This window comes from Arthrobacter hankyongi (assembly GCF_022012395.1).
Lineage (GTDB): Bacteria > Actinomycetota > Actinomycetes > Actinomycetales > Micrococcaceae > Crystallibacter > Crystallibacter hankyongi.
In genome coordinates, this window is record NZ_JAKLTQ010000011.1 from 1 (window position 1) to 57,373 (window position 57,373).

Here is a 57,373-nt window from a genome sequence, read left to right on the forward strand (position 1 = left end):
GGCCAAGGGCTTCAAACTCGGCAACCAGGTCTAAGACCCGCACCCCCGGCGGGGGGGTGCGGCACCCCGGTGCCACACCCCGCCGTCGTCGTACCCGCCCGCGCCATTCAGCGTCCCGCGCGGCCACCCGGCGTCGGACTCCGCCGCAGCCGCCTCCGCCGGGCCTGCCACCGACCGGAGACCGACACCGGCAGGGGTCATGGGACCGCCGGGACGGGACATGCGCCGCGACGAGCAGCCGGCCCGGCGCCGGAGCGAGTTACCCGGCAGCCTCGGCGATGGCTTTGGCCGCGGTGAGGACATCTGCCTCGGTGCTCCACCGGCCCAGAGACAGGCGCAGGGCCGCCAGCCCCCGCTCCTCATCCACGCCCATGGCGGCGAGCACCGGGGAGGGCCGGTGTTCGCCGGCGTGGCAGGCCGAGCCGGTCGAGGCCGCAAGATCCGGGCAGGCGGCCAGCACGGCGTGGCCGCGGGTTCCATCGATGCTGATGTTGAGGGTCTGGGGCAGGCGCGGGGCGTCCGAGCCGTTGGTGTGCATGCGCCCGGGCAGTCGCATCTGCAGTTCCCGTTGCAGCCGGTCCCGCAGCCCCGCCAGCCGGTCGGCTGAGCCGGCGGCCAGATCTGCCATCGCCAGTTCCGCGGCGGCCCCAAGGGCGACGGTGTACGGGACATTCTCGGTTCCGGCCCGCCGCCCCTGCTCCTGGCCGCCACCGCCGATCAGCGCCTCCAGCGCCACTCCCTCGCGGATGTAGAGGGCGCCGACGCCCTTGGGCGCATAGAACTTGTGGCCGACCAGGGTCAGCAGATCCACCCCGAGTCCGCTGACGTCCACCGGGATCTTGCCTACGGCCTGGGCCGCGTCCGTGTGGAACAAAGCGCCGTGGCCGCGGGTGATGCCCGCCAGTTCGGCTATCGGCTGGAGGACGCCGGTCTCGTTATTGGCGTGCATGATCGACACCAGCACGGTCTCCGGGCGCAGGGCGGCCGCCAGCTCCCGGGGATCGACCAGCCCCCGGGCGTCGACCCCCAGCACGGTCACCTCCGCCCCGTGATGGTCCCGGACGTAGCCGCAGGCGGCCAGAACGGCAGGGTGTTCGGTGGCCTGGGTGACGACGTGGGGCCGCCCGACCCCGCCGCGGACCGCCATAGTAACCACTCCGCGAATCGCCGTCGCATCGGCCTCGGAACCGCTGCCGGTGAACAGGATCTCCGCCGGCGCGGCACCAATCAACGCCGCCACCTGCGCACGGGCCCGCGCCAGGGCGGCGCGGGGCCGCTGCCCGTAGGAATGGGCGCTGGAGGGATTGCCGAAATGCGCGCCGAAATACGGGAGCATAGCCTCCACGACCTGCGGGTCCACGGGCGTGGTGGCGTTGTAGTCCAGGTACACAGGCGGTCCCGCCAGTCCCGCCGGCTCCCCACCCGTCGCGGCATCCGCGGTTTCTCCGGTGTTCATGGGAATACCGTAACGCCGAAGCATGCCTGCCGAATGTCCTGCGTCCGGGGAACGGGCGACGACGGAGGCCGGATCGTGGGAGAGGGCCCCGGTTTCATTGTTGTGCCTGATCGGTGGTGGGAAGATAGTCGGAGAGTTGGGCTTGTCCCGACCAGGGATACCGGCAGTACGAGCGGCACATGCCCAGCCTGAAGACCGAGGCGGCGGTGACAGCTATGACAGAGCACCATCTGCAGCAGCGGCGGCTGCGTATATCCGACATCATCGTTGTCGACCACCGCACCCTGCGAAAGGCGCTCGGCGGGACCATTGTGGGCAACACGATGGAATGGTACGACGTCGGCGTGTTCGGCTACCTCATCACCACGATGGGTCCGGTGTTCCTGCCCGAGTCGGACCGGGCCGTGCAGAACCTGTTCCTGCTGGGTACCTTCGCCGCCACGTTCATCGCCCGGCCGTTGGGCGGCATCTTCTTCGGCTGGCTGGGTGACAAGATCGGCCGGCAGAAGGTCCTGGCTATGACCCTGCTGCTGATGGCGGCGGCGACGTTCGTCGTGGGCCTGCTGCCCGGGTACAGGGTGCTCGGCATCTGGTCCGCGGTGCTGCTGGTGGCCACCAAGCTGGTCCAGGGCTTTTCCACCGGCGGCGAGTACTCCGGCGCCACCACGTTCGTGTGCGAGCACGCGCCGGACCGCCGCCGCGGCTTCTTCGTCAGCTTCCTGGACATGGGCAGCTACCTCGGCTTTGCACTGGGCGCGGCGCTGGTGTCCGTCCTCCAACTGCTCCTAGGGGAGGCGCAGATGGAGGCGTGGGGGTGGCGCATCCCGTTCCTGATCGCGGGTCCGCTGGGCGCGGTCGCCATCTACTTCCGGATGAAGATCGAGGAGTCACCCGCCTTCAAGGCAACCCTGGAGGCCGAAGCCGTGGCCGCCGCCCACCACGAGACCGGGGACGAGCTCCGCCCGGTGGGCCCGGTGGGGATCTTCAAGGACCACTGGCGCAGGATCGTACTGGCCATGATTCTCGTGGCGGCCGGCAACTCGGTAGGCTACGCGCTCACGTCCTACATGCCTACATATTTGACGAGCACCAAGGGATACGACGAGATCCACGGGACGCTGCTGACCGTGCCCGTCCTGGTGGTCATGGCTGTGTGCATCCCGCTGGCGGGACGCCTCGCCGACCGGATTGGGCGGCGCCCCGTGCTCTGGATCGGGGCCATCAGCACGGTGGCACTGTCGCTTCCGGCGTTCCTGCTGATTGCAATCGGAACCGTTCCGGCGACGCTCGCCGGCTTGGCCCTGGTCGCGTTCCCCGTGACCTTCTTCGTGCCCAACCTGGCCTCGGCGCTGCCTGCGCTGTTCCCCACGGCCCACCGCTATGCGGCCATGGGTATCGCGTACAACTTCGCGGTGGCGATCTTCGGCGGCACCACGCCGTTCATCATCGCCTCGCTCATCCAGGCGACGGGCAACGACCTGATGCCTGCCTTCTACCTGATGGCGACGTCGGCTATCGCCGCCGTCACGATCTACTTCCTGCCGGAATCCGCCCGCCGGCACCTGCCCGGTTCCATGCCCAGCGTGGACTCGGAGGACGCGGCCCGGGAGTTGGTCGCGACGCAGGACGCAAACCCCCTGCTGGAGATGGACACACTGCCGTTCGACCGCAGCTACGAGGCGGCGCGGGCGTCCCACCGGGGCCGTCCTGAACGGCCGACGGCTATGTGAGCACGGCGGAACTATCCGCCAACCGGCCTTTCTGCCACGCGGGAGTGCCGGCCTTAGCGCTTGTCAGATTCTCATGACTTATGTCAGCCCCTTACTTCGCATCGCTGGCTGGCCCGTCACGCATGCCACGCTGCGGATGCCGACCGGGCCGCAACCAATCTGGCAAAAGTAGCCTGTACGAGCAGCGGATAACCGCGAATATGTCGGCCGGGGCGGTTCCTGGCCGCAGACCGACACCGGTAGGTGGAGTGGTGGAGCGTCGGAGGACCGGCTTGTGGGACGCAGATCCTCCGGCGGCGGCTGTCTTCCCGATCATCAGTATTTGACTAGCCGCTTTAAGAGACACGCCCCTTAGCGCCATGGGCAGGTTGGGTATCAGTGGTACTGGATCCGCCCGGCCGGGCGATAAGTAGGTCACCAGGCGGGTCCAGCAGTCTTAGTCCCTCGGCCGAGTGACTTCGGGTGCCTCTGCCGTGTCGGCTCGGCAGTAGCGCCTTTAGTGCGCTTGGTTGGGTGTCCCTCGACGTGTTCGCCGGTCTTGGGATGCTCCTTCACGAAGTGCACCAGGATGCCGGCCGCTACCGGGGCGCCTGCGAGGGCGGGCGGGCCGGAAACGACATTGCCGGTCTGTTCCTTGATCAGGCCGAACCCGACGGGCCCACCGGCATCTGGCCGCAGGGGTGTGGGGACCGGCGCCTGAGGCTCTGGGCGGGCGGCTGATGGCCGGCGTGCAGCGGAGCCTAGTCTGTTTCCGGTCCCAGGCAGTAGTGGCATCGGGCTGCCGGTTCCCGTCCGGTGCTGCAGCCATCGTCCGGCTTCGTCGTCCTTGCCGGGCTGCCGGGCTGTCGGTTCCGGGGCGTGTGGTTTTCGTTCACCGGTGTCTCCTGCGGTGTAGATGGTTTGGTGTTGGGGGTGCGGCGGGGCGTTCCTGTTGTGGCGATAGTCGATGATCCCGGTGATCATCTTCGGTACCGCCCCGCCGCGGTCTGTGGGCCCCCATTCGCTGACGCGGGCTAACGGTCCGTCGGCTGTTGCCTGCGGACCGTTGCCTGGTGTGTGGGAAATACGTCGCGTGGGTGTTACATGATGCCGGTGGGTACCAGCAGGGCCCAGGCCAGTGCCGGGCCGGCCAGCACGACTGCTCCGGCGTAGATCATCAGCTGGCGGTAGACGCGCTGCCGGTCGTTCTCGCGGGCGTTGGCGACCACCAGGGCGCCGTCGGTGGAGAAGGGGGAGACGTCCACGACGGTGGCGGCGATGGCCAGTGCGGCCACCGTTCCGGAGGCGCTGAGCGAACTGGTCGCCAGCAGGGGACCGGCCAGCGGGATGAAGGCGGTCAGCAGGGCGGTCGAGGAGGCGAAGGCCGAGCCGATGCCGATCACGAAGCACAGGATGAGGGCGATCAGCAGGGGAGCGCCCAGGGCCAGAGCCAGATGGGCGAGGGTGTCGATCACGCCCACGTGCTGGAGCAGGGAGACATAGGTGATCATGCCGGCGATCAGCAGGACGGTGGACCAGGAGATGCCGCCGATGAACGTGTGGTGTTCCTTGATGTTGACCAGTGCCAGCAGCAGGCCCGCGGAGAGGGCGACAAAGCCGATCGGCATGTGGAAGCCCAGGGTGCACACGAGCATCGCAGCGATCAGCACCAGGGTCAGAATCTGCTGGCCACGCGGACGTCCGATGCGGGCTGCGTCGAGGCCGGCGTATTCGTTGGCATGATTGTCGCGCAGCCTGCCCAGGAGGGCGAACAGGACGATGGTCAGGACAGAGAGGATGAGATTGAGCACGAAGCTGGCGGTGAAGAGTGCGCCCTGGGAAATCGGGAAGCCATTCTTCAGGGCGATGTCGTGCACCAGCACGCCGGCCACCGAGAGCGGGGAGAAGCCGCCGGCGTGGGCGCCGTTGATGATGAACGCGCCCATCAGGACGGGGTGGATGCGGGATTCGTAGGCAAGTCCAAGGGCCGCCGGTGCCAGCAGGGCGACCGCCGCCGGCGAGAAGGTGCCCAGTGCCGTCAGCGCGGCAGCCATGAGGAAGAACACCCACGGGAGGAGCATTGTCTTGCCTCTGACCAGGCGGACGCAGGTCTGGACGATGATGTCGATGGACCCGTTTCTTTGGGCCATGCTGAAGAAGTAGGTGACGCCGATGATTGTCAGCACGATGCTGGCGGGAAATTCCTTCAGGATCTCCTTGTCCTCCATGCCGAGCAGGAAGTATCCGACGCCGAAGGAAGCGACCAGGCCCATGACTCCGATGTTCAGCGGCCATTTCGTGGCGATGACGAACATCACCACGAGGATGATCAGCGGGATGATCTGGATAGCGGTCATGGTCGGCTCCGGTTCCGTCGTGGCCGCCGGGTTGAGCATGCCACTCCCCAGCACGAGGGCGACCAGGCCCAGGATCACGAAACCGGCCACCGCCATCAGCAGGATACGGCGGCGGCGGGCAGGACGCCCGGGACGGTAGTCCCGGGTATCGCCGGCGGGGGCAGTGGGGAGGTGCGTAGTCTTGCTCATGGTGGTCTCCTCAGAGAGTGGCTCCTGCGAGGGAGGCCGCGGCGGCGCTGCCGGAGGCCTCGGGGAGGTGGATGATGGTGGTGGCGATGGTGCGGGCCGTGCGGTCGACGCCGACGAGCAGGGTCCCGTCGCGTTCCTCGCTCCAGGTCTCGATCACCCCGGCGGGGGTGCGCAGCCGCAGAGCGGGCCCCGGAGTGTTGCCGCTGATGGTGTGCAGCACGGTGCCGGGGGTGCGGGCGGCCAGGGTCAGGGCGATGCTGCCGGTGATGGCCAGGGCCGGGTGGGGCCTGCCCATCGAGAGCATCATGACATTGACGTCGCAGCCGGGGTCCGCCTGGGTGGGGGCGGCGGCGATGGCGAGCTTGGGGATTGCCCGGGCCGCTTCGGCGGTCGTGGGGGCCAGCCCCATCCGCACCGCCGCCTGCCGCCGGACCTGGTCCAGGGTGTCCAGTTGCAGTTCTACGCCGGTGCGCCAGCTGTCGTAGCGGGCCGGATCCAGGCCCAGATCCTCGGCGCGGACGATGACCACCGGCGCTCCGGCGTCGACCATCGAGACGGTCCAGCGGGTTCCACCGGCGGTGATCGTGTCGGTCGCCGCGCCGGTGGGCAGCAGGGCCCCGGTGGTCTTGCCGGCAGGGTCCTGGAAGCCGAGCCCGACCCGGTGGCCGGGGAACGGCACCCCGGGCATCTGCGCGTCCAGGACGAGGGGCAGGGCGCCTGCGGGGGTGGCCACACGCTGGACGATGACCTGGCCGGTGTTGGTGTTGCGGGTGACGATCCGGGTGGTGTCCCCACTGGGGGTCACCCAGCCCTTCTCGATCGCGTACAGGCCCGCAACCGCCGAGCAGTTCCCGCAGTTGCTGCCCCAGTCCACTGCGGCCTCTTCGATGCCCACCTGGGCGAAAGTGAACTCGACGTCGACGTCCCCGCCGGCGGGCCGGTGCAGGATCACCGCCTTGCTGGTGGTCGAGGTCGCCCCGCCGACCCCGTCGATCTGCCGAGGGTCGGGGCTGCCGAACAGCCGCGGCAGCAGCATGTCCAGGCTGGTGCCGGCCTCCTGAAGATGCTCGGCCTCGAACACCCAGCACTTGCTGGTGCCTCCGCGCATCCATTCTGCTTCGATCTTCATCGGCTTTCCCGCATCTCCTCGTGCCTCGATTTCGTCCAAGGGCCTGAGAAGAGATTGAGCCAGATCACACATTAAGACAATGTGCAATTTTTAGACAAGGGTGTAGAATTTCTTAAAGCATTGTCTGCTGAGGGATTTATTGCCGAGCCTTCGCCCTCCCGCGCCGCCGCAGCCGCCCGGTATCCTGCGGATTGCGCGTCCTTTTGTAGGGAATGAACCGAATTTGCAGAAGGGTAAACCATTGCTTCACGATGAGGGCCAAGACCTGTTCGACATGAGGCGGCTGACGCTGCTGGTGGAGGTGGTGGAGAAGGGCTCGATCACGGCGGCGGCCGAGCTGATGATGTACACGCCCTCGGCCGTCTCCCAGCAGCTGCGCAAGCTCGAACAGGAGGTCGGGCAGCCCCTGCTCAACCGCCGCTCCCGCGGTGTGGTTCCCACCGAGGCCGGCCAGGTGCTGGCCGGCCATGCCCGCAAGATCATCCGGCAGATGCGCGCTGCGCAGTCCGATCTGGGCCAGATCGCCGGCCTCAAGCGCGGCTCCCTGACGGTCGGCACCTTTCCGACCCTGGCCGGTTCCTTCCTGCCCATCGTCATCCGGGCCTTCAAGAAACGCTATCCGGCGATCAGCCTCTCGCTACGCAGCGCCCGCTTCGACGAACTTGTGGCCGACCTGGAGTCCGGGGTCACCGGACTGTGCCTGCTCTGGGACTACCCGTGGAATCCCTTCCAGGATGAGTCCGTCCGGGTGACCGAGGTCTTCCGCGAGAGCACCGTGATCCTGGTGGCCCGCGGCCACCCCCTCGCAGCCCGGGACGAAGTAACCATGGAGGAGCTGCGCAACGAGTCGTGGATCGTGCGCGCGGAGGCCCACCCGGTGGTGGAAGTGCTGCAGCGGTCCGCCCATGACGCCGGGTTCGAACCGGCCATTGGCTTCCTGGCCAACGATTACCAAGAGGCCCAGGCCATGGTCAGCGTTGGAATGGGCGTGGCCCTGGTACCGAAGACCGCCGTGGCACTCCAGCACCCCGACGTGAGGGTACTCAGTCTCGGGTCCGCCGCCCCCTTGCGGCGGGTACTGCTCGCCCAGCGCCAGGACAAGGTCTACGCGCCGGCCGAGGTCGCCTTCCACTCCACCCTGCTGGAAATCGCCCGCGAACGAGCCGGCGACTACCTCTAGTAGTGCTTGGTTAGGTCGGTGCGCGTTGCCTGCACCAGCAGTGGCCGAGGAGCCGGATGACGGCGGCCTGGAGTCCGGCCAGTACCTGGTGGAAGCTCAGGCCTGCCGGGCTTTTAGGCCTTGGGCCAGGCGGACGGTGGTGACGAAGAGGTGGGCTGCGGTGGCCAGGGTGGCACGAAGGACCGGACCATTTGTGCGGGATCTTGTACGGGATCGCAGCCGGCAAGGAAGCGGCCTTGAGCTGCCGTGGTTAGGGTGTGTAACTGGGGTGCACAACGTGCGCACTTTCGCCTCCGTACCGGGCCGTACGTCGGCCGGACCGGGCCGGATCCGGCTGGTTTGCGCGGGTGCCCTTTGTTTACATGGACGGGAAGCCTGTTCGAGTCCCATCTCGGGCACAGTAAACACAAGGGAAAACGGGGCACTCGTGTACAAGGTTGGAAAATCGGTGTACACGGGCGCTAATGTTTGGCCTCATGGCAAGCATTGGGGAGCGAAAAACGTAAAGACGGTTCGGTCGATTACTGGGTGCGGTGGCGTGAAGCCGAGACCGGCACGTACACCTCCTACACCGCCTACGATCGCGAACAGGCCGAGTTCGTCTGCCGAATCCTGAATGCCAACGGCCAATCTTTCTCCGCCCTGAACCGTGTCCTGGAAGAACAGGCGGCGGTCGGGCCCACCGTGCACCAGGTCCTGACCGAGCACATTGACCTGCTGGTGAAGCCGACCCCGCAGACGATCCACAATTACCGGAAGATGGTTGAACTCCATCTGGTCGACCTGCATGCGCTGCCGTTGACGTCGCTGGACTCCCGGCATATCAGCTTGTGGATCCGCGATATGCAGGCCCAGGGCAAGAGCGCCAAGACCATGCGCAACGTCCACGGACTGCTCTCATCGGCCATGGAAACCGCAGTGCGATTCCACTACCGGGATGACAATCCCTGCCGGGCCATAGAGCTGCCCTCGAATGAGTCTGCGGGCGACGATCGGGTCTTTCTCACTACCGAGGAGTACAGGCTGCTCCGGGACTGCCTGCCCGATCGGGCACAGCCTTTAGCTGACTTCCTCGTCTACACCGGGGCACGGTTCGGGGAAGCCACCGCCGTCACCGTGAGGGACCTGTTCCTGGACGACGCGCCGGCGCCCGTGCGGATCAACAAGTCATGGAAGCGTGACGGGTCTTCCGGGCACTACGTGGGGGCGCCGAAGACCACCACGTCCAAGCGCACAGTGTCGATGCCGTCCCGGCTGGTCGACGTGGTCCACCCCGTCGTGGCGGGCAGTAGGCCTGGCGATCTGGTGTTTGAGGCAGTGCGTGGTGGTAGGCTCGCCCACACTCTCTTCTGGCGCAACGCATGGGTTCCCGCGGTCAAGGACGCCCAGCGCCTGGGACTGGACAAGGACCCCACCATCCATTCGCTGAGGCACACCTCGGCCAGCTGGTTGATCGCTTTGGGCGTCCCGTTGTTTGAGCTGTCTCGCAGACTTGGGCACGCATCCATCGGCGGCACGGACCGCGTCTACGGGCATCTCATGCCCGGCGCCCACAAGCAGGCTGCACGCGTCCTCGACAGCCTCTAGTCCAGTTCGTCGTATGGATCCTGCCAGGACGATTCGTCGCGGGTGATGCGCTTGACCCATGCGGCGGGCACCCACTGGGCCTGCTAATCACCGAACGATAGACCCATACAGAAAAGGCCCCCTTTCTGTATACAGCCCTCCGCTGACTTCCCCCTGAGAGCTATCCCAGCAGCTGTGAGCCGTAAGCAGGCACTGCCCTCAACTGCGAGGATCAACAATCAGCCGAAAGTCAAAAAGTACAACGCACAGATCACTGCCAGTACAGAAGAGACAGCCACGATCGCGGCGAAACCCCACTTTGTTCTCATGATTTCCCCCAACCCCTAGGAGGGCCTGCATGCCCTCTTATCCAGCTTGGCGTGAGTGGAGGTAATCCATCAATAGCTGGGCGCCCCGTCACTAAATCGACGTCCACTTTTCGACCAGCTGATCGACCAGAAAACTTGTGGGTGGGGGGCAGCCCGATGCACGCAAATACCCGCGCCGGCGGCTCGAAGCACAGGTTCCGGAAGGCTGGTGGAGGAACGGAGGCATCGCGGTGGTGGTGGGGGTACGGGGATGTGCACAACATGGACACTTTCACCGTCGTACCGGGCCGTACTTTGACCGTACCGGGCCGGATCCGGCAGGTTACCGGGCGAGCCTTTTATTTGCAGGGCGGGAAGCCGGTTCGAGTCCCACCTCGGGCACAGAGTTTCCCCAAGTCAGAGGGGCTTTCCCTCTGTGAGTGCATGCACTTTATGCACGGATCCCTCTGACTTCGGTTCCGGGGAGGTAGGTAGGGTCCCGGTTGGCTATGGAATTGTCCGGGCGGGGGAGTTGCTCACCTGCCCCATGGCGCCCCCGGCTTCGGCAGGGCCGTTGTTGGTGTGGTTCTCCCTTTCTGGTCTGCCGGCGCCGGCGGTTTTCTTGCCGCCACCTCTCCATGCGCCCGGACGCCCGGATAGCATGACCGGGGTATATGCGAATCCCTCTTGCCAGCTTTCGTAAGGCATTTCTGCCGGCAGGGAGTCGGCCAGGGAGCGTTGCACTGGAGGACCGGCTCACGCGACAGAAAGACCTTGGGGGTGGACGAGGGCAATGGTTTGGTTTCGTCAAAGTCCGTGATGGAATTGTTCATGAGAGGCCCGGACTGGCCCTAAAGCCAACATTTGTTCGCTCAAGACATGGACTATTCAGTCAGTAGTTCCAAGCTGTGCCATCACTTGCACCGCATCACGGGCGGGATTCACCAAAATCACGGCCAAAATCGCGCCGAGAACCGCGATGATGCCGAATACTTGGAAGGATTGTGCATATCCGGCGGCGGGTGAAACTGCCCGATCCACGATCATTCCAGTCAATGGCGGAGCGATAATGCCACCAATGGCCATCAGCGCAAGGAACACGCCCAATGAACCCGCTACTTGATCCTTGGGGCAGATCTGTGAAATGGCCGCATTCATGATGGGTGCGACGATGCAGCCGATTCCGTAGCCGATTGAGACAACTGCTACGACGAGGACGGGAGTGCCGATATATGGCAGCACCGCCATCGATAGGCCGCAAACAAGAAGTCCTGCTGCGGGGACGACGCCTCTCATGATCCTTGAACTCACGCCTCGACCCATGAACTTGTCACTAAGGTACGAGCTGGCCAGCATCGCGACCAATGCTGCGATGCTGGGGATCCCGAACATCGATCCAGCCTGGAGTCGGGTGAAGCCCAGTCCGACCTCGAAGTACGACGGCAACCATGTGAGTATAACGGTCAGCAGCGCGTACATGGGGATAACGGCTGCAAGCCCACCTAGAAAGGTCCGCGTGAGGAAGATCGACATCCACGGAGCAGATGGAAGTGACGTCTTGGCCGGAATCTTGGCAGCGGGAATCCGGACCTCACCGTACGGTCCCGGTCGCCAGGTGAAGTACCAAAGCACGCACCATCCCAGGCCAACAACCAGCATTGCAACAAAGGCGGAATGCCAGCCAAATTGCACGATGAGAAATGCCAATGCCGGTGCAACCGCGATCTTTGCGATCGAGTTTGCGGAGGCGATGAATGCCCCGGGCAGGGAGCGCTTTTCCAGGGGGTGCCACGAATACACAGCCGTATGGACGAGGGCGCCCGATGGGCCCTCTGTCAGACCGAGCAGGAAGCGGCTGACAAGGAGGACCATGAAGCTGCCTGCGACGATCATGGGGACCATGCAGATCGCCCAAATGAGGGCCAGCGCCATCAGCGACCACTTGAGGGTGGTCCACTTGTTGATGAGTCCGGCAAAAAATCCCCCGGCCGAGAACGCGAAGAAGAACACACTTGCGGTCAGCCCGATTTGAGCTGACGTGAGCCCGAATTCGTCTTTGAGGGGCTGCGCGACAAGTCCGAGGAGGATCTTGTCGCTGTAGTTAACTGTGTAAAGTAAAACCAAGACCGACGTCAGGCCCCACGCCGTTGCGCGTGACTCTTTCCCCGGCGGTGCAAACGTTTCTGGCGTTGCTTGCCGTGTGGTTACTTTGGACATTTCATTACCCTTTCAATGTTGCGCATCTTCGCCCAACAGTGCGGACGGCTGGCGCCTGGTGAACCGGCCCGCAATAGTCGCTTTCCCCTCATTTCCGAACAGATGGCGCCTGACCGTATAACGTCGCAAGATTTGCCGCGTTCGCAGTGTTTCGGTTACGCGATATCCGTGTATCTACCCTCCAAATATCGAGTCCGTCGTCGATGTGAATCATGACGCGGCCTCTTCCCGCTGTCAGGTGGATCCAGAGGACCGTGCCATCCAGGCTGATGTCATCGACCCAGCCGGTGGCTGTTGCTTGCCCCTCCCGGCGTATCTCGACGAACTCATCCCGCCACAGGTATGTCCACCACTTCATCAGAAGGGGATCGCTTCGCCTCAACGGTTGCCTAAATCGGGTTCCTTCGAGTGAAGTCTCAGTAACTGTGCTGGTTCTCATGGCTCGTTTCTTGTTTCGCAGAATTCGGTCCCCGCTGCCTGGGCTCCGTGGGTCTGTCCACCGGCCGGGCCCCGGGTTAGCGGAATGCGGGGATGCCGGTGATCTTGTTGCCCAGGATCAGGGTGTGGATTTCGTCGGTGCCCTCGTAGGTGCGCACGGATTCGAGGTTGTTGGCGTGGCGCAGCGGCGGGTAGTCCAGGGTGATGCCGTTGCCGCCGAGCATGGCCCGGGCGTCGCGGCAGATCTGGATGGCTTCGCGGCAGTTGTTCAGTTTGCCCACCGAGATCTGGTGGGGCTGCAGGGCCCCGGCGTCCTTGAGCCGGCCCAGGTGCAGGGCGAGCAGGAAGCCCTTGTTGATTTCCAGCGCCATGTCCACCAGCTTGGCCTGGGTCAGCTGGTAGCCGGCCAGCGGTTTGTCGAACTGCAGGCGCTCCCGGGCGTAGGCCAGGGCGGCCAGGTAGCTGTCCCGGGCCGCGCCCATGGCGCCCCAGATGATGCCGTAGCGGGCCTCGTTCAGGCACTCGAACGGACCGCGCAGGCCCTTGGCCTCGGGCAGCAGCGCCGAGGCGGGCAGGCGGACGTCGGTCAGCTCGATGTCGCACTGGATGGAGGCGCGCATGGACAGCTTCGGTCCGATCGGGGTGGCGGTGAAGCCGGGGGTGCCGGTGGGCACCACGAAGCCGCGCACGCCGTCCTCGGTCTGCGCCCAGATGATTGCGACCTTCGCCACCGAGGCCAGGCCGATCCAGCGCTTGGAGCCGTTGAGGATCCAGTCGCCCCCGTCGCGCCGGGCGAAGGTCTTCATGGCACCGGGGTCCGAGCCGGCGGTGGGTTCGGTCAGCCCGAAGCAGCCGATCGCCTCACCTTTGGCCATGGCCGGCAGCCACTCGGACTTCTGTTCCTCGGAGCCGTGCTTGTGGATGGCGCTCATCGCCAGCGAGCCCTGCACCGAGACGAAGGTGCGCAGCCCGGAGTCCCCGGCCTCCAGTTCCGCGGCGGCCAGGCCGTAGTCCACCGCGGAGCGCCCGGCGCAGCCGTAGCCGGTCAGGTGCATGCCCAGCAGGCCCAGCTTCGCCATTTCGGGGACGATCTCCAGCGGGAAGACGGCGTCCTCGTACCAGCCGGCAATGTTGGGCTTGATGGCGGACTCCACGAAGGAGCGGACGGAACCGCGCAGCGCGCGCTCGTCTGCGGTGAGGAGGGAATCAAAATCAATCAGGTCGCTGATATCGGACATTAGGGGCCTTTCGCGGCAATGGTCGAGTGTTCAGGGAGCGAAGGTGGTGCCTCGTTGCTCGCCAAGGGTCGGGGGAGGGAACGTGGCGGACGTGGGGCGGGCGATCAGCTCCAGTCGTAGAAGCCCCGCCCGGTTTTCCGCCCGAGCTCACCGGCAGCGACCATGTCGAGGAGGATCTGCGGAGGTGCAAAGCGGTCACCCAGGACCGAATACAGATATTCGGCGATGCCGAGGCGCACATCAAGCCCGACAACGTCTGTAGTCCGGAGCGGCCCCATCGGGTGTTTGTAGCCCAGGACCATCGCGTTGTCGATGTCCTCGGGGGCCGCGACTCCCTCTTCGACCATCCGCATCGCCTCCAGCGCGATCGCGACGCCAAGGCGGGAAGAAGCGAAGCCGGGCGCATCCTGGACTACGACGGCGGTTTTCCCCAATCCGGACACCCACCGTCTCGCGGCGGCGACCGTCTCCTCTGAACTCGTCTTACCCACGACCACCTCGATGAGCGTGGATGCGGGGACCGGGTTAAAGAAATGCAGCCCCAGGAACGACTCAGGCCGGGGCAGCGACTCGGCGAGCCTGCTGACCGACAAGGACGACGTGTTGGTCGCCAGATAGGCGTGCGGGGAAAGGTATGCGGCCACGGCGTTGAGCGCTGCCGTCTTCAGTTCTTCGTCCTCGGGGACTGCCTCGACGACGAGATCGCACAATGCAAAATCGACGTAGTCGACGCTCGTCGCGAACCTCTGGAGGATCTCACCGCGGTCCCCCGAGAGGGCACCGCGGTCGAACGACGCCGCAACGGAGGCGGCGACCCGCTCCTGGGCGCCGCGGGCGGAGTCGTCGTCGCGTTCCACGACGATGACTTTCGACCCACTCAGGAGGAATGCGTGTGCGATGCCTGCACCCATGCGGCCGCCGCCCAGCACGCCGACTGTTGCTGGGAGCAGCCCTGCAGGGCTGCTCGGAGGTGCTTCGTTGCTATTGGTCACTGATGCTTCTTCCTGTCGAGGAACCGCTGCATGCGCTCGAACTTCGCCGCGGATTCGAAGAGCATGCCCTGAGCGAGATTGTCGATGAGTGGGTGGATTTCGCGTGGACCGTGGACGACGGCCTTCGTCACACGCACCGCGAGGGGGTCCTGACGGGCGATGCGGTCGGCGAGACCGTGGGCCGCATCGAGGAGATTCCCAGGTTCAATGAGTTCCGTGATGAGTCCCGCACTGAGGCATTCGTCGCCTGTCAGGATGCGTCCGGCGAGGAGAATCTCTTTGGCCAGGGGTTCCCCGACGAGCTCGTGAAGCCGCCATGTGGCACCTGCTGCGGCCATGATGCCCAGCCCGGTTTCCGGGTTGCCCATTCGTAGGCCAGCGGTCCCGATCCGGAAGTCGGCCGCATAGGCGAGCTCGGCGCCCCCACCGAGGGCGAAGCCGTCGAGGGCTGCGATCACGGGCATGGGAAGCTTCGCGATCCGGTCGAACAGCGAAGAGTTGATGCCAGCCAGGGCGTCATCCCTGCGCCGTTCGCGCAACTGGGCGATATCCGCACCGGAGGCAAAAATGGCCATGGCTCCGGTCCCTGGGTCTGCCGCTGTTCCCGACAGGATGAGGATCTTGGGGGTCGTTTCCAGATAGGCGCAGACGGTGTGCAACTCGGCGACCATGGCGGCATCGATGGCGTTGCGCACCTCGGGGCGGTGCAGCCGGACGTGGATGCGGTCCTGGTCTTCGGAAATCCGGAGTGTGGTGAAGCCGGAGGCATTCAGGAATGCGGGGTCCTGCGCGGCTGCCGGATCCTGGGCGTCCTGGATCTGCGCGGCCACTACACGCCCTCCAGCAGGAGGGCGGTGCCTTGGCCGACGCCGACGCACATCGTGGCGAGGCCGAGCTTGCGGTCTTCCCGGGCCAGTTCGCGTTCCATGCGCCCGAGCAGGGTCACGACGAGCCGAGACCCGGAGGAGCCGAGCGGGTGGCCGAGGGCGATTGCGCCGCCGTCGGAATTCACAATGTCTTCCTCCAGTTTGAGCTCCCGCATGACGGCCAGCGACTGAGAGGCGAAGGCCTCGTTGAGTTCAACGGCGCCCAAATCACTGACCGAGAGGCCGGCACGCTCCAGTACCTTGCGCGTCGCGGGGACGGGGCCGATCCCCATGATCTCCGGAGCTACGCCTGCAGTGCCGCCCTCCATGATCCGTGCCCGCGGCGTCAGCCCGTACCGCTTTATCGCGGCCTCGGAAGCCACGATGATTGCGGATGCGCCGTCGTTAAGGGAAGAAGCATTGCCGGCCGTGACCACGGAACCACCCTTGACGACGGGCCGGAGTCCGGCGAGGACATCACCCGTAGTCCCGGGCCGGGGGCCCTCGTCTGTGTCCACAACGGCAACGGCGCCCTTGCGTCCCGCAACGCTCACGGGCACGATTTCGTCAATAAACCAGCCGGCCTTGATGGCCGCCAGCGCGCGTTCATGGGAGCGGACGGCAAAGGCATCACAGTCGTCCCGCGACGTACCGAAGACCCGTGCTACTTCTTCGGCGGTCTCCGGCATGGAGAACGCGGCCTTGCCGCCGCGGGAGTATTCCCCGGAGAGGAACGCAGGATTCGTGAAACGCCATCCGATCGACGTGTCGAACACGGCGCCTGGCTTGGCGAAGGACGCGGCCGGTTTCTCCATGACCCACGGGGCGCGGGACATGGACTCGACTCCGCCGGCGACGACGATGTCCGCGGCGCCGGCCTTGACCATGTGGGAGGCCATGATGACGGCAGACAGTCCGGAGGCGCAGAGCCGGTTGACGGTGATACCGGGAACGCTGTCCGGATAGCCGGCGAGGAGCCAGGCCATGCGGGCCACGTTGCGGTTTTCCTCGCCGGCGCCGTTGGCGTTGCCGAGGATCACCTCGTCCACGACGGCCGGGTCGATGCCGGCGCGCTCGACGGCGGCCCTCACGGTCAGCGCGGCGAGGTCGTCCGGCCGGACGGGGGAGAGGGAGCCGCCATAGCGCCCCACGGGTGTGCGGGCGCCACCAATCAGAAAGGCCTCAGCCATGTCTAGTCCATTCCTTTGTTCGTAGCACTGTCCGGGTTGCCGGATCAGGCAGTTCAGTTGAAGGCGGAGATGCCGGTGATGTCGCGACCCACGATGAGTGCCTGCATGGAGTCGGTTCCCTCATAAGTGGAGACGACTTCCATATCGGTCAGGTGGCGTATGACGTGGTTCTCCAGGAGCAGTCCGTTGCCGCCCAGCAAGTCACGTGCTTCGTTGCAGATCCACTTGCCCTTCTGGGCGGTAGCCATTTTGACCATCGATGCCTGGGCGTTGGTGAGCTGGCCCCGGTCCGTGAGTTCGGCCATGCGGGTGCACAACAGTTGCATGGTGGTCAGCTCGCTGAGCATGTTCGCCAGCCGGGTCTGCACCAGCTGGTATGAGGCAATGGGCTTGCCGAACTGGTGGCGGGCCTGGGCGTACTCCGAGGCAATGTCGAATGCGGCCATGGCGTGTCCAACGGCCTCCCAGGCTGCACCGCCACGGGTTGCCTGCAGGACCCGTGACACGTCGCGGAAGGAGTGGCAGCCGGTCAGCCGGCTGCTGACAGGAAGACGCATCTCCTCGATAACGATGTCGGCCTGGACGATGGCACGCTTGCCCACCTTGCCCGTGATGACAGTGGGGGCAAATCCCGCAGGATAGCGGCCTCCGTCGTCCTTTTCGACGACGAAGGGGTTGACGTTGCCATCTTCCGCGTTCCGGGCAAACAGCACGATGACGTCCGCCACATGCCCGTTGCCGATCCAGCGTTTGTGCCCGTTGAGGACCCAGTGGTCCCCGTCGCGCCGGGCCTGGGTTTCCAGGGCAACAGAGTCCGAGCCATGGTCGGGCTCGGTCAGCGCGAAGGCTCCTGTTTTTTCAATGCGTGCCAGGGCAGGAAGCCACCGTTCCCGCTGCTCTGGGCTGCCCAGAATATTAAGGGCACCCATGCACAGATTGGAGTGGATGCCGAGGAAGGTGTTGAGGCTGCCGTCCGCCCTGGCCATCTCGCGTGCCACCATGCCGGCGGCCTTGCGGCTCATCCCTGGGCATCCGTAGCCCTGGATGGTGGTGCCGACGACGCCCAGTTCCGCGATCCCGGGCAAGAGTTCCTGCGGGAACTCCGCACGCTCCCAATACCCGTTGATGACGGGCAGGACACGCTGCTCGGCGAAGTCGCGGACCTTGTTCCGGATGGCGATCTCCTCGGGTGTGAGGTCATCATCGAGGCGGAAGTAGTCGGAGGTTGCTGTCTGACGGCCGGCCGCGGTGGTCATGAATGAACTTTCCGTTCCTGAGCTTGACTGAACTGTGGTGATGCTGCGTATCGAGAGTCCTCCATGCCCGGAGCCTTCGCGTATCGACCAGGCAAGACCCGGGTCGATGCGCGAAGGCGGCAGAATTGTGCCTCGCACCGGTATGGTCTGCCGGGGCGTCCGGGATCGGAGATCCCGCGGTGCGGCTCTTGCGTTCCCGAAAGCCAGCGGACACCACGCCCCGCCGACAGAGCGTGGAGTCCGCTAGTGCGGATCCTCGAGGTCAGCGGCGGATCGAGCCGCCGTCGACAACCAGCGTCTGCCCGGTCACGAATGAGGCGCCGGGGGAGAGGAAGAAGCGGGTGGGACCGACGAAGTCCTCGACCACTGCAGCACGCTTGATGGCCCGGGTGCTGATGTTGGCTTCCTCGCCGCCAGCGAGCTTGGCCGCTAGCGGGGTCATGACCAGCCCGGGGGCGACCACGTTGACGGTGATGTTCTGTGCGCCCAGCTCCGCGGCGAGGCTGCGGGAGAAGCCGATGATTCCGGCCTTGGAGGCCGCGTAGGCCGCCGCGCCCGCGGGGGCCTTGAACACGGTGCCGGAGGAGAAGAGCACGATCCTGCCGCCGTCTTCGACCAGGTCCGCGACACCCTGGACAAAGTTGAGCGTGCCGTGCAGGTTCAGCATCAGTGCGCGCTCCCACTCGTCCTTGGGCATGTCCATGAACGGGCCGAACACCCCGACGCCGGCGCAGTGGATGAGGGAGTGGATGCTGGTCCGGCCCTGCGACGCAAGGGACTCACGCACGGCCTGGGGAGCATCGCCGGCGACGTCACCGCTGACATAGGTGACCCCTTCAAGCGGCTTGGAGGGGAGGGATCGGGAAACGGAGGTGACGTCCCAGTCATTCCTCAGATCCGCGGCCAGCGCCTCGCCGATGCCTGAGGAGCCGCCGCTGAGAACAAGTGCAGGGGCTTCGGCGTTGCCGTTTTCCGTCGACATTACTTGCCGCCTTCGATAGTAGAAGCGAGGAATTCCCCGACGATGGCCCAGGTTTCCTGCGGGTGGGTGATGTTCGGGCAGTGCTTGTAGGGCAGGATTTCCGCCTGTGAGTTGGGCAGCACGGCCTGGAGGTTTTCGGCCCAGCCGGTCTCGAGCAGCGTGTCCCCGGTGCACTCGATGAGCAGGGCAGGGGTCTGCACGCCCTGAAGCGGAGCCGGGAACGGGTCGGCCGGGCGCTCAACGCGCAGCGCCTCGGGCACCTGCTGGTGCGGGGCCCGCATGGAGGCGAAGTGACCTGGCTTGGTGGCCCAGCCAAACCGGGCATCGAGGTGGCTCTGCTGCTGATCGGATGCGTCGCACAGCAGGTCCACGATCGCCGCCAGGCTCTCCCGGGTGCCGTCGAATTCGCCGAGCTTGGCCATGTCCGGTGCCTTCCAGGGGCCGCCGGTGCCGTTGATCGTGGTGACAGAGGCAATCCTGTCGCGGTACGCCGGATCGCTCAGCGCACGCAGGCCGACCGATCCGCCGAAGGAGTTCCCGACGACGTGCACAGGTTCCCTGATGCCCAGGCGGTCGAGCAGGGAGAATAGGTGGCGGATGCGGAAGGCGAACGGCGAGACGTCCACGCGGATCGACTTGGCCGAGCCACCGTAGCCGAGCAGGTCGGGGGCGATGACGCGGAACTTTGCCGCGGCCTCCGGCAGGATCTGGCCCCAGGTCACATCGGAGCTGCCACCCCAGGCGCCGTCGTGCAGGAAGACGACGGGCATGCCGTCCTCCGGGCCGCCGGAAAGGTAGCGGGTTTCTAGGTTGGCGACGAGCGTCGTTGTCTCGGTGATCAGGGGTGTCTCGGTGAGCAAGAGGGTCCTCCGGTGAAATGGAACTGGTGATGGAAGTAGGGGGCGGCTAGCTGAGGATGTAGTCTTCGGTGCGCACGCAGGAGGTGCGTTCGAAGTACTCGCGGGCCGGCAGCGGCCACATGATGGTGGAGCGGCCCTCGGCGTTCATGTACCAGGAGTGGGTCTTGGACCAGCCCCAGGTGCGCTTGGCGCTTTCGGTGGTGATTTCCTTGTCGTACTCGGCGAACACGTCCTCGCGCAGCGCCATGGAACGGTGTCCGCCGCTGGCCAGGGTTTTGACGGCATCGATCATGTAGTTGGCCTGGCATTCGAGGAAGAAGACCAGGTTGCCGTGGATGACGGTATTGGTGTTGGGACCGTACATGCAGAAGAAGTTGGGGAAGCCCGGCAGTGTCACACCCAGGTAGGCGCTGGCGTCGATGCCCCAGGTCTTGTGCAGGTCCTTCCCATCGATGCCTGTGACGGACATGGGCAGCAGGAAGTCCGAGGCCTTGAAACCGGTGCCGAGCAGGATCACGTCGGCCTCGATGTGTTCGCCGTCGACCCAGACGCCTGTTTCGTCGATGCGGTTCACACCCTGGCTGACCAGCCGGACGTTGTCGCGTTTGAGCGTCGTCACCCAGGTGCCGTCGTCGCAGATGATGCGCTTGGCCGCCGGCGGGTAGTCGGGGATGATCGCCTGGGCCAGCTTCTCATCGTCCCCTGCCTGATCCAGAAGGTAGGCGGTCAGTTCCTGGCGCAGCGCCTCGTTGGCGGCGGAGACCGAGACCTCGGTCGGCGGGAAGTCCGGGTCCACGGTGGCGGCCGGCAGGTTGCCGATCAGGCGCGGCAGGAAGATGGAGAAGCGGTAGTAGGCGCGGTACTGGTTCAGGTTCAGCAGAAGCCAGCGTTCGCCGGCCTCGATTTCCTGGCGCAGCACGGGGGTGGGCCGCAGCCAGGGGGCGCTGCGCTGGAAGATGGTGACCTGTTCGGCGACCTTGGCGACGGCGGGCGCGAATTGCAGGGCACTGGCGCCGGTGCCGACGACGACCACGCGCTTGTTCGCGAAGTCGATGCCGTGGTCCCACTGCGCGGAGTGCACGACGGGGCCCTTAAAGGTATCCAGGCCCGGGAGGCTGGGGATCGAGGGACGGTTGAGCTGGCCCACGGCGCTGACCACGATCCTGGATGCGATGGTTCCCCCGACGCCTTGGGCGGTCTTGGTATCAAGGGTCCAGATTCCGGTTTCCGCGTCCCAGCGGGAGGCGGTGACCTCGGTGCCGAAGACCACGTGCTCAAGCAGGCCATTGTCGGCGGCGAACTGGTGCAGGTAACCGTGGATCTTGTCCTGGCGGCCGTAGTGCGTTTCCCAGTCGTGCTGCACGAAGGAATAGGTGTAGATGTGGCTGCGGACATCGGTGCGGCAGTCCGGATAGGTGTTTTCCCACCAGGTGCCGCCGACGTCCTGGCTCTTCTCAATGATCTTGAACGGAACACCCGCCTGCTTCAGGCGCAGGCCGGCGAGCAGGCCGGAGAACCCGGCACCGATCACCACGGCGTTCAGGGCGCTGTCCGGGGCCACCGAGTCAAGCGTCCAGTCCGGCCGGCGCGGATCCACGTTGTTGGGGGTAAACGCGACCGCGGCCATAGCCTGGGCGTCCTCGTTCTCCGAACCCATCAGCCAGGTGGCGAGCTGCCGGCGCAGTGCCTCGTTGGGGACCGCCGGCCACTCATGCTGGGTGGGAAGGAAGGGGACGAGCAGTTCGAAGCAACGGGCGCGGGCCGCGGCCTCGGTCCCGGCATCCAGGCCGCTGAGCGGAAGCGTCTTCAGGTTCGGCCGCCATTCATCGCGCAGCACCGAGGTGTCGCCGGTGACGTGGGCCGTGAGCATGACCAGCGCCGGCACCTGGGCGGATGCGAGGTGGGCGGCGAGTTCTTCTTCGGTGACCTGCGTCGAGTATCGGTCGAGTGTTTTGTTCATGTCTTCTCCGTAAAGCGGTGGGGGAGGGGAAACGGCTTGCTTCAGGGGCCGTTAGGTGGTCCAGCAGTCCAGGCCGTCAAGGAAGGGCCGCACCGTTGCGGCCACCTCGGACGGGTTGTCGAAGGCGATCAGGTGGCCGCCGGCGGCATAGTGCAGCTCGGCGCCGGGGATTGAGGTAGCAAGCTGTTCGATCGCCGCGCGCGGGGTGCTTCGGTCATCGTCCCCGCCGACCACCAACGTCGGGGGTGGGGAGTCCAGCTGGAAGTCGCCGACCGTGACCATGGCCTCGAAGTATTCGGCGATGGTGGCACCGCCGGCCCCGAGGAACTGGTTGCGGGCCCTGGCCACCAGCGGGTGGGTGGTGTCGGTGGAGGCGTCGCCGAACCAGCGGTGCATCGTCGCTTCCTTGACCTGTTCCAACCCTCCTTCGGCCCTGACCTCGGCCGCACGTGCCAGGGTTCCGGCGGCGGCTGCCTCGTCGTAGGCGCCGCGCGTTGCCATCAGGATTTGTGCCTCCACGCGGTCGGGGAAGCTGCCGGTGACGGCCTGGGCGACCATGCCGCCCAGGGAAATGCCCAGCACCACTGAACGCTCGACGTTCTCGGCGTCCCAAATGGCGGCGATGTCCTGGGCCACGAGCCCCAGCGTCGGGACGGAGTGCCCGTGCGGGGTTTGCCCGTGGCCGCGGAAATCCGGTGCGAGCAGGCGATAGTCCCCGCCGAGTGCCTCGGCCAAGGGTGCGTACCATGATCCGTCCAACGCCAACGAGTGCAGGCAGGTGATCAGGCGCGGGCCGTGGCCGTACTGGCGATAGGCAATAGTGGTGCCATCGGCGCCAGCTACCTTTTGCAGGGAATCACCCATGCTGGTTCTCCTCCATGATGCGCTGTTCGGCGAGTTCCACTTCGCTCCGAAGACGATCGGACATGTCGTGGAAATAGGACTTGAACAGGTCCGAGTCTCGACGCATCTCCTGGCGTCGCGGCCGCTCGAGCTCGATCTTCATGTCCACCACCATGCGGCCGGGCCGGCTGGCCATGAGTATAACGCGGTCGCTGAGCAGAATGGCTTCCTCGAGGTCGTGGGTCACGAAGATGACTGTCGGGCGTTCAGCTTCCCAGAGCTGGGTGAACTCCTCTTGCTGGATCGCACGGGTCTGTGCGTCAAGGGCCGCGAACGGCTCGTCCATCAGCAGAACCTTGGGATTCTGCACCAAAGTCCGTGCGATCGCAACGCGCTGACGCATGCCTTGTGACAGGTGGAGGACATCGGAGTCGGCAAACTCGTGCAGACGAACCCGACGCAGCCAGGCCTCGGCGCGTTCGCGCCGTTGTTCCTTGGGAACTCCGCGGATCTCCATCCCGAGTTCTACGTTGCTGCGGACCCGGCGCCAGGGCAGAAGCGCATCGCGGGCGAAGAGGAAGGCTGCGTCGTTGCTTCCGGGCCGCACCTCGGCGCCATCGATGCGAACCGTGCCACTGCGTGGCTTCAAGAGGTTGCCCAGCATGCCGAGGGCGGTGGTTTTGCCGCAGCCCGAAGGGCCGACAATGCTGACGAACTCCGAAGGCTCGATGCGCAGGTTGAAGTTGTCCAACACCCGCACCGGCCGATTGCCGTGGAGGAAGCTGTGGTTCACGTTCTCGAACTCGACAGAAACCCCCCTGGCCGTGGTGGGCTGCGCTGCCGCTTCAGCTAGTCCATTCCTAAGAATCCCGCTATCGCCGGTTGTGCGGAGGGTTGTATTGGGCATTGTCACTCCAGTCGTTTGTTTGCGGGGCCGACCCGTTTGGCAGTCTTCTTTGGCTGACGATTGCTGAGACGGCACCAACGATGATCACGCTGGAACAGCAATGAACATCAGGAAACCGGGATGGCCAATCATGTGGTGCGCGTCACCACCGGTCAATGAATCGTTGAACACCTTGGCAACAGTGTCAACGAAAACAGGCCTGATCCGTGGCTATCGCCTCGATAGCGATCCGGACATTGCCCCCGGCCGCGAAACGGAAGGAAGCTTTCTCAAACGCACCATCGCCATGAGGGTCCGCAGTGCGTGAGTCAGCCGCACACACCGGGCGCGTACCTATCGGGAGGACGTCAAATGACGAACACAGTCACCACCACAAGCAAAAAGTCGGGTCAGACCACATTCGATTTCACCGGCCAAATCGTCATCGTGACGGGCGCTTCCGGCGGCATCGGCTCGGCGCTGGCCGATAAGTTCGCCGAAGCCGGCGCGGATTTGATCCTGCACGGACGCAAGGCCGAAGCCCTTGAGGCCAAGGCCGGGCAAATCCAGGAGCTCGGACGAAAGGCGATCGTGGTCACCGGAAACATCCGGGAACCCGAGACTGCAGATGCCCTTGTCCGGGCCGCCCTTGAGCAGTTCGGGCGGATCGACATCCTGATCAACAACGCCGGCGGCAATTTCGCCTCGCGCTTGGAGGATCTTTCCGTCAATGCGTGGAATGCGACAATCGGCACCAACCTCAGCGGCGCGTTCCACACAGCCGTCGCCTGCCTTCCGGTCTTCGAGAAGCAGGGCGGCGGCAGCATCATCAACGTCGGGTCCGGTTCGGCGAACCACGCCCACCCGATGCGCGGCGCGTATGCCGCAGCCAAGGCGGGGCTTGCCTCGCTGACCAAGACGATGTCCTGGGAATGGGCCGACCGCGGCATTCGCGTCAACTGCGTCGAACCCGGTGCCACCCTGACGCCGGCTTCCCGTTTTGCTTCGCCGGAGACCGAGAAGACGTTCGGCGAGTTCCTGGCCCTCGGGCGTGTGGGCTTGCCGGAAGAAGTTGCCGACGCGTGCCTGTACCTATGCTCCGACGCCTCAAGCTTCATCACTGGAACGGTCCTGCAGGTCACCGGCGGACCGCACACCTCGTCGCCCCTCGATGCAAGGCTCGTCCGCGAACCGCGAAATGCGTGATCCATCCGGCACTACCGAAGAGCGCAAGGGAAGGGTTTGACATGGAAACGATCGCTAAGGCGGAGCCTCTGCGCGCTTCCGCGAGTGCGCCAGCCTACAACGACAGCACGATCATCGCGGAACGGCGCCGATCACGCATCAAACGACAGTTGAGCGTCTGGGCCCTGAGGATCGGTGTGCTCGCCGTCTTCGTCTTCAGCTGGGCTTTTATGACGGGCCAGGGGATCATGGATCCGACGCTGGTGTCCACCCCCGGTGATGTCGGGACATCCTTCATCAAGCAACTGGCGGACGAGACCTTCTGGACCGATGTAAGCGCGACGTTCAGCGGCGCCATGGCCGGGTTGGTCTCCGGTGCAATCCTGGGCATCCTGGCAGGCGTGGTCTTCGCCCGCGTCGAGGTTTTGCATGTCGCGGCCAGGCCATTCCTGACCTTGATGAACAGCCTTCCGCGTCCGGCGTTGGCACCGATCTTCATTCTGTGGTTTGGCCTAGGGTTCGGCCCCAAGGCACTGGTTGCCTTCAGCGTGGTGTTCTTCGTCCTGATGACCAGCACTATGGGTGCCCTGCAGGGCATCGACCACGACATCAGCCAGTTGACTAAATCATTGGCCATGACACGGAAACAGCGCTTCTTCAAGATTGAGTTGCCCTCGGCGCTGCCGGCCATCGTTGGCGGTTTGCGGCTCGGCGCAGTCTACTCCGTGCTTGGTGCCGTCGTGTCGGAAATGGTCGGCGCCTACACCGGTCTGGGACAGCGATTGGTCGTCGTGACCAACAACTTCCAGGTCGCAGAGACCTTCGCCGTCTTGGTGGCCATGGGCTTGTTGTCGATGGTACTGGACCTTTCCATCTCGGGCCTGCAGAAGCTCGTGACTAAGTGGACGAGATAGAGCGGCCGCGGATCGACAACGACCGTTTGTAGCGCGATACCGGCCGAGGCGATACCAATACTGCCTCGGCCGGTATCGGGCAATGAGAGGGACTTCATGCACATCGACAATCTCGCCCTACCACTGCCAGCTCAGGAGATCGATCACGGCAGCCTGTTCAGATTGGATGACAATCTCTATGTCGTCCTTGGTGCAGGCGGTGGTATTGGGGAGCATGTCAGCAGGACGATCGTCGGCCTAGGTGGTCGCGTTCTATGCGTGGACATCAATGCAGAGCTGGTCGGTGCAGTTGCCAACTCACTGCGGATGCCCTTCCTGGTCGCGGATGCCGCGACCGAGGAAGGCATCGACCGCATCGCGATCGCTGCTGCCGCCGAATGCGGGCAGATCAATGGGTATGTCGATGTCATCGGGCAGATGCATCGCCGGCAAATCTCCGACTATGGATTGGCGGACTGGGATCTTGATTTCAGGGTCAACCTTGCACACGCCTTTTTGGCCGCACGAAAGTTGGCCCCACTGGTCAGCAGCGGGTCGATCGTGCATGTTTCCAGCGTGGTCGGTTCGCACGGTGGGCTGACGGCGCCGGGCTACGGCCCGTGCAAGGCCGCATTGCAAGTGTGGGTCAAGGAGCTGGCGGCTGCCTATGGGTCCCGTGGCGTCCGCATTAACGCCGTTGCGCCCGGTCTCTTCCTTTCGCCGAGATATGTCGCCAAGGAGCGAAGCAGCCGCGATTCGCAGAAATTGGCTGGACGACCCATGCTCGGCCGGCTCGGTCAACCGTATGAAATTGCGGCCACGATTGCTTTCCTGTTGTCTCCTGCCGCTGGGTACATCACCGGCACCACGATCGCCGTCGAAGGGGGCTCGCTGTCAAGGGACTCGACAGGGCTCGACGAGTTGTTGGGCTGACTTCACTCGGGCCATGCGTTCGCTTGCTTCACAAGCCGCCAGGATGCCTCTGGTGGGGTTGTGATCAGGGTAACATGGTCCTCCGGCGGTCTTGGACCGCGACAGCAAAGGAGAAGGTGCCATGAGATTCGCGCAGCTGCGCTACCTGGAGGCAGCATTGCGGACAGGCTCGTTCCGGCAAGCTGCCAAGGAGCTTGAGATCTCGCAGCCGACGATCACCAACCAGGTGCAGCGGCTCGAAGAGGATCTGGGCGTCATTCTGGTGACCCGCGGTGCCAAAGGGGTCCAGCCGACCTATGCGGCAGAGAGGATCCTGCCGCACGTGGTCACGGCGGTTCAAGCCGAGCGGATGCTGCGCGAAGAGGCCAGCGCCATTGGAGGCCTGAAGCTGGGCACCGTCCGGCTCGGCACAGTGCCAGCAGGGTCACAGACCATTCTTCCCAGGACAGTCAAACGCCTGTTGACCGACTTCCCGAACGTGCGTTTCGAAGTGGACGAGGGTCCATCGAAGTTGGTGGTTCGCGGCGTCCTCAGCGGCCAATTCGATGTTGGCTTGGTGACCCGTCTGCCTGGTATCGAATTGATTCCGGCTGAAGATGCCTTACTGCACCATATCGATCTCATCACCGGCCGGCTGGTCCTGGCAGTGCCCGAGGATCACCGGCTCGCCGGCAAGGACGACTTTGAACCTGCCGACCTTGAAGGGGAAGCGCTGATCTTTCCTGCAGAGTCGAGCATCCTGCGCGTGGCCTTTGACCGGATGTTGGAGGGCGTTGAGGTCAGAGTCGTCTACACCACGCCCAATGCGGAGGCGGCACAGGCCATGGTGCGTGCCGGTGTGGGAATTTGCATGTCGAACACGCTTCTCGGGTCGACCATCAGCGGAAACGGTGTTGCGCTTGTACCGCTTCCCTTCGAATGGGCACGTGCCAGTACGTCCGCCATCGTCAGGAAGGATGAGGCGAGGTCCTCGGCCGTGCAGGCGTTCCTGCGTCTCCTGCGCGACGTCGCCAAAACCTTCTAACCACCTGACCGGCTCGGTGGATTCCGGGCCACGTTGCTCCTTGCCTTACCTTGCCGAGGCTGTGGAGTTGTCCAGATGCTCGTGCAGGATGAAGAATTCCCTCCGGCACGTCCGGGTGTAATCCACCCAGAAACGGGAGCCGGTTCCCTGGCCACGATGCCGCCGGCCGTTTTGCTCGTTCCCCACTCCCGGGCCACCGCCGTCATGGTTCCCAGCCGGTCCAACGCCCCGGGCAAGGCTGCCTTGCCGCGGTCCGGGCGGACCCAAAGAGGGGAGTGTTTTGTGGGCCGCCCGGACGCCTGGGCCGATTCACGGGCTTTGGGTGGAGGGACGTGTTCATGACGGTGCTGCGATAGTCCCTGGAACTGAAGGAACGCAGCAATGGTGGCCATCCGATAGCGCAGTCATATCACCCTGCCAGCGCGGTCGAGCTTCCCAGCGCCGAGATGGCTGACGAGACTGAAATCACGCCGGGCGCGAGAGCTTGCCGCCCGGATCCGACGTTCAGTGAGGTGCACCAGTTGTCAGTCGAAACAACCCAGCCGAGCGGCTCCGCGACCATCGCCGAGCTCATCGCCCAAGCCGGAAACCGGGAATCGGCCATGTTCACCGAAGCGGAGGGAAAGTCCCTGCTCTCTGCATTTGGGATCGATACACCCCAAGGCGTCGAAATTGCAGTGGGCCAGAAGCTACCGGCTCACCTTCGTGAACCGCTGGTCGTCAAAGCGATCTCGGCGACGCTCGTGCACAAGTCCGACGCCGGCGGAGTCCGGGTCGGAGTGTCCCGTGCCGAGCTAAACGAAGTCGCGCTGCAGATGCGTGCGAGCCTGGCCGAATTCGGGCACGAACTCGATGGCTTGCTTGTCGAGGAGATGGTGCAGGCCGGCCACGAAATCATCGTGGGCGCGGTCCGTACGCCTGGACTTGGGTGGACCGTTATGGTCGGCCTTGGCGGGGTCCTCGTGGAGGTCTTCGAGGACGTGGCCTTTGGCTTGGCCCCCCTGGCGAACGACCAGATCCTGGACATGCTGCAGGAGCTGCGCGGCATGAAGGTGCTCAACGGCGCACGTGGCGGCGTGAAGGCCGATATCCCGGCGCTCGTCACGCTGATCTCGCGCCTCGCCGGCCCCGAAGGCCTGCTGGCCTCGCTTCCGGATGATGTTGTGGAAATCGACCTCAACCCCGTGATCGTTTCCGACGCCCGCGCCGTGGCCGTGGATGCACGTTTCGTTGTTGGCCGTCTTGAGGCCGGTGACGACGCAGCCGCAGTGCGTACTGATGGCCGGACCACCGACTTCTCCCCGCTGTTCCAGCCCCGCCGGATCGCGGTCCTGGGTGCAAGCGGCAAGCGCCCGAACCTTGCCAACCGATTCATCCGCAACATCCGTGCCGGTGGCTTCGACGGCACTATTGTGCCGATCCACCCGAGCGCCGAGGAGATCGAGGGCCTTGCCGCCGTCGGTTCCTTGGCGGACGTGGACGAGCCGATCGACTACGCCTTCGTTGCCCTGCCGGCGGCAAAGGTCAGCGAGGCGTTGAGCGAGGGCGCCGGCCGCGTTCGTTTCGCACAGGTGGTCTCCAGCGGCTTTGGCGAAGTCGACGAGGGCAAAGAACTCGAAGCCACCCTGGTCAAGACCGTCAACGAAGCCGGCATCCGTTTGATCGGCCCGAACTGCCTGGGCACCCACGCCTCGGCAGGGAAGCTCTCCTTCGTCCCCGAAGCGCCCCTGACCCCGGGAACGGCGGCCATCGTCTCGCAGAGCGGCGGCCTGAGCGTCGACATCCTCCGCGTCGGGACATCCCGCGGAATCGATTTCCACAGCGTGGTCAGCATCGGCAACGGTGCCGATGTCAGCGCTGCCGAGCTTGTCGAATCCTACCTAGGCAATGAAGACGTCCAGGTCATCGGCCTGTACCTCGAGTCTCTGGCCATCGCACGCGAGGTCCTGGACGTGCTGGCAGCATCCGAAACCCGCAAGCCCGTGGTGTTGCTCGCCGGAGGCCGGACCGCGGAGGGCTCGCGTGCGGCCACCAGCCACACCGGCGCACTGGCCGGCAATCACCGGCTGTGGCCGGCCATCGCGCGGCAGTCGGGCATGACCCTCGTTGATTCGCTCGCTGACTTCGCCACGGCGCTTCACGCCCTGTCGACGCTCGACCTCAGTGTCAAGCCGAACGGCCGCGAAGCGGTCCTGTTCGGCAACGGCGGCGGAGCCAGCGTGCTGGGCGCCGATGCCCTTGACCGCCAGGGAGTGGCAACCTCGCCGCTGGCCGATTCGGTCATCAACGAGCTCGAAGCGCTGGACCTGCCCCCGGGTAACGGTTTCCACAACCCGATCGACGTGCCGGCGGGAACGCTGGCCGTCAGGAGCGGCGCGGTCGCCGAGGACATCCTCAAGACGGTGCTCGCGGGAAGCAACCCGGCAGTGCTGATCTCCCACCTGAATGTCGGGATCATCCAGCGCAATCTCGGCGCAACCCACGGGGACGTGACGGGCAACATCATCGATTCGATCGCCAAGGCGCGCGACGAATCGACGCCGGGCACCCACCAGATGCTCGTCCTGAAGACGGACGGCAGCGCAGGAACCGAGGAAATGATCAAGACGTACGCACAACGTGCCCGGGCGATCGGAATCCCGGTCTTCCCGGCCTTCGAAGACGCGGCCCTCGCCGCGCGGGCCGTGCTCGAACAGAGCCAGCAGACACACCAGGCGTCGCGTGGCGCAAACGGAAGGCAGTAGAGATGACACAGGAAGCAGTCACAACTGAGGAAACCAAGCTGACCCGCGAGCAGGAACATGAAGAGCGCCGTGCGGCCGCGCTGGCGATGGGCGGTCCGAAGAAGCTTGAGGCCCGCCGCGCCGAAGGCAGGCTGAACGCCCGCGAACGTGTCGCGCTTTTGCTCGACCCGGGCACGTTCCGCGAGAGCGGTTTGTTCACGACCTCGGCCGTGGAGGCTGACCGCCACAAGACCCCGGCCGACGGCAAGATCACCGGCACCGGCGAGGTCGACGGCCGGCGTGCCGCGGTCATCGCCTACGACTTCACCGTCAAGGGTTCCTCCTCCAGCCCGGTCAGCAACAAGAAGATGTCCCACTTCAAGGAACTCGTGGGCAAGGTGGGCATGCCGCTGGTCTACCTCTCCGAGTCCACCGGCGTGCGCATGCCCGACGCCATGGGCGGCACCGGCATGGGCAACGCCAACGGCAAGACCCGCTTCCTGCGCAAGCGTGAAAGCCCGTGGGTTTCAGCTGCGTTCGGTTACTGCTTCGGCTCGGCCGCCTGGCATACGGTGGCCGCCGACTTCGCGGTCTTCCGCAAGGGCAGCGTGCTGGCCGTCTCCAGCCCCGGCCTGGTCAGCCGCGCCACCGGCCAGCAGGTCGACGCCCAGGAGCTCGGTGGCTGGAAGGTCCACGCCGAGGTCACCGGCTACGCCGACGCGGTGGCGGACACCGACGAGGAAGCTATCGAATTGGTACGCCGATTCCTCTCCTATATGCCCGCACACAACGGCGAAACCCCGCCGCTGGCACCGGTCCCCGCCGGCTCGGGCGAGCGCGCCGCGGAACTAAACCAGATCGTCCCGGAGTCCCGCACCCAGACTTATGACGTGCGCAAGGTCATCGACATCATCGCCGACACCGGCTCGGTGTTCCCGATCAAGGCCCGCTACGGCAAGTCCCTGGTGACCTCGCTGGCCCGCATCGGAGGCCAGTCCGTGGGCATCATCGCCAACAACCCGATGTTCAAGGGTGGCGCACTGGACGGGGCCGCCTGCGACAAGGCCACCAGCTTCCTGGTCTTGTGTGACTCCTACAACATTCCGGTGATCATGCTCGTCGACCAGCCGGGCTTCCTGATCGGCTTGGACGCCGAGCGCAATAAGGTGGCGGGCAAGATCATCAACTGGATGAACGCACTTTCGCTGGTCACCGTGCCCAAGATAGCCGTGACGATGCGCAAGAACTACGGCCAGGCGTTCATCAACATGGGCGGCGGCGGGACCGCTGACGCCACCGCCGGGTGGTGGTCGACCGAGGTCAGCTTCATGGATCCGACCTCCGCGGTCTCCGTGGTGCACGGTCTGGACCCGGAAAGCGACCCGGTGATGTACGAGCTGCGCCTCGCCGAGATGTCCAAGGGCACCACCGCCTACGACGTGGCCCGGGTGTACGGATTCGAGCAGGTTATCGATCCAGCCGAGACCCGCGAGTTCATCCTCGGCGCATTGAAGGACCACTACCGGGCACGGACCAACGGGATCGGCGAACACCTGCTGAGCCTGTGGCCCACGAGTTATTAAGGACGACGTAATGAGCCTATTTCCCAAGAGCCTGCTGATCGCCAACCGCGGCGAAATCGCCCGGCGCATCATCCGCACGGCCAAGCGCCTCGGCGTGCACACCGTTGCCGTCTACCATGCGGTGGACGGCAACCTGCCGTACGTGTTGGAGGCCGACACCGCCATCCAGCTCGAGGGCGATACGCCGGTGCAGGCCTACCTCGACGGGGAACAGATCGTGCGCATCGCCAAGGACGCCGGCGCCACGGCCATCCACCCGGGCTACGGCTTCCTGGCCGAAAACGCGGGCTTTGCCCGCCGGGTCGAAGAGGCCGGGTTGATCTGGGTCGGCCCGTCCGCCGAGGTCATCGAGGTGATGGGCGACAAGGTCGAGTCGCGCCGTGCTGTGGCCGCGGCCGGCGTGCCGATCAGCGGCGATGCCGGCGCGGCGCTGCAGACTGGCGACGAGGCCGTCGAGGAAGCCAAGCGCGTGGGCTACCCGGTGATGGTCAAGGCCTCGGCCGGCGGCGGCGGAATCGGCATGGCCGTTGCCCATGACGAGGAGGCGCTGCGCAAGGCGTTCGAGAACACCAGGTCGATGGCCGCGCGCAGCTTCGACTCCGACCGTGTCTTCGTCGAACGTTTCGTGGCCTCGGCCCGGCACATCGAGATCCAGGTCCTGGGCTTGGCTGACGGTACCGTCGTGGCCCTGGGCGAGCGCGATTGTTCCACGCAGCGCCGCCACCAGAAGCTGATCGAGGAGTCTCCGGCCCCGCACCTGGATCAGGAACTGCGCGGGCGCCTGATCGAGTGCGCTATCGCCTCGGCCGCCGCCGTCGGCTACCGCAACGCCGGCACCGTCGAGTTCCTGCTGGACACGATCAGCGGCGACTTCGTCTTCCTGGAGATGAACACCCGCATCCAGGTCGAGCACCCGATAACCGAGCTCACCCACGGCGTCGACCTGGTCGAGCAGCAGCTGAGCATCGCGGCATCGGGCACCACCACCCCGGACTTCGCCCCCGAGGCGCGCGGCCATGCCATCGAGCTGAGGATCTGTGCCGAGGATCCCAAGAAGTTCTTCCCCCGTCCGGGCCCGATCGATGCCTGGCAGGAGCCGGCGGGACCGGGCATCCGGGTGGATTCCGGCTATGCGGCCGGCACCGAGGTCACCCCGCACTTCGACTCATTGGTCGCCAAGGTGTGCGCCTACGGGGCTACCCGTGAGGAAGCGCTTGCCCGTGCGATCAAGGCGTGCAACGACTTCGTGATCGAGGGCCTGACCACCAACCGGCCATTCCTTGAGGAAATCCTCGGCTCGGAGGAATTTACCGAGGGCCGGTACGACACCGGAGTGGTGGCGGAAATACAGCAAAGACTTAAAGAAGAGGCCAGGCTGGCCAAAAGGAGTGCATGAGCATGGCAGAGACGATTCAGGCGGACATGGGTGCCAACGTGTGGAAGGTCCTTGTGTCCGCGGGCGACACGGTTGAAGAGGACGACACGTTGCTGATCCTTGAGGCCATGAAGATGGAAATCCCCGTGACGGCCGAGGATTCGGGCACGGTCCTGGAGGTCCTCGTGGCCGAGGGGGACGTGGTTGCTCCGGGCCAGCCGCTGATCACGTTCGGGGCGGAGTAGGCCATGCCGATCCCCAGCACCCTGAAGGCCTGGTCGGTTACCGCACTCGGTGAACCCGTCGATGCCCTCCAGCTCTCCGAACGCGCCGTCCCCGAACCGGGCGAGGGCCAGATGGTCGTGCGCGTCCTGGCCTCCGCGGCCAACTTCCCGGATGTGCTGATGTGCCGAGGCACGTACCAGGTCAAGCCGGAGCTGCCCTTCACTCCCGGACGCGAGGTCTGCGCCCAGGTGGTCGCCACCGGGCCGGGCGTTACCCGCGCCGCGGTGGGCGACCGGGTGCTGGGCCTGACCACGCTTCCGTACGGCGGGTTCGCCGAGTACGCGCTGATGGACCAGGACAAGGTGCATCAGGCACCGGCATCGCTTGATGACGCGCAGGCCTCCTGCCTGTTCATCGGATACCAGACTGGCTGGTTCGGCCTGCACCGGCTGGCCCGCATCCAGCGCGGAGAGACGCTGCTGGTCCACGCCGCCGCCGGCGGCGTGGGCAGCGCCGCCATCCAGCTTGGCAAAGCCGCCGGGGCCCGGGTCATCGGTGTTGTCGGCGGCGAAGCGAAGGCCGCCTACGCCAAGCAGCTCGGTGCCGATCTTGTCATCGACCGCCGCAAGGAGGACTTCGTGGCGAACGTCAAGGAGTTCACCGAAGGGCGCGGCGCCGACGTCATCTACGACCCGGTCGGCGGCGAGGTCTACCAGCGCTCGACCAAGTGCATCGCGTTCGAGGGCCGGATTATCGTCGTCGGCTTCGCCGGGGGAGAGATCCAGTCCGCCTCGCTGAACCACGCGCTGGTGAAGAACTACTCAATCATCGGCATCCACTGGGGCCTTTACAACACGAAGAACCCGGCGGCGGTCGATGAATGCCACAGGGAACTGACCAGGCTGGCCGACTCCGGGGCCATCGACCCCTTCGTCAGCGAAAGGTTCACTTTGGACGGCGTGCCCGACGCCCTTCAGCGGCTTGCCGACGGAAAGACAGTGGGCCGGGTCGTCATGGAACACGCTGGAACCGTCTTGTAACCATCGGGCGCCACCCCCGCAGGGCCATGGGCACAGCCAAGGCCGCCAGGCACGAATCAACCACACAGGAGTATGAATGTTTGAGTCACAGAACGGCGGATCGCCCCGGGGCGGTCGGCGGATGTTGGACGGCGGCATGTCGCGACGTTCGCTGATGAAGTTCTTCGGCCTGGGCACCGCGGCGCTCGGCTCGGCCTCGCTGCTGACCGCCTGCGGAGGCGGTGGCGCGGCCTCCGCGGGCGAGGCCCGGAAATTCGCCATTGCTGCCTTCCCCGGCGATGCGTATTTCCTTGATGCGGCCAACCTTGCGAACAAGGACTACGCCAGGCACCAACTCGAGGTTCCCAAGCACCTCAACCCGCAGTCCGGGGTGCAGGCGTTCCAGCTGCTGGTTGCCGGCGCCGTCGATGCATACGCCGCCGACACGCTGCTGCTGATGGCCACCCACGCGAACAGCTCAAAGGGCAAGCGTCCGCTGCTCGTCGGCTTCCGGACGCTCGAAACGACCTACGGAATCGTTGGCAGCAAGGACCTCAGCTGGCCCGGACCCGAGGCGAGCTTCGAAGAGAAGATCCGATCGCTGAAGGGCAAGCGCATTGGCGTCTCGAGTGTCGGCTCAGGCGGTGACCTGCAATTGAAACTTGCGCTGGAGCTGGCCGGCATGAAGTACGGCGACGTCACGGCCCTGGCCGTGGGCCCCACCGCCCAAGCGATCCCGAACCTGAACGCCGACCGCATCGATGCCTACGTCACCGTCCAATGGACGTCGACGCGTTTCGTGGCCCAGGAGACCGGCGGCACGATCCTGATCGACTTCGCCGAGGAAAACGTTCCGGAGATCATGCGCAACCAGGCCGTGGTGGGCATCGGGGTGCGCGAGGACAAGGTGGAGAAGCAGCCCGAGGTCGTGAAGAACTGGTTGGCGGCCCAGGACGATGCCAGCAAGTGGATCATCGAGAACAAGGCGGCGGCGGCTGAACTGCTCAACACCTCCAGTCTCGGCGGCAAGGCCCCGCAGATCGCGCAGGAATATGTCGAGCACTATGCCACCCAGGTGGCACCCAAGCTCAAGCCGATGTTCAAGGCACCGAGGGAGACCATCGAGCACATGGCCGAACTCGCCCTGCGCTTTGGCAGCGTCAAGAAGGGCGACATCACCTATGAGACGCTCGTTCCGGAGTTCGCCCGGGCATGAGTGAAGCAAGGAAAACCGCAAGCGACGGTGGCGTGGCGACGCACCGCGAATCGCCCACTGGACTCGACCTCGACCGCTTGGGCGACTGGCTGGCGGCCGAATACCCGGGCATGGTTGTCGGGGAATTGACGGCCAGCCTGATCACCGGCGGAAAATCGAACCTGACATACGAGCTCGCCGACTCAGTCCAGCGGTGGATCGTGCGCCGACCGCCACTGGGCACGGTCATGGCGACGGCTCATGACATGCGCCGCGAATACACCATGGCCGAGGCGCTGGAAGGTACGGACGTCCCGGTTCCGAGGATGGTCGCCTATTGCGATGACAAGGACGTCCTGGGCGCCGACTTCTACATCATGGAGCGGATCGAAGGCGTGCCTTACCGGTATGCCGACGAGATCATACCGCTCGGCGAGGCACGCACCCGAGCCATTTCCATTGAGTTGGTGCGCACCCTCGCGAAGCTGCACCGGGTGGATCCTGGCCGGGTGGGCCTGGCCGACTTCGGTCGCCCCGAGGGTTTCCTGGGCCGGCAGGTGAAACGCTGGAAGACGCAGCTCGACGCTTCGTTCACCCGCGAACTTCCCGGGGCGGACGAGCTGTACGCAAAGCTCGTGGCCGCCGTCCCGTCGGAGTCCGCCTCGGGCATTGTCCACGGCGATTTCCGCCTGGACAATGTGCTGATGGGCGCCGACGACCTGCCGGCCGCAGTCATCGACTGGGAGATGGCAACACTCGGCGATCCGCTGCTCGACCTGGCGCTGATGCTGACCTACCAGCGCCGCGCAAGGGTCGTGGCGGGTCGGGAATCCACCGACCCGGCCACATACGACGCAACGCTGGCGCCCGGCTACCTTTCCGAGGAAGAGATCATGGCCCTCTACGAGGCAGAGAGTGGCCGTGCTCTTCGCGGATTCGGATTCCACTTGGGACTGGCCTGCTTCAAGCTCGCCGGGATTTCCGAGGGCGTCCGTTACCGACATATCAATCGCCAAACGGTTGGCGCGGGCTTCGAGGACAGCGGCAGCACCGTGCCGTTGCTGCTGGAACTTGGGCTCGAATCACTCAAGGAGTACAAGTAGATGGATTTCTCAACAGACGAGCGGACGGAATTCCTGAAGAAGGAACTTGTCGACTTCATGTACGGGCACGTCTACCCGAACGAAGAGGCGTACAAGGATGAGCTGGGAAAACTAGAGAACCCGTACGCATGGTCGGAATCCCCGATACTGCAGAAGCTGCGCGCCGAGGCACGTAGCCGCGGGCTATGGAACCTTTTCCTGCCCGGGGAGGAGGGCGCCGGGCTGACCAACGTGCAATACGCACCGCTGGCCGAGATCACCGGCCGCAGCCGGATGCTTGCTCCGGCGGCCCTGAACTGCTCGGCACCTGACACCGGCAACATGGAATTGCTGGCACAGTTCGGTACCGAAGAGCAGAAGGAGCAGTGGCTCAAGCCGCTGCTCGAGGGTGAGATCCGTTCTGCCTTCGCCATGACGGAGCCGGCCGTGGCTTCTTCCGATGCGACGAACATCGAGACAAGCATCGTGCGTGACGGCGACGAGTACGTGATCAACGGCCGCAAGTGGTTCATTACCGGCGCGATGAATCCCAACGCCAAGATCTTCATCGTGATGGGCAAGACCAACCCCACTGCCGAACGGCACCGTCAGCAGAGCCAGATCCTGGTGCCGCGGGACACTTCCGGTGTCACCATCAAGCGTGCCATGACGATCTTCGGCTACGAGGACCACTACAACGGCGGCCACGCCGAGATCGTGTTCACCGATGTCAGGGTCCCGGTCGGTAACCTCATCGGCGGCGAAGGTGAAGGTTTCGCCATTGCCCAGGCGCGTCTGGGCCCGGGCCGCATCCATCACTGCATGCGTGCGATCGGCATGGCCGAGCGGGCCATCAAGATGATGTGCGAACGGGCCGACGAGCGTGTCGCTTTCGGTAAACCGCTCAGCGAACAGGGCGTGATCCGTGATTGGATCGCCGAGTCCCGGGTCCGGGTCGAACAGTTGCGCCTGATGGTGCTCAAGACCGCCTGGCTCATGGACACCGTGGGGAACAAGGGCGCCCACACCGAGATCCAGGCTATCAAGATCGCCACGCCGTCGACCGTGGAATGGATCCTCGACAAGGCCATTCAGGTCCACGGTGCCGCTGGGCTGTCGCAGGACTTCTTCCTGGCGTCGGCATACGCCTATGCGCGCACCATCCGGTTCGCCGACGGTCCCGACGAGGTGCATAAAAACGCCCTGGCCCGCAATGAGCTGAAGCGCCAGCGCGCGCGACGCAGCTCCTAGGTTGATCCAACGTCCCCCTCACCACGAATCGCGGTGAGGGGGACGTTGTCATGTCCGGAGAATTCATGGGCAACTGTTGTCAAGTGTCAGCCATCACTACGCGGCTATCGCCTTGATAAGCCATGTGAGATTGCTTACGTCGGCGCCCGTTGCGCATGATCGTGGTATGCCTACTAACGCCGCTTCGCTCACCCTCGACGCTTCGCCGGCTTCCAGGCCCGCTGCCGGTCACCCGGGAATCCAATCCCTCCGGGTCGCGCAGAAGGAAGTCATCGCCGACGGCGTCGTGCGGTTGCGACTCGAGGAACCGCACAACGCCCGCGTCCCGGACTGGACCCCCGGTGCACACATTGAACTGGTGCTCCCGACCACGGACGCCGGATCCCTCTCCCGGCACTACTCCCTGTGTGGCGACCGCTGGGACCCGCACGCGTACGAGGTCGCCGTACTGCGCGAACCGAACTCCAAGGGCGGTTCGTGCTTCATCCACGACGAGCTCGCGGTCGGCGACATGCTTACCGTGGGAACCCCGCGGAACAACTTTCTCCTGTCCCAGGCGACCCGCTATGAATTCATTGCCGGCGGCATCGGGATCACCCCGATCATGACCATGATTGTCGCCGCGGAGCAGCTCGGCATCGACTGGCACCTGCACTACGGCGGCCGCACACGCGCCTCGATGGCCTTCCTGGACGAGCTCGCGCAGTACGGCGACCGCGTCACCATCTGGCCGCAGGACGAAAAGGGCCATCTGAACCTGTCCTTCCTGAGCGAACCCGTTGACGGGGGGCGTGTCTACTGCTGCGGACCGGAGCCACTGCTAAACGCGGTGGCCGGGGCGGCATCCGCCTGGCCGTCCTGGGCGGTGCGCTTCGAGCGGTTCGTTCCCGCAACCCTGCCGGAGCCGGTGCGGACCGAGCCGTTCGAACTCGAACTGGCGCTCTCCAAGAAGTGCATCACCGTCGGCACCGACCAGACGGTTCTTTCGGCCTTGAGCGATGCCGGCGTCCCGGTGCTCTCCTCGTGCAACGAGGGGGTCTGCGGCACCTGTGAGGTCAGCGTCCTGAGGGGCACGCCGGAGCACCGTGACTCGCTGCTGAACGACGCAGAACGTGCCAAGAACGACCGAATGTTTGTATGTGTCTCACGCGCGGTCTCCGATCGCCTCGTGCTGGATCTTTAGGAGATACCCACCATGTCGACAGCGACGAAATGCCCCGTCAACCACGGAACCGTCCCGGTCCTCGACGACGACCCGTTCTCGCCGGAAACCCTTGAAAACCCCCTGCCGTTCCAGGAACGATTGCGCGAGGCGGGCCCCGTGGTGTTCCTGGCGAAGTACAACGCGTATGCGATCGGTCGCTACGAGGACCTTTCGGCCGCCGTCGCGAACTGGCAGGACCTCTCCTCCGGTTCCGGCGTGGGCCTCAACGAGCCCTGGCGCGCCCGCGGCCTGCTGCAGATGGATCCGCCCGAGCACGACGCACCGCGCGAGGTGCTGCAGTCGATCCTGTCCTCACGGGTGCTGCGTTCGATGAAGGACACCTGCATGGAGACGGCCGGCGGCCTGATCAAGGCCCTGCTGGCGGGCACCGCCCCCGGCGGGCAGGTGGAGATCGACGGGCACACCGGAATCGGTTCGAAGCTGCCGGTGAATTTCTTCCCCGAGGCCTCCGGCATCGACGAGGAGGGCCGCGAAAACCTGGTGCCCTACGCCGACCACATCTTCAACGCACTGGGCCCCGACAACGGGTTGGTGGAACAGGGCAAGTGCAAGGCTGCCGAATACACCGAGTGGGCTACCGCCAAGTGCCAACGCGACGCACTGAAGCCAGAAGGTTTCGGGGCGGACATCTGGGCTGCCGCCGACCGCGGCGACATCCTGCACGAGCAGGCCCCGCTGCTGACCCGCTCACTGCTCTCGGCCGGCGTCGACACCACCGTCTACGGCATCTCGGGCATGCTTTACGCCTTCGCCTCCAACCCGGAGCAATGGGAGGCGCTGCGCAAGAACCCGAACCTGGCGCGCGTGGCCTTCGATGAGTCGCTGCGCTGGGAATCCCCGGTCCAGCAGATTTTCCGCAAGACCACCACCGACGTCACGATCGGCGGGTCCGTCATCCCGGCCGGCAGCCGCGTCATGCTGTGCTTCGCCGCCGCGAACCGCGACCCGCGCCGCTGGGAGAACCCGGACAAGTTCGACCTGTCGCGCGATCCCTCCGGGCATCTGTCCTTCGGCATGGGCATTCACCAGTGCGTGGGCCAGCACGCCGCCCGTCTCCAAGCCGCGTCGTTGCTGGAGCAACTGGTGCCCCGGATCAAGAGCATCGAACTTGCCGCGCCGATCGAACGGCACCACAACAACACGCTGCGCGGCTGGGAATCGGTTCCGCTGCGCCTGACGCTCGCCTAAATCGACCCCGGGCGTGTGAGTGCCGGCATCGGGGGAGGGGCCCCTCGATGCCGGTCGGTGTGCCCTGTGCTTGATTCCCAATACCGAGGAGTTGCTCGAATGAACGATGCCGTTGAAACCGCCGGGCTTCATCAGCTGACCCTGGCCCAAACGGCGGAGCTCATCGGCTCACGCAGGCTCTCTCCGCTTGAATATGTCCAGGCGCTCATCGCGCGCGCCGAGGCCGTCGATTCCCAGGTGCAGGCGTACATCACCCGGACCTTCGAGCTGGCGCTTGACGGGGCGCGCGAGGCGACCGCCGAGATCGCAGCAGGCCGCTACCGCGGTGCGCTGCACGGGATTCCCTTCGCCCTCAAGGATTGCTTCAATACCGCCGGCATCACGACCACAGGACATTCAAGGGTGCTGGAGGACAACGTGCCGACCCGGGACGCCGCCGTGGCTGCGAGGCTCCAGCAAGCCGGCGCACTGCTGATGGGCAAGCTGGCGCTTCACGAGTTCGCCCATGGCGGGCCGTCGTTTGACGTACCTTGGCCGCCGGCACGAAATCCCTGGAACCTGACCCGCGTCACGGGTGGCTCCTCCAGCGGTTCGGCGGCAGCGATCGCCGCGGGGCTGGTGCCGGCCAGCATCGGCACCGACACCGGCGGTTCGATTCGGGTGCCAGCTTCCCGCTGTGGCATTACCGGCCTGATGCCCACCCCCGGGCTGGTTGGCCGTTCGGGGGTGATCCCGCACTCGTTCACGTTCGACCGCAGCGGTCCCATGGCGCGGACCGCCGAGGACTGCGCGATCCTGCTCGAGGGCATCGCGGGCCACGACCCGGCCGACCCCGTCAGCGTGGCCCGTGAGGTTCCCGACTACCGAGGTGCCCTGACCGGGGACCTGCGGGGCTTGCGGATCGGTGTGCTGAGGCACAACTGGGAGGACGAGACCGTGGCGTCCGCGGACGAGCGCCGGTCCATGGAGGACGCCCTGGGCGTCTTGGAGGACTTGGGGGCCACGCTGGAGGACTGCCGGATCAGGCCAATGCAGAGTTACTGCGACATCAAGACGATTATTGCTGAAACCGAAGTGTTCAATGTGCACCAGCCTGACCTGATCGCCCGCCCCGGTGATTTCGGCGCCGACATCCTGAGCCGCATGCTGCCGGCGCTGATGTTCTCTGCCAACGACTTTATCCGGGCCGGCAGGGAACAGCAGCGGGCCATCGCCGAGATGCAACCCCTGTACCGGCGCTTCGACGCCTTCATCACGATCTGCTCGGGCGAAGCGCCGGGATTCGGCTCGCACGACCCGCTGGGATTCTGGAAGAAGGCCAACCACTTTACCGCTGCCAACGTCACCGGCCAGCCGGTGCTCGCGCTGCCGAACGGTTTCGGTTCCGCGGGGCTGCCGCTGGGCATGCAGATCCTCGGCCGTCCATTCGACGAAGCGACGATTCTGCGGATCGGCCATGCGTATCAGTCGGCGACCGACTGGCACCGGCGTCATCCCGAATTGATCGCGCATGCTGTTGCGCCGGCGGTGGACGAACCTCCGTTGCTGGCCGGTACGTCCGGGGACGCCGATCCGATGCTCCGCGATGCATGCCTGGCGGCAGCCGCCAGGGCAGGCCTCGTGCTCGATGAGCGGATGTTCGCGCAGTTGTTGGAAGGTGCGCCGTACGCCCTTGAGATGGCCGCCCGGATGCCGCGTGACCATGTGTATGCCGAGGCAGCGGCCAATGTGTTCGTTCATCGAACAGTGAGCGATCAATAGTGAACGCCGCCAAGGTGGCCGTCGAAAGGTAGGGACCGTGAAGGAAAATACCGAGTACCTGTGGCTCGTCCAGCTTGATATCCCCGACGAATTCGAGGACGAGTTCAACCGCATCTACGATACCGAGCACGTGCCATTCATCGCCAAGGTGCCAGGTGTCCTGGGCGTCCAGCGTTACGTCCTGGATCGGCCCAACGCGGGCGTACAGAGGTACGCAACGCTCTACCGCGTGAACTCTCCGGACCTGCCGCAAACCCCGGAGTGGAAAGCCGCGTCCGCACAAGGCGACTGGGCGTCGAAGATCAGGCCGCATACGACCAACGCCTCACTGTCCATGTTTCGGGCAATTCCTTAGTCGCTACGGCGATTCCAAATCCCTTTTCCGGAGCCTCTCGAAAGGTTGACCATGACACTGACCCTCACCCAGGCAAACCTCATCATCGACAGCGCCATCAGCAAAGCCAAAGAACTGGACATTCGGATCAGCGTCTCGGTCTGTGACGCCGGAGGCCGGCTTCTCGCCTTCGGGCGGATGGACGGCGGGCACTGGGGCGCCGGCTACGGCTCCCAGGGCAAGGCCGTTGCCGCCGCCGGGTTCGCAAAGCCCAGCGGCCTGCTCGCCGAGCGTGCCGCCTCACCGATCATGATCGGCATCGCCCAGGCCGAAGGGGGACACATCTTTTACGCCAAGGGTGCCGTCCCGATCTTTGCCGACGGCGTCCTGGTCGGTGCGTGCGGTGTAGGCGGCGGCACCGGGGAGCAGGACGAGGAATGCGCCGGCGCGGGCGTCGCGGCGCTCCAAGCCATCTCTGTCCTCCAGGGCTGAGGCTCCGGGGCCTGGGTGCCCTGACGTTGAGAACCCCCCATCACCCCTGATGACAAGGAAGTGCACATGATTTACGAAATTCGTTCATATCAGGTGGCTCCGGAGAATGTGCCAGAGTTCGAGCGTCGATTCGGTGCCGGCTATGTTGACCGTGCGGCATTCTCGCCGCTGACAGCCTTCTGGCGTACCAACGATCAGGCGCTGAGCGAAGTCATCCACGTATGGCCCTACCAGGACCAGGCCGAACGCACCATTCAGCGGGCTCGCGCCGCCGAGCACCCGAACTGGCCCCCGGCAACGGGCGGATTCGTCAACCGGATGATGGTAGAGCTGGTCCTGCCGTTCGACTTCGTCGAGGACCGGCGGCCCGGTACCGTCGGACCGGTCTTCGAGATCCAATACGACTATTTCCAGGTGTCCGACCTTCGTGCCGCCGGCGAGGCATGGTCGAACGCGATTGAGGATCGCAGCCAGCACGATTCGCTCGTGCTGGCTGGGCGCCTGGAGTTCGGCCAGACCAACGGCATCGTCCAGATCTGGGCCTTCCCCAACGAGGAACGCCGTGGGCAGGGTACATCTGGGAAGGGAGCCTGGCGGCCTGTTGACGGCCCGGTGCCGACGTCCTCAGTGGTGAAGCAGCTGAGCCCATCGACGTTCTCGCCGTTGCAATAGCGGTACGGAGCACCCGGCGGTTCCTACCGTCGTCGGCCAATGACAGACCCCCGGCACCCAGTGCCGGGGGTCTGCTTTCCCGTTAAGTCCGAGGGGACTTGCCTAACTGGAATCAGTTGGCCAAGTACGGCATCGGCCTGTTCCGTTCAGCGTGCGACTTCGAAGAGGCCTGCGGCCCCCATGCCGCCGCCCACGCACATCGACACCACGGCGAATTGCTGGTCACGGCGCCGCGCCTCGAGCAGGGCACTGCCCACGGCCCGTGAGCCCGTCAACCCGTAGGGGTGGCCCAAGGCGATTGCGCCACCGTTGACGTTCATCTTCTCGGGGTCGATCCCGAGGTGGTCCCGACAGTAGACGGCCTGCGAAGCGAAGGCCTCGTTGAGTTCCCACACCCCGATGTCCTCAACGTTCAGCCCGTGATTCCGCAGGAGCCTCGGGATGGCGGTGACCGGTCCGATACCCATCTCATCGGGCTCGCATCCGGTGACCGCCATGCCGCAGTAGTAGCCCAGCGGCTCCAGGCCCAGCGACGCCGCATAGTCGCTGTTCATCAACACGTTGGCCGACGCACCGTCGCTGAGCTGTGAGGCATTGCCCGCCGTCACCGTCGGATGTGCCGTGAACTCCCCGGGCCTGAGCACCGTACGAAGCCCTGCCAGGGTTTCAGCGGTGGTGCCGGCACGCACACCCTCGTCGTTCGAGACGAGCTGCTCGAATTCCGTGACCTCGCCGGTCTCCTTGTCGGTCTTCAACGTGACGACGCGAATCGGCGCGATCTCGTCGTCGAATGCACCGTTCGCCTGGGCGCGCGCAGACCGCTGCTGGGACAGTGCGCCCATCTCGTCCTGCCGTGCGCGGCTGATGCCGTAGCGTTCGGCCACGAGTTCGGCGGTGCGCAGCATCGGCATGTAGGTGCCAGGGTGATTGGCCTCAAGCCACTGGTCCCGGCCGCGGTACTTGTTGATGTGTTCGTTTTGCACCAGCGAGATGGACTCGACTCCGCCTCCCACCGTCACTGTCATGGAATCGACGAGAATTTGTGTGGCAGCTGTCGCGACCGCCATCAGTCCCGAGGAACATTGCCTGTCGATGCTCTGTCCGGGAACCGTTACCGGCAACCCTGCGCGCAGGGCACCCTGGCGGCCGACGTTGGAACCGGTCGTCCCTTGTTGCACCGCACATCCGAGGATGACGTCCTCGACCAGCGACGGTTCGATGCCGACCTTCTCCAAGGCCGCGGCAATCGCGTGCCCGGCCAACTCGGGGGCGGACGTGTTGTTGAAGGCCCCGCGGTGAGCCTTGCCAATGGGGGTGCGGGCTGTTGCAACTATGGCTGCTCTGGGCATGGTGGTGCTCCTTCAGGAAGGGGGTCTTCGGCATATGCGGGGCAGCGCAGGACGAGCGATCTTGCCTCGGTTTAGGCGGCAGGTGCCTTGTAGAGCCGGGAGACGACCTCGGCGACACAGCCTGGCTTCTTCGCCTCCCCGTTGAGCTCCTGTTCGACGGTGACCTGGACCGTTGACTGTGCCCACTTGTCCTCGCGGTCAACGGACACCAGCCTGATCCGGCCACGCACGCTCGAGCCGACCAGGACCGGGGCAGGGTAACGGACCTTGTTCGATCCGTAGTTCACGCCCATGGACAGCCCGTCGATGCGGTACGTGTCGAAAAGGAACCCGGAGACCAGCGCGAGTGTCATGTAACCGTGTACCAGCGTGGTACCAAACGGGCCCGAGGCCGCACGCTCGGTGTCGACGTGGATCCACTGGTGGTCGTTGGTCACCTTGGCGAACGCATCGATGTCGTCCTGGGTGATGGTGCGCCATTCGGTGACGCCGATTTCCTCACCCACACACTGTGCGAAGTCGTCGATGCCGTTGAAGATCCTCATGCCTTCGGTCCTCCCGCCACGTACAGCACCTGGCCGGAGACGAAGCCCGCAGTGTCGGAGGCGAAGAATGACACGGCGTTGGCGATGTCGGCGGGCTTGCCGGTGCGGCGCACGGGGATCGCCGAGGCGGCCTTGGCCGTGAAGTCCTCGAAGCTCACGCCCAAGCGTGCGGCCGTGGAGGCCGTCATCTCGGTTTCGATGAAGCCCGGGGCGATTGCGTTGGCAGTGACGCCGAAGGGGCCGAGCTCCAAGGCCAGGGTCTTGGTGAATCCCTGCAGGCCGGCCTTGGCCGCCGAGTAGTTGGCCTGGCCGCGGTTACCCAGGGCCGAGGTGCTTGAGAGATTGATGACACGTCCCCACTTGGCCTCGACCATGTGCTTCTGGGCGGCGCGCGAAACCAGGAAGGAACCACGCAGGTGCACGTTCATGACCTGGTCCCAGTCGGAGACGGCCATCTTGTACAGCAGGTTGTCCCGGATAATGCCAGCGTTGTTGACCACCACGACCGGTGGGCCGAGCTCATCGGCGGTGCGGGCCACAGCGGAATCGACAGCCGACTCGTCCGAGATGTCCGAGACGATGCCGATGGCCTTGTGGCCCGCAGCGGTCAGTCCCGCGGTGAGGGCATCGAGCCCGTCATGATCCAGGTCGATGGCCGCGACTCTGAATCCGTCGGAGGCCAGGCGGCGGGCGATTTCGGCACCGATGCCGCGTCCTGCCCCGGTGACGATGGCCGTGCGCTGTTGTCCGGTCATGGTGGAACCTGCTTCCTTGCATCTGGTGTGTTATCCGGGCGGGTGCCGCCCACTGGGGTGGTCTAGCGGTAGGTGATCCAGGAACGGGGGAGGTGGCCGTGTTCGTTGAAGGCCACCAGGGTCTTGCCGGAGGAACCGGAGACGATCTTGGTGACACCGGAGTTCACGGTGACCCGGTTCAACGCGAGCCATTGCGGGAACCCGCCGTCCAGCAGCCGGGCGGCCGCCCAGGCGATGGCGCCGGAGCTCGACACCACGACTGCGCTTTCCCCGGACCGCAGCGAGTCCACGGCCCGGTCGAGGGCGCCGTCGATGCGCCGGGTGAATTCGCCGAACGTCTCGCTGTAGTCGGCGTCGTGTCCACCTGAGGCCCAACGGGTCGAGGCCTTTTCCAGCAATCGCTGGAAGGCCCGTGAATCGGTCTTGGCGTCCGGATCGTCCTCGGGAAGGGCATTGATCAGTTCGGCGGCGTTGAATTCGTCCCAACCCGGATCCGTGTCAAGCGGCGTGCCCCAGTCGGCGGCCCCGGACGCGTACCGGGCCGTCTGGAGTTGGCGTTTCATGGCGCCGCTGGTGATGCGGGCCGGAAGCATGCCGCTGCGCCTCAGGCTGGTTCCCAAGGCATGGCTTTGGTCCTTGCCGCGTGTCGACAGCCGGTCGTAGTCCTCGGTGCCGAATGATGCTTGTCCGTGCCGGACCAAATAGAGAACGCTCACAGCCCGACCATAGTCAGCGGGCCGGCCGGTAAATACCCCGCGTGGGCTATCGGGGTGCCAGCAGGAAGCTTGCACTACCCGTGGGCTGCTCCTGGATCTTCGGCGTCTTCTTCTTCGGTGAAAGCAGTCATTTCGGCTGACCTCTGCGGCCGCCACGGCCAGCGCAGACTGGGTGCCGGGGGCGACCTGGGCGTGGTGGCTGAGGCCCTGCCGCCCCACCGGCAATGGCAAATTCATCAGGGGTAACCGCAAGCACGTGGCCAAATCCAGCTGGAATGCCCTGACGCACCTGTCCGCCGTGGAGGGATAGTTGGCCGTCTGCACGACCAAGGGCCTCTTGGAGAAAGACCCAGAAACACCTCACCGCCGGAATCGATGGCTGGGACAGCCCCAGTGTCCGCTCCCGGTCCTGAACCCGGGCCGGAGGGGATCCCTCGGCCTTACGCCAGAGCTCAGGAGACCGGCGGGAAGATGAGCGTTCCGCCGAGTGAGACGGCGAGGATGGTGAGCGTGGAGGTCAGGGCGAGCACGACGGGTTTGCCGCCGACTGTTGCCAGTCCGCGGAAGTGGACGCCCAGGCCGAGGCCGAACATGGCGGCCGTCAGCAGGGCCGTCTGGAACCACTTCGCCGTCTCGAGGAACGGGTCGGGCAGGAAGCCCCAGGTGCGCAGCAGCATCGCGGCGATGAACCCCAGGACGAACAGGGGAATTACCGGCGGCCGCTTGCCGGCCGTGGTCCCGGTTTGGGTGCGCCGGCGGTACCAGCCAACGCCGGCGATGATGGGGGCGAGCATGAGTACGCGCGCCAGTTTAACGGTGACGGCCACGGCGAGAGCGGCGCTGCCGACGGCACCGCCGGCGGCAACGACCTGGGCGACCTCATGCGTGGAGGCTCCGATCCACATGCCCAGGGCCTCCGGGGGCAGGCCCAGCAGTGTGCCGAGGAAGGGAACCAGGGGGATCATCAGGGTGCCGAACAGCACCACCAGCCCGATCGCGGTCACCGTTTCCTGCTCCTCGGCGTCCGTGGCGCTTTCGGTAGCCGCTACGGCGGCAGCCCCGCAGATGGAAAAGCCTGAGGCGATGAGCAGCCGCTGGGCCGGCCCGATGCCCAGGGCGCGGCCGATCCACAGAGTGGTGGCGAACGTGACGCCGACGGCCGCCACGACCACCAGCAGGGCGCCGGCTCCCAGGCCCAGGATTTCGGACAGGGAGAGCTGCAGCCCCAGCAGCACGATGCCGGTGCGCAGCAGCTTCTTCGAGGACACCTGCACCCCGGCTGTCCAGGACGCGGGCACGCCGGCCAGGTTCCGCCAGGTGACCCCGAGCAGGATTGCGATGAGCAGCGGGCTGAAGCCGGGCAGAAGCCGGGCGGCGGACAGGGCGGCGGCGGCGGCCACGGCGCAAGCCGCCAGCCCGGGGACGAACCGGGTCCAGCGGCCGACAGATGTCTGAGCTTTGGAGGCCGCCGCTGCCTGATCCGGGCCGGGAGCGCCGGCGGTATTGGCGGAGTATTTCGTTTTCATACCTTGTACGGTGTCACTCCCTGCGGGAGTCCAGTAGCCATCGTTCCGCCATAGGGGGCATATGATCCTGATATGCCAGATGAGAGCGAACGGACCCTGCCCGCCCACCAGTGGCTGCAACTGCCGGCGGTGCGCCTGCTGGTGGCCGTCGCCGATGCAGGCAGCCTGGGTGCCGGGGCACGCTCGATCGGCATGGCCCAATCCAATGCCAGCCGCGCCGTCGCCACTCTCGAACGGCGTCTGGGATACCGGCTGCTGAGCCGCTCCACGGCTGGTTCACGGCTGACCACCGAGGGCGTGCTGACCGTTGAATGGGCGCGCGAGGTGCTCGACGCCGTCGAAAGGCTTTCGGCCGGCGCTGCGGCCCTGGTCGCCACGTCGGCGACCGAGCTGGTGGTGGGTGCCAGCATGACCGTGGCCGAGTACCTCGTGCCGGGCTGGATCAGCACCTTCCGGATTGGGTATCCGGACGTGCAAACCACTCTGCGCATCAACAATTCAAGGTGCGTGATCGACGGGGTGCGCTCGGGGGAACTGGCGCTCGGATTCATCGAAACCCCCGATGTCCCCGGCGATATTCGCAGCATCCGGATCGCCACCGACCGCCTCGTCGTCGTCATCTCCCCGGAGCACCCCTGGGCCGCGCGCACGAAACCGCTCACCCCCGAGGAACTGGCAGCCACACCGCTGGTGGAACGCGAAGCGGGATCGGGCACCCGCGCCGCGCTGGACGCGGCCATCGGCGCTGACCGGCCCCGGCCCGTCGCCGAGCTGAACAGCAATTCGGCGATCTGCCAGAGCGTCATGGCCGGGCTCGGTCCCGCGGTACTGAGCAACCTCGCGGTGCAGGGCGCACTCCGGGACGGGCGGATGCTCCAGGTCCCCGTGTCCGGCGGGAGGCTCGAGCGGGAACTGCGGGGCATCTGGTTCGGCAGCCACCGGCCGGCCGGGGACGCCGGACGCCTCCTCGACATCGCCCTGCAAACCGCGGAGGCCAGATGACCCGGCCCGGTGGGCCGTCCGGGGGGTAAATTCGGGCCGCGTTGGTCGTGAAGCAACTGTGGCGGTTGGCATACCATCACCAGGCCTTCGTGCGCCCAAAGAGCCCGGATATCACTCCTTGTCATTGTCATCATTGTCGGGATGTGGGCGCTGAAGGACCCGCTTGCGGGCTGCCCAGCTGGGGGACTCGGCTACAGGCACCCTACCGGGCCCTGAATACCACCGACGTCGTGGGCTTGGACGTGTGCCTGGGCATCGCCAAGTACCTCCATCAGTCGATCGGCGACCTGTTTGCGCCGCCGCAAATCTTGCGGGACAAGGCCGCCGCCGGAGAATTCGGCCGCGGGAGCCGCCGGGGCTTCTCCGACTGGAACTGAACCACCGGGATGAGAAAACCAAGCAGCTGATCGCCGTCGCCGTCGCCCATGTGACCCAATGCCCCTACTGCATCGACGGACACACCAAGCTCGCTTCCCGCAAGGGTGCCACCGAGAGCGAGGTCATGGAGGCCATCTGGGTGGCAGCCGAAATGCGCGCCGGCGGCGCCTACGCCCATTCCGTGCTGGCCCTGCACGCCCTCGAACACGAGGCGACGCGCACAGCCCGGTAGGCGGCGCGCAGGTAGACGGCTCATCACTACCTTGGACGAAGGCGCCGGGCGGCTGGCCGGATCCGCATCGGTCCCATCTGCCGGCCGCCGAAATTACTGGAGGCATGTGCCGCGGCTGCAACCCTGTACCCACGCGCAGGCCGCATGCGTTCTTCCATTGACAAGCCTGATCAACAATCTGAGGACAAGAGGGTGCTTCACATGGAGAAACCGGACCTGACAACCAGGTTCATGCACGCGATGCAGCGGCTCATGAACGTCTTCGGGCCGGCAGACAGTACGGACAGCGACACCCCCGTCGTACACAGGCACGACGACGCGGAAATGGCCTCCGACGAGCAACTTGCCGATCTCGAGGTGGAACACGACAATCAGGGGCATTCCTGGGCGCTGCGGAAAAAGCATCCCGGGGAATGACCAAGGCAACATGGCCCCATACAGGCCCTGTCCGTGCCCGGCGTCCTGGCGCCGGCCGGCCCTCCAACGGCAGACGCCTTCTGCCGTTCCCCGGGGATCGCAGGGCGCCCCGGGGGATCCGGCAGGGCCACCGGGCCACACGGGCTACGGACACGAGGGGACATCCATCGTACGGTTCATTGCGCTTCGGCCGGCTGGGCATGCCGGTGGTGTACCACCAGGACCGGGCATTCGGCGTGCTCGGCACAGGCCGAACTGACCGAGCCCAGCAGCAGGCCGGCAAAACCGCCGTGCCCGCGGCTACCGACCACAAGCATCCGCGCGCCTTTGCTTTCGGCGATCAGTTCGCGGGCGGGCTGTCCGCGGCGGACTTTGGAACGAAGTCCAGCCGGGGCAGCGTCGCCGAAGGCCCGCTCGAGGGCTGTCGCCAGGATCTTCCCGGCGTTGTCTTCGGGGTCCCATTCCACCGGCCAGCCCATTTCCAGCCCGTAAACCTCCTGCCAGACGGTAACGGCTTCCACGGAGGCACCCAACGTCTCGGCGAGGCGGGCAGCTTCGCGCAGGGCCAGAATCGACGGCTCGGATCCGTCGACGCCGACCACGATCCGTTCACCGGCGTTTTGTGGTGTTTCCGTCATGATTTTCTCCGTTCCTGCCGCCCGGGTTCCCATCCAGGTCCGACATCACATCAATGGTGGTCCTGCCCGGCCAGGCTCCCCGGTCCGGAGGTGCAAACGGTGGACCGTGCTGCCCTGGGCGGGGCGCTGCCTGCCAGGTGGGGTCGGCGAAGAAAAGCGGCTGGAAGCCAATCAATCCGCTCGGGGCCGTGAAGAACATCCGAATACGGGTGAGCGTGCGGTGAAGCGGACCCGGCCGACGGCTCGGCCCGCCTGGACTGCCCGTCCTCAGGTCGCGCTGAAACTTCCCCGGCTGCTTCCGTTCCTCATCCGGCGTCGGCACCGATGCCTCTCCTGTCTGAGCGGACCGCGACAATGACCCGAATGCCGGTGTTCGCCCTTGACGGGTCAGTCCTGGAGCAGCCTGGACAGTACTGCGGCCTCACTGATGTCGCTGTGCTTTGTGGCCGTGATCAGCGTCAAGGTTCCGCGATTGGCCAGAAAGCGCAGGTGGCGAAGGGCCTCCGCGCGTTCCGGCTCTTCGAGTTCGGCGCGGTAACGGCGGGCGAACTCTTCAAAACGTTCCGGATCATGGGCGTACCACTTGCGAAGTTCCGCTGAGGGGGCGACGGGCTTGCACCATTCATCGAAATGGGCCTTCACCTTGCTCAGGCCCCGCGGCCAGATGCGATCCACCAGCACCCGGGTGCCGTCTGTCCGCAACGGCTCGTCGTAGGCCCGCCGCACCTTCACCTCATGCCCGTGCCTCATGCTCCGGCCCCTCCCATGGATCTGCGAGTCCCGCAGTCAGCCTCCCCGGATCACCACCTCCAGTGCATGCCCCCTCCGATGTGAAGCTCGTGCTTCCCTGTACCGTCGGTGACCAGACTGGAGATTCCCCGCTCCCTGCGCAACCCGGCGAGGCCACGACCATAGCCGCAGAGTTTGGTCCACCATGGCAGAACCTGACGCCAGCGTCAACGTACTGACCGAGGTATCTGGCCCGGTGCATTCGGGCGGGCCGAAATGGAAACGCAGCCTGTCCGCCAGAGGTGCGGATTCTTCACTGATGATTCGATATCCGGCGATCGTCCCCGCATCCTTCGACAAGCGGGACCCTGTGGCGCAGGGCCGGCCAACGGGTCCGGGCGCGTGCGGGCAGGCCGGGACAGCCTGGGCAGCAGCTACCGACCGTGTAACACCGGGGCCGGGAGGGGACAGTTTCCCGGAGCAAGACGGGAGCGCCGATGGTCATCGGCTGCGCAGCTCCGGGCGGCCAGCGGGGGACCGGCAGGACACCTGCACCGTGCGGAGGAAGCGGTCTTGGACGTGGCGCGCCAACTGGGATGCGATTGCCGGGACCGGAGCCGCCGGCCGGGATTAGGCCTGTGGGCCGGCTGTATCCCGGAGGGCGAGTGCGGCCTGCACGAATGCGGTATGGGTGAGGGCCTGGGGGATGTTGCCGAGATAGGCGCCGGTGGCCGGGTCCATTTCCTCGCCGTACAGGCCGAGCAGATTGGCCCGCGCCAGCATTGCTTCGAACAGTTCGGCTGCTTCGGGGCCGTCCAGGCCGCCGCGTCCCGGTGGGTAGCGGTACGGGAGGGGCCGCCGGCGGACAGCTCGCGCCGGACGGCGTCGACCGTGCCTGTAAGCCGGGGCGAGCCGGGGTCTTCGAAGTCCAGGAGCGGCAGGATGAGCAGGGCCGCGTCCAGGTCGACGGATCCGTAGCTGCGGGTGTAGCTGCGCTTGGCCGGGTCGAAGCTCCTGATGCTGACGTCGGCGGTGATACCGTCGCGCGCGGTCTGCCAGCGCCGCCGCTGTCCGGCGCCGAGGCGGTGGCTTTCACCGATCCGCATGGCCCGGTCGAGGGCGGGCCAGCCCATCAGTTTGCATGTGGTGGGCGGCATCGGCGCGGATTTCCCAGATCCCCGCGTCCGGTTCCTGCTAGCGGAGAGCCGCCAGAACGGCGAAGCGGCGCACCGCCCGCCAGGTCCATCTCAGCACCGCCCGGAGCGGAGGGAACCGGGTACGGTTCCCAAACCGGCGGCAGCGCAGCATGTGCGGCACCTGCTGAGGCCCCTGCCCCGGGGCCGGTAAATCCTGCACCTGAACTCATACTCCCGGCGGCCGCGCCTCAGCTTCCCTGCGTCCGGTGCACGGACCTGCCGGCCAGGCGGGCGGCCAGCTGCTGGCGGAGACTGTCCTAGCTGGCGTCGAAGGCGGCTACGCCATCGTCTTCGAGTTTCGAAACGACTTCGCCATAGTCGATGCCGACCTTAGCCAGGCGCTCGAGGACCTGCCGCACATCGTCATAGATGCTGATGCCCTCGGCCAGGCAGCCGGCGATTGCTGGCAGTCCCTGGCATGCGGCTGGAATCTTGATGAACAGATTCTCGCGGTCGACCATCCACCACAACGCCCGCGCTTCGGCAAGGGCCGCCTCGGTGTCATGGGCCAACCGGGGGTCGATCTCGATTGAGACCCGCCCGTCCACTCCGCCGGTCGCGTCAGAGACGGGGCGCAGCACATCGCACGCCCAGCGCCCGTTGAAGGTGGTCAATGCCCTAACGCCTCGTTCACGTCCACGCCCCGCGCGGCCAGGTCACACACCCGCCCGTCATAGGCGTCCCCGCCCGTGATCGCCTTGGCGAAAATGGTCGGATTCGTGGTCACCCCGACCACGCGGTCGGTGGCGAACAGACCGGCAAGGGTGCCCGAATCCAGCCTGTCCCGGCTGAGATCATCCAGCCAGATCGAGACGCCGGCGTCGGTTAGAGCGGCTAACGGATCGGCCATCGTACTTCTCCTTTTGTCCCGCTGGCAGCGGCTGCCCCGGCCGACCGGAAGAACGCGCCTCGGACCGCGGTACACGATCCGGTGACACCTGCCCCCATGGAAGGTGCTCCACGGGGGCGAAGGCAAGACGGATGCTCGAGCCTACCGCCGGCAGGGGGCACGGGAACGGCCACGGAGGCAGATGCCGGGCTGTCCCGGTGGGAATGCGATGGCCGCAACCTGGTCGAGCTGCCTGCGTCCGGTAGGCACGGGATAGGAACCCGCGGAACAGAGGGAATGGTGGAGCTGGCCAATCCGCACCGGCGGGTCAAGAATGACCCAATGAAGTATTTTGCAAAAGTTGCTTCATCAGTTCTGTTCGTGTCCGAACTCGACAGGTCGGTGAACTTCTACCGCGACTTGTTCGGCTGCGAGCAAGCCATCCGCGGAGAACATGCGGCGCTTCTCCTTGCTCCCGGAGGGTTCCAGGTGTATCTGATTGCGCGGGGCAGGAGGGCCGAGCACCCCACGGGCGGCATCGGCCCACATCTGCTGATGTGGGCGGCTGACAGCATGGAGGGACTGGAGTATTTTGAGCAGGCCCTAAAAGACACGGACAGCCACACGTACACGCATTCAGCAGGGGGAGTGACGTTCGTTGAAGGCCGCGACCCTGACGGCATTCGGATCATCATCGCCCATCCGGATCCAGAGCAACGGCCACGTTCCGTTCTGGACCTGCGTCTCTACAGCTGAACATGGTTCCCGGACCGAAGGACACCGCCTAGAGCGTGCCGTCGAGGTTGGAAAGCAGCACGGATACTGTCGAAAGAAGTCGCCGAGGCGGAACTGCTGTCCTACGTCGCCTCCGACGTCTACACCGGTCTCACCGGTAGGGAGCTCTGGGACGACTACCCGGACCACCCCGGCGTCTTCGAAGTCGATGAGCCGTCTGGCGAAGAGTGGGGCGAGTCCGAGCTCGAGTCCATGTTCCCGGAGTTGATCCCGCTGCCGCTGGAGTAGCCAGATGGCCCCGGCGGTGTGCCTAGGCCGTCCGGCGGAACCTCTCCCGTGCCTCCAGCAGCACCCGGTCGTACTCGCGCTCATCGAAGGCGAAGACAGCCGCTTTGGGGATCAGGTTGGTGTCCTGCTCGTACGAGAAGTTCCACCCGAGGTTCGACCAGTAGACCATGCCGTCCCGGCGGGTGATGTCCGCAGTCACCCCGCCACAGCCTTCGTCCCAGCAGTAGGCACAGAACAGCAGCCACGCCCTGTCCCAGTACTGGTGCGGGGTGCCGCCGAGCAGCCGGTCGATTTGTTCGACGGCCAAGTCCGGACGGTCCGGGGTGAGGAGTGATACTTCCCCCGGGGCCTTGTCTGCCCCTTCCCATTCCTGGATCCAGTCGCGGAGGGGCTTGCTGTCGATGGCGAAGTCTAGGTGGACGTCGGTGGTTTCCACGGCGCGGCGGAAGAACAGCCGGTGCCGCTTCCAAGCTGTGGAGGTCACCTGCCGCTCTACGAGGCTCAGGACATTGGCCGCCATATGGCCATTATGCCGCTCTGCAGGACCCTTCCTAGAAGCTGCAGCCGGCGTCGCCGCCGGAGAACGAGGATCCGGAGTCGAAGGAACTGGACGAGCTTCCCGAGTCGTAAGAGCTGCTCGACGAGTTGGACGGGTAGCAGCCGCTCCCGGAGTCCGAGCCGGAGATGTAGCTGGCGGCGATGGCGGCTCCCGGCGCGTCGAACGAGGAGTCCGTGCCGGAGGTGTGGCTGCTTCTGGGAGCCGACCCGGAGCTGCGCCGATCGGCGCCGGGCCTGCCGGTCCCTGCGTAACGGGACGTGCCGGCGGCCGGCTTGCCATGCAGTTCCACTTGCAGGTGCTCCAAGTCCACAAGTTCCTTCTGCCACTCGGCTTCCTCCCGGCGCCGCACGGCTTCAATGATCGCGTCGCTCTCCCGCTTCTCCCGACGCCGGCGCTTCTCGGATCTGACCACAACGACGGGCGTGAAGGTGATGATGGCCAGCGCGGCCAGGGTGATAAAGACAACTTCCACGGGTGCTCCTCTGTTCGATGATCGCTGTCACATCGAATGTGTGCGGAACGGCCCGGTTAGCTCACCGTCGACCGGTCGGGAAGCCCTGACGAGCTCCTCGTCGTCGGCGAAGTTCCCAGGACCAGCAACCACCAGCTATCCGCTCCTACACCCCGTGCACGGCGGCCGGCGGCGAAGTGACGCGGCACTTCATCGGCGCCCGCATGGATGCTCGGCGCTACCTTCACGACACCCGGGTAACGCGGGCGCCTGGTCAGCGGGGTGAGCGTGATCGGCATGCAGCGGATCGTCTGTCAGATTAGGTGGGCACGGGTGGACGGGCTTGGTCGACACACGGTCCTGAGGCCGGTCTTTGCCAGCCGTTGAACCGGACCGCCGGGTAAGGGGCCAGATGCCGAAGATCACGCGTATGGACTGCACCCGATCGGTCCCCGGGGCGAAAGGTAAGGGCCGGCCTGTGAAGAGCGGCCCTTCCGGGTGCCCTATAGCCTGGTGATCTCGTGATGGTAGATGCACTGACCTTCGCCGGCGGTGTCGTCACACCGAGGACGTGAGCTGCCCCGGCTTTTCGTTGGGAAATTGCCAAGACGTGCGGAGGAGAGTTCCCGGGCTGATCCCTCTTCCCGGGTGTGGTGGCCGGGTCGTTTGACGGGCTTGCCCTCCATACGCCACCCCGCCCTATCTTCGTTTCCAGCCCCGTGATTACCATAAAATTGTGACTTGCCGACAGTCCGCCGGCAGGCGCTGCCAGCCGCTGGGAGAAACACCATGGGTTTGGGCGACAAGATCAAGAACGCCGCGCAGAAGCTCCGCGGCAAGGGCAAGCAGGTAGCCGGCGAAATTACGGCCGACCGCAGTCTGGAAGCCGAAGGCAAGGGCGATCAGAGAAAGGCGGATCTGAAGAGCGCCGGGGAGAAGATCAAGGACGCCTTCAAGAGGAAGAAGGATTAACCGGAGGCTGACAAGGAAGGTGCGGCTCACACAGCTGGACGAGGACGAGCCGCCCGAGTCGCCGAAGCTGCCGACCACGGCGCCCAGTACGCCGCCGGGTCGCCGGAGTTGCGCGGAGCTCCGGCTCGGCGTGCCGCGCGCTGACCGGCCGCTGCATAGTCCAGCTCCTCCGCCCAGGACGGTTCAGCCCGGCCCCTGCGTTCGTCCTTCTCCCGGTTCGCCTCCGCCGCCACGACGGCTAAGGTGGCCAGGACGATCAATGCGGCGATGGCCA

52 protein-coding genes and 3 pseudogenes (1 of these 55 cut by a window edge) are annotated in these 57,373 nt (G+C 65.6%); 28 read left to right on the top strand and 27 right to left on the bottom strand.

What is annotated here, in order from left to right:
- Window positions 1–259 precede the first annotated feature (259 nt).
- On the bottom strand, window positions 260–1,456 hold the full coding sequence (locus tag LVY72_RS14355) for a cysteine desulfurase family protein (RefSeq protein WP_237822039.1): 1,197 nt from the start codon (window positions 1,454–1,456) through the stop codon (window positions 260–262).
- A 215-nt stretch (window positions 1,457–1,671) separates the two neighbouring features.
- Between LVY72_RS14355 and LVY72_RS14360 the strand changes: the two genes are divergently transcribed.
- Window positions 1,672–3,186 carry an MFS transporter gene (locus LVY72_RS14360; protein WP_237822041.1) on the top strand — a complete coding sequence of 505 codons (1,515 nt, stop codon included), beginning with the start codon at window positions 1,672–1,674 and terminating at the stop codon, window positions 3,184–3,186.
- A 1,079-nt stretch (window positions 3,187–4,265) separates the two neighbouring features.
- Here LVY72_RS14360 and LVY72_RS14365 read toward each other — a convergent pair.
- The gene (locus LVY72_RS14365) at window positions 4,266–5,711 is read right to left on the bottom strand and encodes an SLC13 family permease (RefSeq protein ID WP_237822043.1); all 1,446 of its coding nucleotides are present in this window, start codon (window positions 5,709–5,711) and stop codon (window positions 4,266–4,268) included.
- A 10-nt stretch (window positions 5,712–5,721) separates the two neighbouring features.
- Window positions 5,722–6,840 (bottom strand): PrpF domain-containing protein, encoded by a 1,119-nt coding sequence (locus tag LVY72_RS14370; RefSeq protein WP_237822046.1) that lies wholly within the window; start codon window positions 6,838–6,840, stop codon window positions 5,722–5,724.
- A gap of 241 nt (window positions 6,841–7,081) precedes the next feature.
- Between LVY72_RS14370 and LVY72_RS14375 the strand changes: the two genes are divergently transcribed.
- Together LVY72_RS14375 and LVY72_RS24745 are read left to right on the top strand one after the other, a co-directional pair.
- Window positions 7,082–8,020: a LysR family transcriptional regulator gene (locus LVY72_RS14375; protein WP_237822047.1), complete on the top strand. Its 939-nt coding sequence runs from the start codon at window positions 7,082–7,084 to the stop codon at window positions 8,018–8,020.
- Between the two features lie 528 nt (window positions 8,021–8,548).
- Window positions 8,549–9,607, top strand: a complete 1,059-nt coding sequence (locus tag LVY72_RS24745) for a tyrosine-type recombinase/integrase (protein WP_237822049.1) — start codon at window positions 8,549–8,551, stop codon at window positions 9,605–9,607.
- 1,175 nt (window positions 9,608–10,782) lie between these two features.
- Here the strand turns inward: LVY72_RS24745 and LVY72_RS14385 are convergent.
- The 11 genes from LVY72_RS14385 to LVY72_RS14435 all read right to left on the bottom strand — a co-directional run bounded on the left by LVY72_RS14385 (window position 10,783) and on the right by LVY72_RS14435 (window position 23,643).
- Window positions 10,783–12,111 carry an MFS transporter gene (locus LVY72_RS14385; protein WP_237822051.1) on the bottom strand — a complete coding sequence of 443 codons (1,329 nt, stop codon included), beginning with the start codon at window positions 12,109–12,111 and terminating at the stop codon, window positions 10,783–10,785.
- Between the two features lie 515 nt (window positions 12,112–12,626).
- Window positions 12,627–13,787: an acyl-CoA dehydrogenase family protein gene (locus LVY72_RS14390; protein WP_237822053.1), complete on the bottom strand. Its 1,161-nt coding sequence runs from the start codon at window positions 13,785–13,787 to the stop codon at window positions 12,627–12,629.
- 104 nt (window positions 13,788–13,891) lie between these two features.
- Window positions 13,892–14,779: a 3-hydroxyacyl-CoA dehydrogenase family protein gene (locus LVY72_RS14395; RefSeq protein ID WP_308190808.1), complete on the bottom strand. Its 888-nt coding sequence runs from the start codon at window positions 14,777–14,779 to the stop codon at window positions 13,892–13,894.
- On the bottom strand, window positions 14,776–15,552 hold the full coding sequence (locus tag LVY72_RS14400) for an enoyl-CoA hydratase/isomerase family protein (protein WP_237822273.1): 777 nt from the start codon (window positions 15,550–15,552) through the stop codon (window positions 14,776–14,778). Before LVY72_RS14400 ends, LVY72_RS14395 begins: the two co-directional genes overlap by 4 nt.
- Before the next feature lie 56 nt (window positions 15,553–15,608).
- Window positions 15,609–16,835 carry an acetyl-CoA C-acyltransferase gene (locus LVY72_RS14405; protein WP_237822054.1) on the bottom strand — a complete coding sequence of 409 codons (1,227 nt, stop codon included), beginning with the start codon at window positions 16,833–16,835 and terminating at the stop codon, window positions 15,609–15,611.
- Between the two features lie 53 nt (window positions 16,836–16,888).
- Window positions 16,889–18,091 (bottom strand): acyl-CoA dehydrogenase family protein, encoded by a 1,203-nt coding sequence (locus LVY72_RS14410; protein ID WP_237822056.1) that lies wholly within the window; start codon window positions 18,089–18,091, stop codon window positions 16,889–16,891.
- A 262-nt stretch (window positions 18,092–18,353) separates the two neighbouring features.
- Window positions 18,354–19,073: an SDR family NAD(P)-dependent oxidoreductase gene (locus tag LVY72_RS14415; RefSeq protein ID WP_237822058.1), complete on the bottom strand. Its 720-nt coding sequence runs from the start codon at window positions 19,071–19,073 to the stop codon at window positions 18,354–18,356.
- The gene (locus LVY72_RS14420) at window positions 19,073–19,933 is read right to left on the bottom strand and encodes an alpha/beta fold hydrolase (protein ID WP_237822060.1); all 861 of its coding nucleotides are present in this window, start codon (window positions 19,931–19,933) and stop codon (window positions 19,073–19,075) included. Before LVY72_RS14420 ends, LVY72_RS14415 begins: the two co-directional genes overlap by 1 nt.
- Before the next feature lie 46 nt (window positions 19,934–19,979).
- The gene (locus LVY72_RS14425) at window positions 19,980–21,893 is read right to left on the bottom strand and encodes a flavin-containing monooxygenase (RefSeq protein ID WP_237822063.1); all 1,914 of its coding nucleotides are present in this window, start codon (window positions 21,891–21,893) and stop codon (window positions 19,980–19,982) included.
- Window positions 21,894–21,944: 51 nt separating this feature from the next.
- Window positions 21,945–22,757, bottom strand: a complete 813-nt coding sequence (locus LVY72_RS14430; protein WP_237822065.1) for an alpha/beta fold hydrolase — start codon at window positions 22,755–22,757, stop codon at window positions 21,945–21,947.
- A complete protein-coding gene (locus LVY72_RS14435) occupies window positions 22,750–23,643 on the bottom strand; it encodes an ABC transporter ATP-binding protein (protein ID WP_237822067.1) in 894 nt (297 codons plus the stop codon). The genes LVY72_RS14430 and LVY72_RS14435 overlap by 8 nt, the downstream gene beginning before the upstream one ends.
- Before the next feature lie 100 nt (window positions 23,644–23,743).
- Here LVY72_RS14435 and LVY72_RS14440 point away from each other — a divergent pair, with 100 nt between their 5' ends.
- The 19 genes from LVY72_RS14440 (at window position 23,744) to LVY72_RS14530 (ending at window position 43,782) form a co-directional block, all read left to right on the top strand.
- On the top strand, window positions 23,744–23,950 hold the full coding sequence (locus LVY72_RS14440) for a hypothetical protein (RefSeq protein ID WP_237822070.1): 207 nt from the start codon (window positions 23,744–23,746) through the stop codon (window positions 23,948–23,950).
- Complete coding sequence (locus LVY72_RS14445) at window positions 23,947–24,828, top strand: SDR family NAD(P)-dependent oxidoreductase (RefSeq protein WP_237822072.1); 882 nt, start codon at window positions 23,947–23,949, stop codon at window positions 24,826–24,828. Before LVY72_RS14440 ends, LVY72_RS14445 begins: the two co-directional genes overlap by 4 nt.
- Before the next feature lie 41 nt (window positions 24,829–24,869).
- Entirely contained in the window at window positions 24,870–25,721 is an 852-nt protein-coding gene (locus tag LVY72_RS14450) for an ABC transporter permease (protein ID WP_237822074.1), read from the top strand.
- A gap of 96 nt (window positions 25,722–25,817) precedes the next feature.
- Window positions 25,818–26,633 carry an SDR family NAD(P)-dependent oxidoreductase gene (locus LVY72_RS14455; protein WP_237822076.1) on the top strand — a complete coding sequence of 272 codons (816 nt, stop codon included), beginning with the start codon at window positions 25,818–25,820 and terminating at the stop codon, window positions 26,631–26,633.
- A gap of 121 nt (window positions 26,634–26,754) precedes the next feature.
- A complete protein-coding gene (locus LVY72_RS14460) occupies window positions 26,755–27,657 on the top strand; it encodes a LysR family transcriptional regulator (RefSeq protein ID WP_237822077.1) in 903 nt (300 codons plus the stop codon).
- A gap of 521 nt (window positions 27,658–28,178) precedes the next feature.
- Window positions 28,179–30,401, top strand: coding sequence for an acetate--CoA ligase family protein (locus LVY72_RS14465; protein ID WP_237822079.1), 2,223 nt, complete (start codon window positions 28,179–28,181; stop codon window positions 30,399–30,401).
- A gap of 2 nt (window positions 30,402–30,403) precedes the next feature.
- Window positions 30,404–31,963, top strand: coding sequence for an acyl-CoA carboxylase subunit beta (locus LVY72_RS14470; protein WP_237822081.1), 1,560 nt, complete (start codon window positions 30,404–30,406; stop codon window positions 31,961–31,963).
- Window positions 31,964–31,973: 10 nt separating this feature from the next.
- The gene (locus tag LVY72_RS14475) at window positions 31,974–33,359 is read left to right on the top strand and encodes an acetyl-CoA carboxylase biotin carboxylase subunit (RefSeq protein WP_237822084.1); all 1,386 of its coding nucleotides are present in this window, start codon (window positions 31,974–31,976) and stop codon (window positions 33,357–33,359) included.
- Between the two features lie 2 nt (window positions 33,360–33,361).
- Window positions 33,362–33,583, top strand: coding sequence for a biotin/lipoyl-binding carrier protein (locus LVY72_RS14480; protein ID WP_237822086.1), 222 nt, complete (start codon window positions 33,362–33,364; stop codon window positions 33,581–33,583).
- A 3-nt stretch (window positions 33,584–33,586) separates the two neighbouring features.
- Complete coding sequence (locus LVY72_RS14485) at window positions 33,587–34,603, top strand: NADPH:quinone oxidoreductase family protein (protein ID WP_237822088.1); 1,017 nt, start codon at window positions 33,587–33,589, stop codon at window positions 34,601–34,603.
- Window positions 34,604–34,679: 76 nt separating this feature from the next.
- Window positions 34,680–35,798, top strand: a complete 1,119-nt coding sequence (locus LVY72_RS14490; RefSeq protein ID WP_237822090.1) for an ABC transporter substrate-binding protein — start codon at window positions 34,680–34,682, stop codon at window positions 35,796–35,798.
- Window positions 35,795–36,880 carry a phosphotransferase family protein gene (locus tag LVY72_RS14495; protein WP_237822092.1) on the top strand — a complete coding sequence of 362 codons (1,086 nt, stop codon included), beginning with the start codon at window positions 35,795–35,797 and terminating at the stop codon, window positions 36,878–36,880. The genes LVY72_RS14490 and LVY72_RS14495 overlap by 4 nt, the downstream gene beginning before the upstream one ends.
- On the top strand, window positions 36,881–38,110 hold the full coding sequence (locus LVY72_RS14500; protein WP_237822094.1) for an acyl-CoA dehydrogenase family protein: 1,230 nt from the start codon (window positions 36,881–36,883) through the stop codon (window positions 38,108–38,110). It abuts the gene before it with no gap.
- Between the two features lie 166 nt (window positions 38,111–38,276).
- Window positions 38,277–39,293, top strand: a complete 1,017-nt coding sequence (locus LVY72_RS14505; protein ID WP_237822096.1) for a PDR/VanB family oxidoreductase — start codon at window positions 38,277–38,279, stop codon at window positions 39,291–39,293.
- A gap of 12 nt (window positions 39,294–39,305) precedes the next feature.
- Window positions 39,306–40,523 (top strand): cytochrome P450, encoded by a 1,218-nt coding sequence (locus LVY72_RS14510; protein ID WP_237822098.1) that lies wholly within the window; start codon window positions 39,306–39,308, stop codon window positions 40,521–40,523.
- Between the two features lie 15 nt (window positions 40,524–40,538).
- Entirely contained in the window at window positions 40,539–42,284 is a 1,746-nt protein-coding gene (locus LVY72_RS14515) for an amidase (protein WP_237822100.1), read from the top strand.
- Between the two features lie 37 nt (window positions 42,285–42,321).
- Entirely contained in the window at window positions 42,322–42,639 is a 318-nt protein-coding gene (locus LVY72_RS14520) for an EthD domain-containing protein (protein WP_237822102.1), read from the top strand.
- A gap of 51 nt (window positions 42,640–42,690) precedes the next feature.
- Entirely contained in the window at window positions 42,691–43,110 is a 420-nt protein-coding gene (locus LVY72_RS14525) for a GlcG/HbpS family heme-binding protein (RefSeq protein WP_237822104.1), read from the top strand.
- A gap of 66 nt (window positions 43,111–43,176) precedes the next feature.
- Window positions 43,177–43,782 carry an NIPSNAP family protein gene (locus LVY72_RS14530; protein WP_237822106.1) on the top strand — a complete coding sequence of 202 codons (606 nt, stop codon included), beginning with the start codon at window positions 43,177–43,179 and terminating at the stop codon, window positions 43,780–43,782.
- Between the two features lie 146 nt (window positions 43,783–43,928).
- Here LVY72_RS14530 and LVY72_RS14535 read toward each other — a convergent pair whose 3' ends face one another.
- From LVY72_RS14535 to LVY72_RS14555, 5 genes are all read right to left on the bottom strand, one after another.
- Window positions 43,929–45,131 carry an acetyl-CoA C-acyltransferase gene (locus LVY72_RS14535; protein WP_237822108.1) on the bottom strand — a complete coding sequence of 401 codons (1,203 nt, stop codon included), beginning with the start codon at window positions 45,129–45,131 and terminating at the stop codon, window positions 43,929–43,931.
- A gap of 71 nt (window positions 45,132–45,202) precedes the next feature.
- A complete protein-coding gene (locus tag LVY72_RS14540; RefSeq protein WP_237822110.1) occupies window positions 45,203–45,676 on the bottom strand; it encodes a MaoC family dehydratase in 474 nt (157 codons plus the stop codon).
- Window positions 45,673–46,431 (bottom strand): 3-oxoacyl-ACP reductase FabG, encoded by a 759-nt coding sequence (gene fabG / locus LVY72_RS14545; protein ID WP_237822112.1) that lies wholly within the window; start codon window positions 46,429–46,431, stop codon window positions 45,673–45,675. Before fabG ends, LVY72_RS14540 begins: the two co-directional genes overlap by 4 nt.
- A 62-nt stretch (window positions 46,432–46,493) precedes the next feature.
- Window positions 46,494–47,147 carry a histidine phosphatase family protein gene (locus LVY72_RS14550; RefSeq protein ID WP_237822114.1) on the bottom strand — a complete coding sequence of 218 codons (654 nt, stop codon included), beginning with the start codon at window positions 47,145–47,147 and terminating at the stop codon, window positions 46,494–46,496.
- Window positions 47,148–47,599: 452 nt separating this feature from the next.
- On the bottom strand, window positions 47,600–48,673 hold the full coding sequence (locus LVY72_RS14555) for a YeiH family protein (RefSeq protein ID WP_237822116.1): 1,074 nt from the start codon (window positions 48,671–48,673) through the stop codon (window positions 47,600–47,602).
- Between the two features lie 72 nt (window positions 48,674–48,745).
- Here LVY72_RS14555 and LVY72_RS14560 point away from each other — a divergent pair, with 72 nt between their 5' ends.
- The 4 genes and pseudogenes from LVY72_RS14560 (at window position 48,746) to LVY72_RS14575 (ending at window position 50,702) form a co-directional block, all read left to right on the top strand.
- On the top strand, window positions 48,746–49,675 hold the full coding sequence (locus tag LVY72_RS14560; RefSeq protein WP_237822118.1) for a LysR family transcriptional regulator: 930 nt from the start codon (window positions 48,746–48,748) through the stop codon (window positions 49,673–49,675).
- Window positions 49,676–49,861: 186 nt separating this feature from the next.
- Window positions 49,862–50,052 (top strand): annotated as a pseudogene (locus LVY72_RS14565) (3-hydroxyacyl-CoA dehydrogenase family protein); the annotation flags it as partial.
- Window positions 50,049–50,285, top strand: coding sequence for a carboxymuconolactone decarboxylase family protein (locus tag LVY72_RS14570; RefSeq protein WP_269092545.1), 237 nt, complete (start codon window positions 50,049–50,051; stop codon window positions 50,283–50,285). The pseudogene LVY72_RS14565 and the gene LVY72_RS14570, both read left to right, overlap by 4 nt.
- Before the next feature lie 201 nt (window positions 50,286–50,486).
- Window positions 50,487–50,702, top strand: coding sequence for a hypothetical protein (locus tag LVY72_RS14575; protein WP_237822123.1), 216 nt, complete (start codon window positions 50,487–50,489; stop codon window positions 50,700–50,702).
- 176 nt (window positions 50,703–50,878) lie between these two features.
- On the opposite strand, the gene LVY72_RS14580 is transcribed toward LVY72_RS14575, so the two are convergent.
- From LVY72_RS14580 to LVY72_RS24930, 5 genes and pseudogenes are all read right to left on the bottom strand, one after another.
- Window positions 50,879–51,340, bottom strand: a complete 462-nt coding sequence (locus LVY72_RS14580; protein ID WP_237822124.1) for a universal stress protein — start codon at window positions 51,338–51,340, stop codon at window positions 50,879–50,881.
- 387 nt (window positions 51,341–51,727) lie between these two features.
- Window positions 51,728–52,090, bottom strand: a complete 363-nt coding sequence (locus LVY72_RS14585) for a DUF488 domain-containing protein (protein WP_237822126.1) — start codon at window positions 52,088–52,090, stop codon at window positions 51,728–51,730.
- Between the two features lie 609 nt (window positions 52,091–52,699).
- Entirely contained in the window at window positions 52,700–52,852 is a 153-nt protein-coding gene (locus LVY72_RS14590; protein WP_237822128.1) for a hypothetical protein, read from the bottom strand.
- Window positions 52,853–52,980: 128 nt separating this feature from the next.
- Window positions 52,981–53,226, bottom strand: a pseudogene (locus LVY72_RS24925) (glycoside hydrolase family 15 protein); the annotation flags it as partial.
- Between the two features lie 296 nt (window positions 53,227–53,522).
- Window positions 53,523–54,115, bottom strand: a pseudogene (locus tag LVY72_RS24930) (transaldolase family protein).
- 321 nt (window positions 54,116–54,436) lie between these two features.
- Between LVY72_RS24930 and LVY72_RS14600 the strand changes: the two are divergent.
- Complete coding sequence (locus LVY72_RS14600; RefSeq protein WP_237822130.1) at window positions 54,437–54,850, top strand: VOC family protein; 414 nt, start codon at window positions 54,437–54,439, stop codon at window positions 54,848–54,850.
- 289 nt (window positions 54,851–55,139) lie between these two features.
- Here LVY72_RS14600 and LVY72_RS14605 read toward each other — a convergent pair whose 3' ends face one another.
- Window positions 55,140–55,637 (bottom strand): hypothetical protein, encoded by a 498-nt coding sequence (locus LVY72_RS14605; RefSeq protein ID WP_237822132.1) that lies wholly within the window; start codon window positions 55,635–55,637, stop codon window positions 55,140–55,142.
- A gap of 31 nt (window positions 55,638–55,668) precedes the next feature.
- On the bottom strand, window positions 55,669–56,148 hold the full coding sequence (locus LVY72_RS14610) for a hypothetical protein (protein ID WP_237822134.1): 480 nt from the start codon (window positions 56,146–56,148) through the stop codon (window positions 55,669–55,671).
- Window positions 56,149–56,916: 768 nt separating this feature from the next.
- On the opposite strand from LVY72_RS14610, the gene LVY72_RS14615 reads away from it, so the two are divergent.
- A complete protein-coding gene (locus LVY72_RS14615; RefSeq protein WP_237822275.1) occupies window positions 56,917–57,099 on the top strand; it encodes a CsbD family protein in 183 nt (60 codons plus the stop codon).
- 26 nt (window positions 57,100–57,125) lie between these two features.
- Here the strand turns inward: LVY72_RS14615 and LVY72_RS14620 are convergent, their stop codons facing one another.
- A protein-coding gene (locus LVY72_RS14620) for a hypothetical protein (RefSeq protein ID WP_237822135.1) crosses the window boundary here: on the bottom strand, window positions 57,126–57,373 show its 3' portion. It continues 34 nt past the right edge of the window; the window shows 248 of its 282 coding nt (coding positions 35–282); its start codon lies beyond the right edge, outside the window; its stop codon occupies window positions 57,126–57,128.

Coding starts and splice junctions, on each gene's coding strand:
- LVY72_RS14355 (WP_237822039.1), bottom strand. CDS start 1,456: ATGAACACCGGAGAAACCGCGGATGCCGCGACGGGTGGGGAGCCGGCG.
- LVY72_RS14360 (WP_237822041.1), top strand. CDS start 1,672: ATGACAGAGCACCATCTGCAGCAGCGGCGGCTGCGTATATCCGACATC.
- LVY72_RS14365 (WP_237822043.1), bottom strand. CDS start 5,711: ATGAGCAAGACTACGCACCTCCCCACTGCCCCCGCCGGCGATACCCGG.
- LVY72_RS14370 (WP_237822046.1), bottom strand. CDS start 6,840: ATGAAGATCGAAGCAGAATGGATGCGCGGAGGCACCAGCAAGTGCTGG.
- LVY72_RS14385 (WP_237822051.1), bottom strand. CDS start 12,111: ATGTCCAAAGTAACCACACGGCAAGCAACGCCAGAAACGTTTGCACCG.
- LVY72_RS14390 (WP_237822053.1), bottom strand. CDS start 13,787: ATGTCCGATATCAGCGACCTGATTGATTTTGATTCCCTCCTCACCGCA.
- LVY72_RS14405 (WP_237822054.1), bottom strand. CDS start 16,835: ATGGCTGAGGCCTTTCTGATTGGTGGCGCCCGCACACCCGTGGGGCGC.
- LVY72_RS14410 (WP_237822056.1), bottom strand. CDS start 18,091: ATGACCACCGCGGCCGGCCGTCAGACAGCAACCTCCGACTACTTCCGC.
- LVY72_RS14415 (WP_237822058.1), bottom strand. CDS start 19,073: ATGTCGACGGAAAACGGCAACGCCGAAGCCCCTGCACTTGTTCTCAGC.
- LVY72_RS14425 (WP_237822063.1), bottom strand. CDS start 21,893: ATGAACAAAACACTCGACCGATACTCGACGCAGGTCACCGAAGAAGAA.
- LVY72_RS14430 (WP_237822065.1), bottom strand. CDS start 22,757: ATGGGTGATTCCCTGCAAAAGGTAGCTGGCGCCGATGGCACCACTATT.
- LVY72_RS14435 (WP_237822067.1), bottom strand. CDS start 23,643: ATGCCCAATACAACCCTCCGCACAACCGGCGATAGCGGGATTCTTAGG.
- LVY72_RS14440 (WP_237822070.1), top strand. CDS start 23,744: ATGAACATCAGGAAACCGGGATGGCCAATCATGTGGTGCGCGTCACCA.
- LVY72_RS14450 (WP_237822074.1), top strand. CDS start 24,870: ATGGAAACGATCGCTAAGGCGGAGCCTCTGCGCGCTTCCGCGAGTGCG.
- LVY72_RS14455 (WP_237822076.1), top strand. CDS start 25,818: ATGCACATCGACAATCTCGCCCTACCACTGCCAGCTCAGGAGATCGAT.
- LVY72_RS14460 (WP_237822077.1), top strand. CDS start 26,755: ATGAGATTCGCGCAGCTGCGCTACCTGGAGGCAGCATTGCGGACAGGC.
- LVY72_RS14470 (WP_237822081.1), top strand. CDS start 30,404: ATGACACAGGAAGCAGTCACAACTGAGGAAACCAAGCTGACCCGCGAG.
- LVY72_RS14475 (WP_237822084.1), top strand. CDS start 31,974: ATGAGCCTATTTCCCAAGAGCCTGCTGATCGCCAACCGCGGCGAAATC.
- LVY72_RS14480 (WP_237822086.1), top strand. CDS start 33,362: ATGGCAGAGACGATTCAGGCGGACATGGGTGCCAACGTGTGGAAGGTC.
- LVY72_RS14485 (WP_237822088.1), top strand. CDS start 33,587: ATGCCGATCCCCAGCACCCTGAAGGCCTGGTCGGTTACCGCACTCGGT.
- LVY72_RS14490 (WP_237822090.1), top strand. CDS start 34,680: ATGTTTGAGTCACAGAACGGCGGATCGCCCCGGGGCGGTCGGCGGATG.
- LVY72_RS14495 (WP_237822092.1), top strand. CDS start 35,795: ATGAGTGAAGCAAGGAAAACCGCAAGCGACGGTGGCGTGGCGACGCAC.
- LVY72_RS14500 (WP_237822094.1), top strand. CDS start 36,881: ATGGATTTCTCAACAGACGAGCGGACGGAATTCCTGAAGAAGGAACTT.
- LVY72_RS14505 (WP_237822096.1), top strand. CDS start 38,277: ATGCCTACTAACGCCGCTTCGCTCACCCTCGACGCTTCGCCGGCTTCC.
- LVY72_RS14510 (WP_237822098.1), top strand. CDS start 39,306: ATGTCGACAGCGACGAAATGCCCCGTCAACCACGGAACCGTCCCGGTC.
- LVY72_RS14525 (WP_237822104.1), top strand. CDS start 42,691: ATGACACTGACCCTCACCCAGGCAAACCTCATCATCGACAGCGCCATC.
- LVY72_RS14530 (WP_237822106.1), top strand. CDS start 43,177: ATGATTTACGAAATTCGTTCATATCAGGTGGCTCCGGAGAATGTGCCA.
- LVY72_RS14535 (WP_237822108.1), bottom strand. CDS start 45,131: ATGCCCAGAGCAGCCATAGTTGCAACAGCCCGCACCCCCATTGGCAAG.
- LVY72_RS14540 (WP_237822110.1), bottom strand. CDS start 45,676: ATGAGGATCTTCAACGGCATCGACGACTTCGCACAGTGTGTGGGTGAG.
- fabG (WP_237822112.1), bottom strand. CDS start 46,431: ATGACCGGACAACAGCGCACGGCCATCGTCACCGGGGCAGGACGCGGC.
- LVY72_RS14555 (WP_237822116.1), bottom strand. CDS start 48,673: ATGAAAACGAAATACTCCGCCAATACCGCCGGCGCTCCCGGCCCGGAT.
- LVY72_RS14560 (WP_237822118.1), top strand. CDS start 48,746: ATGCCAGATGAGAGCGAACGGACCCTGCCCGCCCACCAGTGGCTGCAA.
- LVY72_RS14575 (WP_237822123.1), top strand. CDS start 50,487: ATGGAGAAACCGGACCTGACAACCAGGTTCATGCACGCGATGCAGCGG.
- LVY72_RS14580 (WP_237822124.1), bottom strand. CDS start 51,340: ATGACGGAAACACCACAAAACGCCGGTGAACGGATCGTGGTCGGCGTC.
- LVY72_RS14585 (WP_237822126.1), bottom strand. CDS start 52,090: ATGAGGCACGGGCATGAGGTGAAGGTGCGGCGGGCCTACGACGAGCCG.
- LVY72_RS14590 (WP_237822128.1), bottom strand. CDS start 52,852: ATGCTGGCGCGGGCCAATCTGCTCGGCCTGTACGGCGAGGAAATGGAC.
- LVY72_RS14600 (WP_237822130.1), top strand. CDS start 54,437: ATGAAGTATTTTGCAAAAGTTGCTTCATCAGTTCTGTTCGTGTCCGAA.
- LVY72_RS14605 (WP_237822132.1), bottom strand. CDS start 55,637: ATGGCGGCCAATGTCCTGAGCCTCGTAGAGCGGCAGGTGACCTCCACA.
- LVY72_RS14615 (WP_237822275.1), top strand. CDS start 56,917: ATGGGTTTGGGCGACAAGATCAAGAACGCCGCGCAGAAGCTCCGCGGC.